The sequence below is a fragment of the Pseudomonas sp. LBUM1673 genome (assembly GCF_059695645.1).
On sequence record NZ_CP166780.1, the window covers coordinates 1 to 57,671 of the forward strand.

A 57,671-nucleotide genomic window follows, 5' to 3' on the forward strand; every position below is an offset into this window, starting at 1 on the left:
GTGTCAGTGGAACTTTGGCAGCAGTGCGTAGAGCTTTTGCGCGATGAGCTGCCTGCCCAACAATTCAACACTTGGATCCGTCCACTACAGGTCGAAGCCGAAGGCGACGAGCTGCGTGTCTACGCGCCGAATCGTTTTGTTCTCGACTGGGTCAACGAAAAGTACCTGGGCCGCGTCCTTGAACTGCTGGATGAGCATGGCAATGGCCTGGCGCCGGCGCTTTCCTTATTAATAGGCAGCAAACGCAGCTCGGCACCGCGTGCGGCACCCAATGCCCCGTTGGCCGCTGCGGCGTCCCAGGCTCAGGCAGCTGCGACACCGGCCAGCGCTCCAGCCCCTGCTCCGGCGGTAGCACCGACCAAGCGTGCCACGCAAAAAATCGCCGAGGTTAGTGAAGAGCCGTCCCGCGACAGCTTCGATCCAATGGCCGGCGCCAGTTCGCAACAGGCCCCGGTTCGTTCCGAACAGCGTACGGTGCAGGTCGAAGGCGCGCTCAAGCACACCAGCTACCTGAACCGCACCTTTACCTTCGAAAACTTCGTCGAAGGCAAGTCCAACCAACTGGCCCGGGCTGCGGCCTGGCAGGTGGCGGACAACCCCAAGCACGGCTACAACCCGCTCTTCCTTTATGGCGGTGTCGGCTTGGGTAAAACCCACTTGATGCATGCAGTGGGTAACCACCTATTAAAGAAGAATCCGAATGCCAAGGTTGTGTACCTGCATTCGGAGCGTTTCGTTGCGGACATGGTCAAGGCCTTGCAGCTGAATGCGATCAACGAGTTCAAGCGCTTCTACCGCTCGGTGGATGCGTTGTTGATCGATGACATTCAGTTCTTCGCCCGCAAGGAACGTTCCCAGGAAGAATTTTTCCACACCTTCAATGCCCTGCTTGAAGGTGGCCAACAGGTCATTCTCACCAGTGACCGCTACCCGAAAGAAATCGAAGGCCTTGAAGAACGCCTGAAGTCACGTTTCGGCTGGGGCCTGACGGTTGCCGTCGAGCCGCCGGAGCTGGAAACCCGCGTGGCGATCTTGATGAAAAAGGCCGACCAGGCCAAAGTCGATCTGCCACACGACGCGGCGTTCTTCATTGCCCAGCGTATTCGCTCCAACGTCCGTGAGCTGGAAGGCGCGCTCAAACGCGTGATCGCCCACTCGCACTTCATGGGCCGCGATATCACCATCGAGCTGATTCGCGAATCCCTGAAAGACTTGTTGGCGCTGCAAGACAAACTGGTCTCTGTGGATAACATTCAGCGCACCGTCGCCGAGTATTACAAGATCAAGATATCCGACCTGCTGTCCAAGCGTCGTTCACGCTCGGTGGCACGTCCGCGTCAGGTCGCCATGGCGTTGTCCAAGGAACTGACCAACCACAGCCTGCCGGAAATCGGCGATGTGTTTGGCGGCCGCGACCACACGACTGTTTTGCACGCCTGCCGCAAGATCAACGAACTTAAGGAATCCGACGCGGACATCCGCGAGGACTACAAGAACCTGCTGCGTACACTGACCACTTGATGAACACCAGCGCAGCTTATTAAGGCAAGGGACTAGACCATGCATTTCACCATTCAACGCGAAGCCCTGTTGAAACCCCTGCAACTGGTCGCAGGCGTCGTCGAGCGCCGACAGACCTTGCCGGTGCTCTCCAACGTGCTGCTGGTTGTCGAAGGCCAGCAACTGTCGCTGACCGGTACCGACCTGGAAGTCGAGCTGGTCGGTCGTGTGCAACTCGAAGAGCCGGCAGACCCGGGTTCCATCACTGTGCCTGCACGCAAGCTGATGGACATCTGCAAGAGCTTGCCGAACGACGCGCTGATCGACATCAAGGTCGATGAGCAGAAACTCGTGGTGAAGGCCGGCCGTAGCCGCTTCACCCTGTCGACCCTGCCAGCCAATGATTTCCCTACGGTGGAAGAAGGCCCGGGTTCGCTGACCTGCAGCCTCGAGCAAAGCAAACTGCGTCGTCTGATCGAACGTACCAGCTTCGCCATGGCGCAGCAGGACGTGCGTTACTACCTCAACGGCATGCTGCTGGAAGTCTCGGCCGGGATTATCCGCGCCGTGGCGACCGACGGTCACCGTCTGGCCATGTGCTCGATGCAGGCCGATATCGGTCAGCCGGACCGTCATCAGGTGATCGTGCCGCGCAAAGGTATTCTGGAACTGGCGCGTCTGCTGACCGAACCGGACGGCAACGTCAGCATCGTGCTGGGCCAGCACCACATTCGCGCCACCACCGGCGAGTTCACTTTCACCTCGAAACTGGTCGACGGTAAATTCCCTGACTACGAGCGTGTTCTGCCTAAAGGCGGCGACAAGCTGGTACTCGGCGATCGCCAGGCTTTGCGTGAAGCGTTCAGCCGTACCGCGATTCTGTCCAACGAGAAGTACCGTGGCATCCGTCTGCAACTGGCCAATGGTCAGCTGAAGATTCAGGCGAACAACCCGGAGCAGGAAGAAGCGGAAGAAGAAGTGGGCGTTGAGTACAACGGCGGCTCTCTGGAAATCGGCTTCAACGTGAGCTATCTGCTCGACGTACTGGGCGTGATGACCACCGAGCAGGTTCGCTTGATCCTGTCCGACTCCAACAGCAGTGCGCTGGTGCAAGAGTCCGACAACGACGACTCGGCCTATGTTGTCATGCCGATGCGTCTGTAATCATGCTCAGCAGAACCTAGATGTCCTTAAGTCGCGTCTCGGTCACCGCGGTGCGCAATCTGCACCCGGTGACCTTCTCCCCCTCCCCCCGAATAAACATTCTTTACGGCGCCAACGGCAGCGGCAAAACCAGTGTTCTGGAAGCCATTCATCTGCTGGGGCTTGCCCGTTCGTTTCGTAGCAGCCGTCTGTTACCCGTCATTCAATACGAGCAATTGGCGTGTACGGTGTTTGGCCAGGTCGAACTGGCCGAGGGTGGACACAGCGCGTTGGGGATATCTCGCGACCGTCAGGGTGAGTTCCAGATCCGCATTGACGGGCAGAACGCCCGAAGTGCTGCGCAGCTTGCAGAGATCCTGCCGTTGCAGTTGATCAACCCGGACAGCTTCCGGCTGCTGGAAGGTGCGCCGAAGATTCGCCGGCAGTTTCTCGACTGGGGTGTGTTCCACGTGGAACCCCGATTCATGTCCACGTGGCAGCGCTTGCAGAAGGCCTTGCGCCAGAGAAACTCTTGGCTGCGACATGGTACACTTGACGCCGTTTCGCAAGCGGTTTGGGACAGGGAACTGTGCCAGGCCAGCGCTGAAATAGATGAATACCGCCGCGCTTACATCAAAGCCTTGAAACCAGTCTTTGAACAGACCTTGAGCGAACTGGTTGAGCTTGAGGGCTTAACGCTCAGCTATTACCGAGGTTGGGACAAAGACCGTGAGTTGAGTGCAGTGCTCGCCGGGTCCCTTCAGCGGGATCAGCAAATGGGTCATACCCAAGCCGGACCACAACGAGCTGATTTGCGTCTTAGATTGGGCGCACATAATGCCGCGGACATCTTGTCTCGTGGTCAGCAGAAGTTGGTGGTCTGTGCATTGCGGATCGCCCAAGGGCACTTGGTTAGCCAGGCCCGTCGCGGCCAGTGTATTTATCTGGTGGATGACCTGCCGTCCGAACTGGACGAGCACCACCGTCGCGCGCTTTGCCGCTTGCTGGAAGACTTACGCTGCCAGGTCTTTATCACCTGTGTAGATCACGAATTATTGAGGGAAGGCTGGCAGACGGAAACGCCAGTCGCTCTGTTCCACGTGGAACAGGGCCGTATCACCCAGACCCACGACCATCGGGAGTGAAGGCATTGAGCGAAGAAAATACGTACGACTCAACGAGCATTAAAGTGCTGAAAGGCCTGGATGCCGTACGCAAACGTCCCGGTATGTACATTGGTGACACCGACGATGGCAGCGGTCTGCACCACATGGTGTTCGAAGTGGTCGATAACTCGATCGACGAAGCTCTCGCCGGCCACTGCGACGACATCAGCATCATCATTCACCCGGATGAGTCCATCACCGTTCGCGACAACGGTCGTGGCATCCCGGTAGACGTGCACAAAGAAGAAGGCGTCTCGGCGGCCGAGGTCATCATGACCGTGCTGCACGCCGGCGGTAAGTTCGACGACAACTCCTATAAAGTATCCGGCGGTCTGCACGGTGTAGGTGTGTCGGTGGTGAACGCACTGTCCAAAGAACTGATCCTGACCGTTCGCCGCAGCGGCAAGATCTGGGAACAGACTTATGTCCACGGTGTTCCGCAAGAGCCAATGAAGATCGTCGGTGAAAGCGAAACCACTGGCACCCAGATCCACTTCAAGCCTTCGGCTGACACCTTCAAGAACATCCACTTCAGCTGGGACATCCTGGCCAAGCGGATTCGTGAACTGTCCTTCCTCAACTCCGGTGTCGGCATCGTCCTCAAGGATGAGCGCAGCGGGAAGGAAGAGCTGTTCAAGTACGAAGGCGGCCTGCGTGCGTTCGTTGAATACCTGAACACCAACAAGACCCCGGTCAACCAGGTGTTCCACTTCAACATCCAGCGTGAAGACGGCATCGGCGTGGAAATCGCCCTGCAGTGGAACGACAGCTTCAACGAGAACCTGTTGTGCTTCACCAACAACATTCCGCAGCGCGATGGCGGTACTCACCTGGTGGGTTTCCGTTCCGCACTGACGCGTAACCTGAACACCTACATCGAAGCTGAAGGTCTGGCGAAGAAGCACAAAGTTGCCACCACCGGTGACGATGCCCGCGAAGGCCTGACAGCGATCATTTCGGTAAAAGTGCCAGATCCGAAGTTCAGCTCCCAGACCAAAGACAAGCTGGTGTCTTCCGAAGTGAAGACAGCGGTTGAACAGGAAATGGGCAAGTACTTCTCTGACTTCCTGCTGGAGAACCCGAACGAAGCCAAGCTGGTCGTCGGCAAGATGATCGACGCGGCGCGTGCGCGTGAAGCGGCGCGTAAGGCTCGTGAGATGACCCGCCGCAAAGGCGCGCTGGACATCGCCGGCCTGCCGGGCAAACTGGCGGACTGCCAGGAAAAGGACCCTGCCCTTTCCGAACTGTACCTCGTGGAAGGTGACTCTGCTGGCGGCTCCGCCAAGCAGGGACGCAACCGTCGCACCCAGGCCATCCTGCCGCTCAAGGGCAAGATCCTGAACGTCGAGAAGGCACGCTTCGACAAGATGATCTCTTCGCAAGAAGTGGGCACCTTGATCACCGCGCTGGGCTGCGGCATTGGCCGCGACGAGTACAACATCGACAAGCTGCGTTATCACAACATCATCATCATGACCGATGCTGACGTCGACGGTTCGCACATCCGTACCCTGTTGCTGACCTTCTTCTTCCGTCAGTTGCCGGAGTTGATTGAGCGCGGTTACATCTACATCGCTCAGCCGCCGCTGTACAAGGTCAAGAAAGGCAAGCAAGAGCAATACATCAAAGACGACGACGCCATGGAAGAGTACATGACGCAGTCGGCCCTGGAAGACGCGAGCCTGCACCTGAACGAGGAAGCCCCGGGTATCTCCGGCGAGGCCCTCGAGCGTCTGGTGAATGACTTCCGTCTGGTGATGAAGACCCTCAAGCGTCTGTCCCGCCTGTACCCACAGGAACTGACCGAGCACTTCATCTACCTGCCAGCAGTCAGCATGGAGCAACTGTCGGATCACGCAGCGATGCAGGATTGGCTGGCTCAGTACGAAGTTCGCCTGCGCACCGTCGAGAAATCCGGCCTGGTCTACAAAGCCAGCCTGCGTGAAGACCGTGAACGTAATGTCTGGCTGCCGGAGGTCGAATTGATTTCCCACGGCTTGTCGAACTACGTCACCTTCAACCGCGACTTCTTCGGCAGCAATGACTACAAGACTGTCGTCTCCCTGGGCGCTCAACTGAGCACCCTGCTGGACGACGGCGCTTATATTCAGCGCGGCGAGCGCAAGAAAGCCGTCACTGAGTTCAAGGAAGCCCTTGAATGGCTGATGGCTGAAAGCACCAAGCGTCACACCATCCAGCGATACAAAGGTCTGGGCGAGATGAACCCGGATCAGCTGTGGGAAACCACTATGGATCCGGGCTCGCGCCGCATGCTCAAAGTGACCATCGAAGACGCCATTGGCGCAGACCAGATCTTCAACACCCTGATGGGTGATGCGGTCGAACCTCGTCGTGACTTCATCGAAAGCAACGCCCTGGCGGTTTCCAACCTGGACTTCTGATCCGGCAAGACCGCTAAAACGAAAAAAGGCCAACGCTTAGCGTTGGCCTTTTTTATTGATCGTCGAAACGTTGTCATTCGCTAGCAGTGGCCACGCTCTCAAGTCGATACCCATACCCGTAAATCGTCAGCAGTTGCCACCCGCGATCAGCCGTCAGGCCCAGCTTATTGCGCAGGCGATAAATATGGGTGTCCAGTGGGCGGGAGGACACTATTTCTTCATGGGTCCAAAAGCGCTCATACAAATATTCACGGGATAAAGGTCGGCCCAGATTGGCGAACAGACAGCGGGCGAGACGGTATTCCCGTTCGGTCAGGCTGATGGGGGTGGAGGCGCGGGTGACGGTGAGTTCGGCGTCGTCGAATTCAAGGTCATTGAAGGTCAGTATTTCGGTGGTTGCCGCGCGTTGCAGTCCATGGCGACGAAGCACCGCACTGACCCGAGCCATCAGCTCGTTGGGACGAAACGGTTTGCTCACGTAATCGTCAGCCCCGGCGTTCAAGGCCTGGACGATATCGCTTTCGGTATCGCGACTGGTGAGCATGATCGCGGCCGGTGGCACGTCCATGTGTTCACGGGTCCAGCGCAACAGTGACAGGCCGCTGATATCGGGCAGTTGCCAATCGAGGATCAGCAGATCGAAGGTTTCCCGTCGAAGTTGCCGCAACAAGTCCTCTCCCCGCTCGAAGCTGTGCAACGTCCACGCCTGCTCTCCCGTTACAGGGATCTGTCGCAGTGTCTGTTCCACCCGACGGAGTTCGGCGGGCTCGTCATCCAGTATTGCGACACGCATGCCGAGTGTTTCCTTCATCTCGTAAGTGCAAAGGTAAGAAAATTCCTGCGGGAGTTTAGGCTTATTGATTGAATCTGAACAATTGTGGCCAATTGCTGCGAATTCCCCAAGTATGGCTACGCTGATTTCCCTTCGCCGGTAGACGACCAACAACGTCGGGTGTTTTAGCCCTCGGCCAATTCTGAACAAATATTGAGAATTGCCTCACAAACCCTTCATGTCGGTAAATTCGTTGTCGCTGAGCGGCACAGGGGCATTGGGATGTGCCCCGACGCAGGGAGCGTCAACACCAACCTGGCAGGACCGTCGATCGCCGGTTTTCGGCGGTCCGCAGTTCAGGGGGAAATACATGGAGTGCCTGCTCGGCCCTGACACAGGGATGTGTCATCTCATGTCCTTTGCACTCATGGCTATCTGCCTGAGCGTCCGGTCAGGTATCGTGCGTCAGGCGCGTGCGTATACCCGGCATGATTTCCCAAAGAGCGTAAAAAGCCAATCCATGAACCCCATGACCTTATTGCTCACACGCCGTTCTGGCGTCTGTCTTTTACTGGTTGCCGGCCTGATGGGATTGCTCACCCAGAGTGCATCGGCGACTGTCGTTTCGGCAAAACGTCTGCCTTATATCGATGAAAACCAACAATGCCGTGGTCAACCGCTGCCCGCGACAGTCGAGCATCTGACCGGCGAAGCCTGGAAGCTGGACGCCAAAGGCAAACAGACGCCGCTGCAGGAAGGTATGGCGATCGACGAGCAGGAAGGCGTCAAGACCTCACCGTCGGCGTTTGTCAGCCTGTCCCTGGGCGATGGCTCGCGAGTGGTGTTGCCTTCCAGCTCCCACATCACGCTGCACCTCAATGAAGAACATTCGATCCCGCAGGTCCTCCTCGAGCAGGGGCAGGTCGAGTCGTACGTGATAAAACGTGCCAGCGACCATGATCGTTTCCAGATCATCACGCCAGTCGGTGTACTGGGCGTGCGGGGCACCCACTTCCGGGTGCGCAACGATGACGGTGGGCAGGCACTGCTGGAAGTGCTGAACGGGCAAGTGGCGGTCAATCGTGATGAGGAGCCGTCAGGCTCCCGCCCTGTGCGGTCCGTTGCCAAACGGACTCAGAGCCCTGAGGATGACGAGGTCCAGGTCATGGCCCGTCAGGGTTTGCGTATTCAGAAACAAGGCCCGTTGACGCCAATCGACTTGTTAGCCGCTCCGCGTTTGTTGGGACAGACCGGTCAGACGGGTAATGTGCCGATCTGGCAATTGATGATGAGCCCTATCGAGGGGGCCACGCGTTATCGGGCGCAAGTGGCCACCGACGCAGCTTTTCTGGACATCAAGCAAGAGCAGTTTTCCAGCACGCCAGAGGTCAAATTCAGCGGGCTGAAAGCGTTTTTTTACCATGTTCGCCTGTCGGCTTATGACGCTCAGGGATTAGAGGGAGAAACCGGGGCGTATGACATTTTCTATTACCCCAGGACCACGCGTGTCCAATAGCCTCTCGGCCGACGACCGATGAAGGGCCGACCAAGGAAGGATGGTCGCGAACCGACCCAGGCTCAACGGTTGTTTCGGCGGATGGTCCGCGAGTGGCTGTGGGTCAGTCTGATCCTGTTGCCGCTGACGGCGATGCTGTCTATGAGTCAGCTGACCCTGAGCAATCTGCTGTACGACAACCTGCGAAGGCTGAGCCCGCTGCCGGTGGACCCACGAATACTCATCGTCACGATCGACGACTACAGTTTGCAGCAGCTTGGTCAATGGCCTTGGCCGCGGGACATGCACGCGCAGTTGCTTGATCGGCTCAGCGCCGCGAACGTCAAAGGCATTCTGTTCGACGTGATCTTCAGCGAGCCCGATAGCCATTCCGACAATGATCAGCTTCTGGCCGAGGCAACCTGTCGGGCCGGGAATGTTTTCGTGCCGCTGCTGCGCGAAGGCGTAGCGCGTTATGGGCGGCCTTTGGGAGAAATTGACCCGGTGGCTCCACTGCGCCATTGCGCCAAAGGCGTGGGCCACATCAATGCCCAAGCGGATGCCGATGGGATCGTGCGCAGCGTGTATTTAAGCGAAGGACCGGCGCAAAAAACACGCCCGCAACTGGCCTGGCTGCTGTACGAAGAGACCCTTAGCGACAAGGGAAATGTACCGATGCCCGGTGCCCCCGCTCTGCCATCGGCGCAAGACTGGCAGCGAGCCCACGAAATACGGATTCCTTTCATCCGTTCCGACGCGGGCTTTCCCAGCGTGCCCTACGTCAGCGTATTGCGCGGCGAAGTCCCACCCGAGTTGCTTCGCGATCGCTTGATCCTGATCGGCTCGACCGCTCCAGGCCTGGGCGACCGTTATGTGACGCCGCAATCGGCCAGCATCGGCACCACACCGGGCATCGAGATTCAGGCGAATATCCTCAACGGGCTGCTGCAACAGCGCAACATCGTAGCTCTCGATAAGCGCCTGGCGGCGTTGCTATCTGTGGTGATTGTCGGTGAATTGCTGGGCCTGCTGTTGGTTCGTCCCCGTCGTGCACTATGGTTGACCTTGGGTGCAATGGCGGCTGCTCTGCTGGGTTCGAGCTTGCTGTTGTGCTTTGGCTGGTGGTGGTCACCGGCTGCGAGCCTGCTAGGTATGTTGCTGGGTTACCTGATCTGGAATTGGCGAAGGCTGAACGCGGTGCTCGCGTATTTCGGTTGGGAACTGGCGCGCCTGGACAGTGAGCCGAAAGTCTTTCCCGAACGCCGCCGCACCCTGATCCCGGCCGGCGATGTGCTGCAAGGGCAAATTGTCGCGCTGGAGCAGGCCATGAGCCGGACCCGCGACACCCGGCGTTTCATTGCCGACGGACTTGAATACCTGCCGGTGGCGACGCTGATCAGCGATCCGAACGGGTGCATTTTGCTGGCCAACCGCAAGGCTCGAGAGGTGTTTTCCTGTGGCTTGGTGGGCGAGGATATGCTCGAGCAACTGAGTGACCTGGGTTACCCGGTACTGACCGGAGGAGCGCTTCCTGCATTGTCGACGCTGGAGCCGCTGGAGTTTCGTGACATTCAGGCACGTAGCCTGCGTCTGGACCTGGCACCCCTGTTGCCAGCCGAAGGCGATTCGGTGATTGGCTGGCTACTGAGCCTCACGGACTTGAGCGTCGAGCGGGACGCCGAGGAACAGCGAGCCGTGTTGTTGCGCTTTTTGTCTCATGATCTCAGGGCTCCCCACTCGGCGATTCTGGCGTTGCTGGATGTTCAGCGGCATCAGGTGTCCGGTGACACTCAAGTGTTCAGTCAGATCGAGTTACAAGTGCGCAAGGCACTGAACCTGACCGAGGCTTTTGTGCAGTTGGCAAAGGCTGAGTCCGAGGCTTACCAGTTTCAGCCGAGCATGTTCGCGATGTTGCTGCTCGATACCTTCGACCAAGCCTCGAGCATCGCTCATCTGAAGGACATTCGACTATTGCATGACCTCGACGAAGACGCTGAAGCCTTGGTCTTGGCCGATCAGTCGCTACTGACACGGGCACTGTTCAATCTGCTGGAAAATGCCATCAAGTACAGTCCGTCGGGATCTCGGATTTCGGTGCGGGTGAGTTGTGCCGAGGGCTGGTTGAGGTGCGAGATCGCCGATCAGGGCCGAGGAATTGCCGTCGAAGAACTTCCGGAGTTGTTCAGTCAGTATCGGCGTTTTACCTCGGCTCACGGCAGCGATGGCCTGGGACTGGGTTTGTCCATGGTCAAGGCTGTGGTGGATCGTCACGGCGGGCGTATTTCCTGTCATAGCGTGGTGGGGCAAGGCACGACGTTCAGTGTCCAGTTACCCCTATTGAGCGAGTGAGTCGGATCCTTTTAACAGGCATAAAAAAACCGGCTATATCAGCCGGTTTCTTTACGTCCAAAAAAAACTTATGCACGTTTTTCGATGTTTTATTTATTTAATAAATATGTATTTAAATCATGCGCTTAAATAATAAATACGGCGATTTTCAACAAAACGGTACACAGGTTATCCACAGAACCTCAGACAACCACTTGATCGGTGGCGTTCGGCGCCGCGGGGGCTGCAGGCAGCGAACCCATCTCCCGCTGCATCTGTTCATTCCAGGCCTGCACCCGGTCATTCAGGTCGGCAATGGCTCGTGGCCCGCTGCCCTCGGCGTACATCGGCGCGCCGATGATCACGGTGATCATGCCCTGCTGCTTCACCCAACCGGTTTTTGGCCAGAACTTGCCGGCATTGTGCGCAATCGGCAGCACCGGTAATGACGCATTGACGGCCAACGCGGTGCCACCGCGGGAGAACTTGCCGATGGTGCCGTAGGGAACGCGAGTCCCTTCAGGGAAGATCAGTACCCAGACATTGTCCTTGAGCAGCTCATCGCCCTTCTTCGCCACATGCTTGAGCGCAGCTTTCGGGTTGCCACGGTCGATGGCGATCGGTCGCAGCATGGCCATGGCCCAGCCGAAGAACGGAACGTAGAGCAGTTCGCGCTTGAGCACCTGGCTCAGCGGCTCGAAGTAGGCCGAGAGAAAGAATGTTTCCCAAGTGCTCTGGTGGTTCGACTGAATCACGCAGGGTTGGTCAGGCACGTTCTCGGCACCCTTCACTTCGTAACGGATACCCAGAAAGACTCTGCTCAGCCATAAAGCGCAGCGGCACCAGTACACGTTGATAAAGCGATAGCGCGCCTTGAATGGCAGAAACGGCGCGATAAAAAAGCTCAGGGTGCACCAGAGCAAAGAGCTGGTGCCCAGCAGCAGGTAAAAGAGAAAAGTTCTGATGGCCTGCAGTATCGACATGGCGACATTTACCGTTGCGGGCATTGCCCGCCTATTCAAGCGCACTCCCGATCAGTCCTTGGCCAGGATGTCAGAAGAGCCTTAGTTGTGGATAAGTTCCGCGGCAATCGCCGCCAGATCGTCAAAAATCAAGGTGCCTGCCGGTAGGGTTTTGCCCTGAGTCTTTTCGCCTTTCCCGGTCTTTACCAAAACTGGCTGAGAGTCGACGGCTCTGGCGGCTTCCAGGTCACCGAGAGTATCGCCGACGAACCATAGATTCGTCAGCGAAACGTTGTAATGCGCGGCGATGGTTTTCAACATCCCGGGTTTTGGCTTGCGGCAATCGCAGCCATCGTCTGGTCCATGCGGGCAATAAACGATCAGCCCGACTTCGCCGCCCTGCTCGGCCACCAGCGCGCGCAAGCGCTCGTGCATGGCGTCCAGGGTGGCGATGTCGTAATAGCCGCGAGCGATGCCCGACTGGTTGGTAGCGACCGCCACCGTCCAGCCGGCCTTGCTCAACTGCGCGATCGCTTCGATCGAACCGGGGAGCGGAATCCACTCCTCCACCGACTTGATGTACGCGTCGGAGTCGTAATTGATCACTCCGTCCCGATCGAGAATCAGCAGTTTCAACAGCAGCCCCTTAGCCCAGCAGCGAAATATCGGCGACGCCGAGGAACAGCCCACGCAGACGTGCCAGCAGCGCATAGCGGTTGGCTCGCACCTTGGCATCTTCGGCGTTAACCATCACCGCTTCGAAGAACGCATCCACCGGCTCGCGCAAGGCAGCCAGACGTGCCAGCGATTCGCTGTACTGACGCGCAGCGGCCATCGGCTGCACAGCCTGGTCAGCCTGCTGGATCGCCGAGTACAGCGAGAACTCGTTGGCGTTGTCGAAGTACTTGGCTTCAACGACTGAAGGAACAGAACCTTCGACCTTGCTCAGCAAGTTCGAAACACGCTTGTTCACGGCGGCCAGGGCAGCGGCTTCCGGCAATTTACGGAACGCTTCTACCGCTTGTACGCGCTGGTCGAAGTCCAGCGCCGAACCCGGCTTCAGGGCACGGACCGACAGGTAAGTCCCGACATCAACGCCTTCGTCTTCATAACGGGCACGCAGACGGTCGAAGATGAACTCCAGCACCGACTCGTTCAGGCCGGCAGCCTTGACCTTGGTACCGAACGCATTCACGGCAAAAGCCACGGCGTCGTTCAGGTCGAGGTCGAGCTTCTTGTCGATCAGGATCCGCAATACACCCAGTGCAGCACGGCGCAGGGCATACGGGTCTTTGCTCCCGGTTGGCAACATGCCGATGCCGAAAATACCCACCAGCGTGTCGAGCTTGTCGGCGATGGCCACGGCCGCACCGGTCAGGGTGGTCGGCAGTTCAGCGCCGGCACCGCGCGGCATGTACTGCTCGTTCAGCGCCAGGGCGACATCCTGCGGCTCGCCGTCGTTGAGGGCGTAGTAGTAACCGGCAACACCTTGCATCTCCGGGAACTCACCGACCATCTCGGTCGCCAGGTCGCACTTGGACAGCAGGCCGGCACGGGAAGCCCATGCGGCGTTGCCGCCAATGCGCTGAGCGATGAACGCGGCGAGTCTGGAAACGCGCTCGGCCTTGTCGTAGACGCTGCCGAGTTTTTCCTGGAACACCACGTTCTGCAGACGCAGGTTGAAGTCTTCGAGTTTCTGCTTCTTGTCTTGCTTGAAGAAGAACTCGGCGTCGGTCAGACGTGGGCGAACCACTTTCTCGTTGCCGGCGATGATTTGTTGCGGATCCTTGCTTTCGATGTTGGCCACGGTAATGAAACGAGGCAGCAACTTGCCGTCGGCATCCAGCAGGCAGAAGTACTTCTGGTTGTCCTGCATGGTGGTGATCAGCGCTTCTTGCGGTACGTCGAGGAAACGCTCTTCGAACGAGCACACCAGCGGCACCGGCCATTCGACCAGCGCAGTCACTTCGTCGAGCAGGCTTGGCGGCACGATGGCCGTACCTTCCTGGAGCGTCGCCAGTTCTTCGGTGCGTTTGCTGATCAGCTCGCGACGCTCGTTGGCGTCGGCCAGCACATAGGCAGCACGCAGATCGTTCAGGTAGTTGGCCGGCGAGGTGATGCGCACGCTTTCCGGGTGATGGAAGCGGTGGCCACGGGAATCGCGGCCGGCCTTTTGCGCGAGGATGGTGCAGTCGATGACGTGGTCACCGAGCAGCATCACCAGCCACTGAGTCGGGCGAACGAATTCTTCCTTGCGAGCACCCCAGCGCATGCGCTTGGGGATAGGCAGGTCGTTCAGGGAGTCTTCGACGATAGTCGGCATCAGGCTCGCGGTCGGCTTGCCGGCGATGCTTTGGCTGTAGCGCAGTTTCGGACCGCTCTGATCGATTTCGCTCAGCTCGACGCCGCACTTCTTGGCGAAGCCCAGGGCCGCTTGGGTCGGATTGCCTTCGGCATCGAACGCAGCCTGACGCGGCGGGCCATCAAGGTTGATGCTGCGATCCGGCTGCTGGGTCGCCAGCGCGGTAATCAGCACGGCCAGACGACGTGGTGCGGCGTAGACGGTTTTGGTTTCGTAGTTCAGGCCGGCAGCTTGCAGGCCTTTGTCGATACCGGCCAGAAATGCTTCGGCCAGGGTGTTCAGGGCTTTGGGTGGCAGTTCTTCGGTGCCCAATTCAACCAGAAAATCTTGAGCACTCATTGTGCAGCCTCCAGCTTGGCCAGTACTTCATCACGCAGGTCCGGGGTCGCCATCGGGAAGCCCAGCTTGGCGCGAGCCAGCAGGTAGGCTTGCGCAACGGAACGCGCCAGGGTGCGTACACGCAGAATGTATTGCTGACGCGCGGTCACCGAGATCGCCCGGCGCGCATCCAGCAGGTTGAAGGTGTGGGACGCCTTCAACACCATTTCATAGCTCGGCAACGGCAACGGCTGGTCGAGTTCGATCAGGCGCTTGGCTTCGCTTTCATAGAAGTCGAACAACTCGAACAGCTTCTCGACGTTGGCGTGTTCGAAGTTGTAGGTCGACTGTTCCACTTCGTTCTGATGGAACACGTCGCCGTAGGTCACCTTGCCGAACGGGCCGTCAGCCCAGACCAGGTCGTAGACCGAGTCCACGCCTTGCAGGTACATGGCCAGACGCTCCAGGCCATAAGTGATCTCGCCGGTCACCGGGTAGCACTCGATGCCGCCCGCTTGCTGGAAGTAAGTGAACTGCGTCACTTCCATGCCGTTGAGCCAGACTTCCCAGCCCAGACCCCAGGCGCCCAGGGTTGGCGACTCCCAGTTGTCTTCGACAAAGCGGATGTCGTGCACCAATGGGTCCAGACCCACGTGCTTGAGGGAGCCCAGGTACAGTTCCTGGAAGTTGTCCGGGTTCGGCTTCAGCACGACCTGGAACTGGTAGTAGTGCTGCAGACGGTTCGGGTTTTCGCCGTAGCGGCCGTCAGTCGGGCGACGACTGGGCTGCACATAAGCGGCGTTCCAGGTTTCCGGGCCAATGGCGCGCAGGAACGTGGCAGTGTGGAAAGTGCCGGCGCCTACTTCCATATCGTAGGGCTGAAGTACCACACAACCTTGCTCGGCCCAGTATTGCTGGAGGGCGAGGATCAAGTCTTGGAAGGTACGCACGGCTGGCGTAGGCTGGCTCACGAAATTCACCTGTTTCTTGGGCTGCGATTTAAAGAGCGGGAGTATACCCGATTCGGTCCTGCGCACGCCCCCTGGAGCCTTATGCCACGCTGCTTTTGGTGTACCGAAGATCCGCTGTACATGGCTTATCACGATCAGGAGTGGGGCACGCCGCTACGCGATGCGCAGGGTTTGTTCGAGTTGCTTTTGCTCGAAGGGTTCCAGGCCGGGCTTTCCTGGATCACCGTGTTGCGCAAACGAGAGCGTTATCGCGAGGTGCTGTTTGGCTTCGACGTACAGCGCGTGGCACAGATGAGCGACGCGGAAATCGATGAACTGATGCTCGATCCGGGGATCATCCGCAATCGCCTCAAACTCAACGCGGCCCGGCGCAATGCCCAGGCCTGGCTGGCGCTGGAGGATCCGGTGGCGTTTCTCTGGTCGTTCGTCGGCGGAACACCTGTGATCAATCATTTCAAGGATCGCAGTGAAGTGCCGGCCGTGACACCGATCGCCGTCGAGATGAGCAAAGGCCTGAAAAAGGCCGGCTTCACGTTCGTCGGCCCGACCATTTGTTACGCGTTGATGCAGGCGTCGGGCATGGTCATGGACCACACTCGGGATTGCGATCGCTACGCCACCTTGGCGAACGGCGGTTAGAATAGCCGCCTCGCGCACAGCACAAGATCAGGAGTGACCTGTGGATAAGTTGAAAGGCGCCTTGCTGGTAGGCGCTCTGCGTCTGTTTGCCCTGCTTCCTTGGCGGGCAGTGCAGGCGGTGGGTTCGGCGATTGGCTGGATCATGTGGAAAACCCCCAACCGTTCCCGCGACGTGGTGCGGATCAACCTCGCCAAATGCTTTCCGCAAATGGACCCGGCCGAACGTGAGCGTCTGGTGGGCCAGAGCCTCAAAGACATCGGCAAGTCCCTGACCGAGAGCGCTTGCGCGTGGATCTGGCCGGCTCAGCGTTCTATTGATCTGGTGCGCGAAGTCGAAGGTCTTGATGTGCTGAAAGACGCCCTCGCCTCCGGCAAAGGCGTGGTTGGCATCACCAGCCACCTGGGCAACTGGGAAGTGTTGAACCACTTCTATTGCAACCAGTGCAAACCGATCATTTTCTACCGTCCGCCCAAGCTCAAGGCAGTGGATGAGTTACTGCGCAAGCAGCGGGTGCAATTGGGTAACCGGGTGGCTGCTTCCACCAAGGAAGGCATCCTCAGCGTGATCAAGGAAGTGCGCAAAGGTGGTGCAGTGGGCATTCCGGCTGACCCGGAACCGGCCGAATCCGCCGGGATCTTCGTGCCGTTCTTCGCCACTCAGGCCCTGACCAGCAAATTCGTCCCGAACATGCTCGCTGGCGGCAAAGCGGTCGGCGTGTTCCTGCATGCCCTGCGGCTGCCCGACGGTTCAGGGTACAAAGTGATCCTCGAAGCGGCGCCCGAGGCCATGTACAGCACCGATACCGAAACGTCCTGCGCGGCCATGAGCCAAGTGGTCGAGCGGTACGTGCGGGCTTATCCGAGCCAGTACATGTGGAGCATGAAGCGCTTCAAGAAGCGTCCACCCGGTGAAGAACGCTGGTATTGAGTCGATTGGCATGATCTGTGGATAACCTGTAGGCGCTGCCGAAGGTCGGGCCGCGTTCGGACGATCTTTTGCTCTTCCTTTTCAGTTATCCACAACACGTTCATTCAAGGACGCAGCAGATGTCCGAACAGCGCCAATCCTTTCGCATCAAGATCAGCCACGAAAGCGTCGGGGAATGCCTGGGACAGACCCGCAACCTGTCGTCCACAGGTGTCTACGTCAAGCATCCGGCTTTGTCGATGTTGCCCAAGGGCGCGGTGGTTTATGGTCAGGTGCAGGATTTACCCACAGGTGCACCGCGAGTACCCATGGAAGTGGTGCTGGTGGACGACGAAGGGGTTGGCTTGCTTTACCTCTGATCAGTGAACCTGACGCTCGAGCTTTTTCAGAAATACCGTCATTTCCTTCTCCGCCTGCTTGTCGCCATGGGCGCGGGCGGCTTCCAGGCCCTGTTCCCAGGCCTGACGCGCCGTCGCGTAATCTGCCAGCGCCAGATGGGCCTTGCCCAATAGCTTCCAGGCCGCCGAATACTTCGGATCGAATTCGACGCAGCGCTGGAAATGCTCTGCGGCTTTGGCGTTTTCCCCAAGATCCAGATAACCCTTGCCCAGACCGAAGCGCAGCAGCGAGTTATCCACACCCTTAGCGAGCATTTTTTCCAGGGATTCGATCATGGTGGATTCCTTATTTAGGTTATTCAGGGATGCCTGTTTGTTCTTGAGATCGCTTTCGCGGTGCAAGCCCGCGAAGAGGCCCGTCCAGCCACTGCAAATACCGGATCAGAAGAAGCTCAACCCCACATGGAACAGTTTTTCCACATCCCGAATATGCTTTTTATCCACAAGGAACAGAATCACATGGTCGCCGGCTTCAATCACGGTGTCGTCGTGGGCGATGATCACTTCTTCGTCGCGGATGATCGCGCCGATGGTGGTGCCCGGCGGCAGGCCAATGTTTTCGATGGTCTTGCCGATCACCTTGCTCGATTTCGCATCACCATGGGCAATTGCCTCGATGGCTTCCGCCGCGCCCCGGCGCAATGAGTGCACGCTGACGATATCGCCGCGTCGTACGTGGGCCAGCAAGGTGCCAATGGTCGCCAGTTGCGGACTGATGGCGATGTCGATATCGCCGCCCTGGATCAGGTCGACGTAAGCCGGGTTGTTGATGATGGTCATCACCTTCTTCGCGCCCAGGCGCTTGGCCAGCAGCGAAGACATGATGTTGGCTTCGTCGTCGTTGGTCAGGGCCAGGAAGAGATCGGCGTCGGCAATGTTTTCTTCCATCAGCAAGTCGCGATCCGAGGCGCTACCCTGCAAAACAACAGTGCTGTCGAGGTTGTCCGAGAGATGACGGCAGCGGGCCGGGCTCATCTCGATGATCTTCACCTGATAACGGCTTTCGATGGCCTCGGCCAGACGTTCACCGATCTGCCCGCCACCGGCGATGACGATGCGTTTGTAGCTTTCATCGAGGCGGCGCATTTCACTCATCACGGCGCGAATATTCGCTTTGGCGGCGATGAAAAACACTTCGTCGTCGGCCTCGATCACCGTATCGCCCTGGGGCAGGATCGGCCGGTCACGACGGAAAATCGCCGCGACCCGGGTTTCGACATTCGGCATGTGTTCGCGCAACTGGCGCAGTTGCTGGCCCACCAGTGGACCGCCGTAGTACGCCTTGACCGCCACCAGCTGCGCCTTGCCTTCGGCGAAATCGATCACCTGCAACGCCCCCGGATGCTGGATCAGGCGCTTGATGTAGTTGGTGACTACCTGCTCCGGACTGATCAGCACGTCGACCGGAATCGCTTCGTTATCGAACAGTTCGGCGCGGGTCAGGTACGCGGCTTCGCGAACCCGGGCAATCTTGGTCGGCGTGTGGAACAGTGTGTGGGCGACCTGACAGGCCACCATGTTGGTTTCGTCACTGCTGGTTACCGCAACCAGCATGTCGGCATCGTCGGCACCGGCCTGACGCAGTATGGTCGGCAGCGAACCGCGACCCTGCACGGTGCGGATGTCCAGTCGATCGCCGAGGTCACGCAGGCGTTCGCCATCGGTGTCGACCACGGTGATGTCATTCGCTTCGCTAGCCAAATGTTCTGCCAGCGAACCGCCGACCTGCCCTGCGCCGAGGATGATGATTTTCATCCAGTCACTCCTTTAAAACCGGTTAACCGCGCGCGGCGGCAATCTTGATCAGCTTGGCGTAGTAGAACCCGTCGTGGCCGCCTTCCTGGGCCAGCAATTGGCGGCCATGGGGCTGCTTGATGCCGGCCTGACTGGCGATGTCCAGTTCACGAGCGCCCGGCGTGCGAGCGAGGAACGCCTCGATGACTTCGGTGTTCTCGGTCGGCAGCGTGGAGCAGGTGGCATAAAGCAGAATGCCACCCACTTCCAACGTTATCCACATAGCGTCGAGCAATTCGCCCTGAAGCACCGCCAATGCGGCGATGTCGTCGGGTTGGCGAGTCAGTTTGATGTCCGGGTGGCGACGGATCACGCCGGTGGCCGAGCAAGGGGCGTCCAGCAGAATGCGCTGGAACGGCTTGCCGTCCCACCAGGTGGCGGTGTCGCGACCGTCGGCGGCGATCAGTTCAGCGCTCAGGCCCAGGCGTTCGAGGTTTTCCCGCACTCGCACCAGACGCTTGGCTTCCAGATCCACAGCCACCACGCCGGCCAGTTTAGGCTCGGCCTCAAGGATATGGCAGGTCTTGCCGCCGGGTGCGCAGCAGGCGTCCAGCACCCGTTGACCTGGCGCCAGGTCCAGCAAGTCGGCAGCCAGTTGCGCGGCTTCGTCCTGCACGCTGATCCAGCCGTCGGCGAAACCCGGCAGGCTGCGCACGTCGGCGGCCGTGTCGAGGATGATACCGTCCCGACTGTAAACGCACGGCGTGGCGGCGATGCCCGCTTCACTCAGCAAGCCTAGGTAGGCGTCGCGAGTCTGATGGCGACGGTTGACCCGCAAAATCATCGGCGGGTGCGCGTTGTTCGCCGCGCAAATGGCTTCCCACTGCTGCGGCCAGAAGGCTTTGAGGGATTTTTGCAGCCAGCGCGGGTGGGCAGTGCGCACCACCGGGTCGTGTTCCAGCTCCGCCAGCAGCGCTTCGCTTTCCCGTTGGGCGCGGCGCAGTACGGCGTTGAGCAAGGCTTTGGCCCACGGCTTTTTCAGTTTGTCGGCGCAACCGACGGTTTCGCCGATGGCCGCGTGGGCCGGAACCCGGGTGTAGAGCAGTTGGTAGAGGCCGACCAGCAACAGCGCCTCCACATCGGCATCAGCTGCCTTGAATGGTTTCTGCAGCAACTTGGCCGCCAGCGCCGACAAACGCGGCTGCCAGCGAGCCGTGCCGAATGCCAGGTCCTGGGTGAAGCCGCGATCACGGTCTTCGACCTTGTCCATTTGCGTCGGCAGAGAACTGTTGAGTGAGGCTTTTCCGTTAAGAACAGCGGCCAATGCCTTGGCGGCGGCCAGACGTGGATTCATTGAGCGTCCGCCGTTTGACCAAGGACGGTGCCGACGGCGAATTTCTCACGACGGCTGTTGAACAAGTCGCTGAAGTTCAGCGCCTTGCCGCCGGGCAATTGCAGACGGGTCAGACACAGCGCCTGTTCACCGCAGGCGACGATCAAGCCGTCCTTGCTGGCATTGAGGACTTCCCCCGGTGCGCCCTGTCCTTCAGCGAGGCTCGCGGCCAACACTTTCAGCGCTTCGCCGTTCAGTGTGCTGTGGCAGATCGGCCATGGGTTGAAGGCGCGAACCAGGCGCTCCAGCTCAACCGCCGGGCGACTCCAGTCGATGCGGGCTTCGTCCTTGTTCAATTTGTGAGCATAAGTGGCGAGGCTGTCGTCCTGCACTTCGCCTTCCAGAGTGCCCGCAGCCAGGCCGGCAATTGCCTGAACCACGGCCGGCGGGCCCATCTCTGCGAGGCGATCGTGAAGGCTGCCGCCGGTGTCTTCGGCGCTGATCGGCGTGGTGACTTTCAGCAACATCGGTCCGGTATCGAGGCCGGCTTCCATACGCATCACCGTCACGCCGCTTTCGTTGTCGCCCGCTTCGACAGCGCGCTGGATCGGCGCCGCACCGCGCCAGCGTGGCAGCAAGGAGGCGTGGCTGTTGATGCACCCCAGGCGCGGAATATCCAGCACCACTTGCGGCAGGATCAGGCCGTAGGCGACCACCACCATCAAGTCCGGCTTCAGTGCGGCCAGTTCCGCCTGAGCGTCGGTGTTGCGCAGGGTCTGTGGTTGCAACACCTGGATGTTGTGCTCCAGAGCCAACTGCTTGACCGGGCTCGGCATCAGCTTCTGCCCACGGCCTGCCGGACGGTCCGGTTGGGTGTAGACCGCAACGATCTCGTAAGGGCTGTCGAGCAGGGCCTTGAGGTGTTCGGCGGCGAATTCCGGGGTGCCGGCAAAGACAATGCGCAGTGGCTCAGTCATGGAAGCTCTCAATTGCAAAGCATCTTGAAAAGAAAAAGGCTTGCCGCAGCAAGCCTTTGAAAGAAGGGCATCAAGCGTTCTGGCGATGGAGCTTTTCCAGTTTCTTCTTGATTCGGTCACGTTTGAGCGTGGACAGGTAATCGACGAACAATTTGCCGTTGAGGTGGTCGCATTCATGCTGGATGCACACGGCGAGCAGGCCTTCGGCGATCAGTTCGTAGGGTTGGCCGTCGCGGTCCAGGGCCTTGATCTTGACCTTTTGCGGGCGGTCGACGTTTTCGTAGAAACCCGGCACCGAAAGGCAGCCTTCCTGGTACTGGTCCACCTCGTCGGTCAGGACTTCGAACTCGGGGTTGATGAACACCCGCGGTTCGCTGCGGTCTTCGGAGAGGTCCATCACGACGATACGTTTGTGCACGTTGACCTGGGTCGCGGCGAGGCCGATGCCTGGAGCTTCATACATTGTTTCAAACATGTCATCGACCAACTGACGCACTTCGTCGTCCACTACAGCCACTGGTTTGGCGATAGTGCGCAGGCGCGAGTCGGGGAATTCGAGGATGTCTAAAATGGCCATAAGCTTGATTGCTGCACGTGTGAGGTAAAGTCGGGTCGATGGCCTGGCGAGTCCGAGGATGCAGGCTACCGTTGTGAACGTAGCTTCCTGCTTTTCAATAATGAGCAGGAAGCGAGCCACGAGGGCTCTGGCGTTTCACGCGAACGTACATAATAAAGGGATTCACCGCATGAGGAAATCACTACTCGCCTTGCTCCTTCTGGCCTCGGCCGGTTTTGCGCACGGGCAAGTGCAACTCAGGGAAGGTTTTCCACAGCAATACACCGTGGTGGCAGGGGACACACTCTGGGACATTTCCGCTAAATACCTGCGTGAGCCGTGGCAGTGGCCGCAGCTTTGGCAGGCCAATCCACAGATTGAAAACCCCAATCTCATCTACCCCGGCGATACGCTGTCGCTGGTCTACGTCAACGGTCAGCCGCGCCTGACCCTGAATCGCGGCGCCTCCCGGGGCACCATCAAGCTTTCACCACGCATTCGCAGCTCACCGGTGGCCGACGCCATCCCGAGCATCCCGTTGAAATCGATCAACAGCTTTCTGCTGAGCAATCGCATCGTCGACAAGGCAGAGGATTTCGACAAGGCGCCCTACATCGTCGCCGGCGATGCCGAACGAGTGCTCAGCGGCACCGGTGATCGAATATTCGCCCGTGGCCATTTCGACCCGGCACAACCGGTGTACGGCATCTTCCGTCAGGGCAAGGTCTACACCGATCCGCAGAGCAAGGAGTTTCTGGGGATCAACGCCGACGACATCGGTGGCGGCGAGATCATTGCCACCGAAGGCGACGTCGCCACCCTCGCCCTGCAACGCACCACTCAGGAAGTGCGACTCGGCGACCGGCTGTTCGGCGGTGAAGAGCGCTCGATCAATTCGACCTTCATGCCCAGTGCCCCGACAACCGACATCGACGGCTTGATCATTGATGTGCCGCGTGGGGTCACCCAGATCGGCGCGCTGGATGTCGTCACGTTGAACAAGGGGCAGCGCGATGGGTTGGCCGAAGGCAATGTGCTGGTGGTGATGAAAACCGGTGAAACCGTGCGTGACCGGATCACCGGCCAGCCATTGAAAATTCCCGACGAGCGGGCCGGTTTGCTGATGGTATTCCGCACCTACGACAAGCTCAGCTACGGGCTTGTCCTTAACGCATCGCGCTCCCTGGCGGTGATGGATAAGGTGCGAAATCCTTAGCCTGCTCCACAAGTTACCAACAGAGTTATCCACAGCTTATTCCCGATTCGACGGGACTCTATAACGATCAAGGATGATCCATGTCGCTGTCTGCCTGTACGTCCGTTTCCCCTGCGGAACTGGAAGCCCGTTTACGCCTGCACCGTTTACCGGAACTCGGCCCTGCGCGTTTCAAGAAGTTGCTTGAGGCCTTCGGCTCTGCCTCCAAAGCCATCAGCGCACCGGCCAGCGCCTGGCGTGCGCTGGGCCTGCCACTCGCTTGTGCGGAGGGCCGGCGCTCCAGCGAAATTCGTGACGGCGCCAGTCACGCATTGGCCTGGTTAGAGCGCCCGGGCCAGCATTTACTGATGTGGGACCAACCTGAGTACCCCGCGCTGCTGGCGCAAATCAGTGATGCTCCGCCGCTGTTATTCGCCGCAGGCGATCCGGGCATTCTGGAAAAACCGCAATTGGCGATGGTCGGCAGCCGTCGCGCTTCGCGACCGGGCATGGACACCGCCACCGCGTTTTCCCGCAGTCTGGCTGGCGCCGGTTTTGTCATCACCAGCGGTCTGGCCCTGGGCATCGATGCCGCCGCGCATCAGGCGGCGCTGGACGTTGGCGGGCAAACGGTCGGCGTGCTTGGCACGGGGCTGGAAAATTTTTATCCACAGCGCAATCGGCGGCTGGCGGACGCCATGATTGCTTCGGGAAGCGCAGTGCTTTCGGAGTTCCCGCTGGACGCCGGCCCCTCCCCTGGCAACTTCCCCCGGCGCAATCGAATCATTAGCGGTTTGTCCCTGGGCGTGCTGGTGGTCGAGGCCAGTGTTGCCAGCGGATCATTGATCACCGCGAGGCTGGCGGCGGAACAGGGGCGCGAGGTGTATGCGATTCCAGGGTCGATCCACCACCCTGGTGCAAAGGGGTGTCATCAGCTGATCCGCGACGGTGCGGTGCTGGTGGAAACCATCGAGCACATCCTCGAAGCCTTGCGCGGCTGGCAACGGCTGCCGTTATCCACAGAAACGCCGCAGGCGACGGTGACTCATCCGCTGCTCATGTTGCTCCACGCGGCGCCCCATACCAGTGAAGCCTTGGCGGTCACTAGCGGCTGGGCCTTGTCGAAAGTGCTGGCAGCACTGACGGAACTGGAAATGGACGGCCGGGCGGTCTGCGAAAGCGGCCGATGGTTTGCGCGGGTAAGCTAGGTTTTACAAGGAAGATCGGTAAACTGCGCAGAGCCTTATTCCGGAGAGCTTTTCATGGTCAACAGTTGGCGTGTGCAACAAGCCGCACGAGAAATTCGCGCCGGGGCGGTGATTGCCTACCCAACGGAAGCTGTCTGGGGCCTGGGTTGCGACCCGTGGGACGAAGAGGCAGTGGATCGTCTGCTGCTGATCAAGGGACGGTCTGTGGATAAAGGCCTGATTCTGGTGGCCGACAATATTCGCCAGTTCGACTTCCTCTTCGAAGACTTCCCTGAATTGTGGATGGACCGCATGGCCAGCACCTGGCCGGGGCCCAACACCTGGCTGGTGCCGCATCAGAATCTGTTGCCTCAGTGGATTACCGGTGTGCATGAAACGGTGGCGTTGCGGGTTAGCGATCACCCACTGGTGCGGGATTTGTGTGCGTTGGTCGGGCCATTGGTTTCGACCTCGGCCAACCCTCAGGGGCGACCGGCGGCGCGGACGCGGATTCGCGTGGAGCAGTATTTCCGTGGGCAGGTTGATTGGGTGCTGGGTGGCAATCTGGGCGGACGGAAGAATCCGAGCGTGATTCGCGATCTGGCCACCGGCCACGTTGTGCGCCCGGATTAATGTGGCGAGGGGGCTTGCCCCCGTTCGGGTGCGAAGCACCCGCCATCAGATCAACTTGATACACCTGACAGATTGAGCTGTCAGGTTTTGGGCCTGCTGCGCAGTCCAACGGGGGCAAGCCCCCTCGCCACAGTTCGGTATCAAGGCATCAAAACGGTCGAGCCAGTCGTGCGCCGCGCCGATAATTCGGTCTGCGCCTTGGCAGCTTCAGCCAGTGGATAGTGCTGGCTGATGTCCACCTTCAACTTGCCGCTGATAATCATCTCGAACAGCTCATCGGCCATGCGTTGCAGGTTTTGCGCGTTGTTGGCATAGGTCGCCAGGGTCGGCCGGGTCACGTACAGCGAACCCTTCGCCGCCAGAATCCCCAGATTCACTCCGTCTACTGCGCCTGAAGCATTCCCGAAACTCACCACCAGCCCCCGAGGCGCAACGCTGTCGAGCGACGTCAGCCAGGTATCTTTGCCTACACCGTCGTACACCACCGGGACTTTTTTACCGTCAGTCAATTCCAGCACGCGTTGTGCGACGTCTTCATGGCTGTAATCGATGGTCGCCCAGGCACCATTGGCTTTCGCAAGGGCGGCTTTCTCCGCCGAGCTGACTGTGCCGATCAATTTCACGCCCAAGGCCTTGGCCCATTGGCAGGCCAGGGACCCGACGCCGCCGGCCGCGGCGTGGAACAGAATGGTTTCGCCACCCTTGAGTTCATACGTCTGACGCAGCAAATACTGCACGGTCAGACCTTTGAGCATCACGCCGGCGGCCTGTTCGAAGCTGATGGCGTCCGGCAAGTGCACCAGATTGGCTTCCGGCAATACATGAACGTCGCTATAAGCGCCCAATGGGCCGCTGCCGTAAGCCACACGATCGCCAATCTTGAAGCGGGTGACTTCGCTACCGACTGCTTCGACCACGCCCGCGCCCTCTGCGCCCAGGCCCGACGGCAGGGCTGGCGGCGCATAAAGGCCGCTGCGGTAGTAGGTGTCGATGAAATTCAGGCCGATGGCCTTGTTGGCCACGCGTACCTGCAGCGGGCCGGGCTCGGCGGGTTGGTAGTCCACGTATTCGAGCACTTCGGGGCCGCCATGGGCGCGGAACTGGATACGCTTTGCCATCTGCACTTTCCTTAGGTATTAGTTTCTAGAGTTGTAGCGCCAAGCTCTCTATCGGACTCCTAAGCTTGATCTTCGTCAACTGCGGCAGGCTTGCCAGCGATGTTATGCTACGGGCCCATTTGCGCCGGCCCCCCGCTCCGATGGAGCGCCGCGTAGCTTTGCCCGATTCAAGGTGATGCCATGACTACCCGCACCGAGGCCGTAAAAGCCTACCTGCTCGACCTGCAAGATCGCATTTGCGCTGCCCTGGAAGCCGAAGATGGCGGCGCGTGTTTCGTCGAAGACGCCTGGACCCGACCTGCCGGCGGTGGCGGTCGCACCCGGGTGATCGAAAACGGCGCAGTCATCGAAAAGGGTGGCGTCAACTTTTCCCACGTCTTTGGCAGCGGTCTCCCACCGTCCGCCAGCGCCCATCGACCAGAACTGGCCGGCCGAGGCTTCGAAGCCTTGGGCGTGTCTTTGGTGATTCACCCGCACAACCCCCATGTACCGACGTCCCACGCCAACGTGCGCTTTTTCATCGCTGAAAAGGAAGGCGAAGAGCCGGTCTGGTGGTTCGGTGGCGGCTTTGACCTGACCCCTTATTACGGTAATGAAGAAGACTGCGTGCACTGGCACCGCGTCGCCGAACAGGCCTGCGCGCCGTTTGGCCCGGACGTCTACCCGCGCTACAAGGCCTGGTGCGACAGTTACTTCCACATCAAGCATCGCCACGAGCCGCGTGGCATCGGCGGCCTGTTCTTCGATGACTTGAACGAGTGGGACTTCGACACCAGCTTCGCCTTCATGCGCGCCATCGGCGATGCATTCATCGACGCGTACCTGCCGATCGTGCAGCGCCGCAAGCATGATGCGTTCACTGCCAAGCAGCGTGAGTTCCAGGAGTTTCGCCGTGGCCGTTACGTCGAATTCAACCTGGTCTACGACCGCGGCACGCTGTTCGGCCTGCAATCGGGCGGGCGCACCGAGTCGATTCTGATGTCGCTGCCACCGCAAGTGCGCTGGGCCTACGACTGGAAGGCCGAGCCGGGCAGTGAAGAAGCGCGCCTGACCGAATACTTCCTGCAAGACCGCGATTGGTTGGCCAAGGCCTGAACGAGGAATCCTGATGGACCGTTACGTCGTATTCGGTAACCCGATTGGCCACAGCAAGTCGCCGCTGATCCACCGTCTGTTTGCCGAGCAGACAGCCCAGCAACTGGACTACAGCACCTCACTGGCGCCGCTCGATGACTTTTCCGACTTCGCCCGGGCGTTTTTCCTCGAAGGTTGCGGGGCGAATGTGACGGTGCCGTTCAAGGAAGACGCCTATCGCTTGGCTGACAGCCTGACGGAGCGGGCGCAACGGGCCGGCGCGGTCAACACCTTGAGCAAACTCGCCGATGGCACATTGCTGGGCGATAACACCGACGGCGCCGGGCTGGTGCGGGACCTGACGGTGAACGCGGGTTTCAGCCTCAAGGGCAAACGTATCCTGCTGCTCGGTGCGGGTGGCGCGGTGCGTGGTGCGCTGGAGCCGTTGCTGGCCGAGCAACCGGCGTCAGTGATCATCGCCAACCGCACGGTGGAAAAAGCCGAATTACTGGCGCAATTGTTCGCTGACCTGGGGCCGGTATCGGCCAGTGGTTTTGACTGGTTGCAGGAGCCGGTGGACCTGATCATCAACGCAACCTCCGCCAGTCTGTCAGGCGATGTACCGCCGATTGCCAGCAGTTTGATCGAACCGGGCAAGACGGTTTGCTACGACATGATGTACGGCAAGGACCCGACCTCGTTCTGCCGCTGGGCCAGCGAGCACGGCGCGGCGGTGGCGATGGATGGCTTGGGAATGTTGGCCGAGCAGGCGGCGGAAGCTTTCTATCTCTGGCGCGGTGTGCGTCCGGATACCGCTCCCGTATTGGCCGAGCTCCGACGCCAGCTCGCGCTCTAGTTTTTTGTGGCGAGGGGGCTTGCCCCCGTTGGACGGCGAAGCCGTCCCAAAACTGCCACGACCGCTGCGCGGCCCAACGGGGGCAAGTCCCCTCGCCACAGGTCGGTGTTTATTCCAGGGATCAGTGATTCAATCCTCAAACCGGATCGGGCATTTCTCCGCGCCTTCGAGCTTCCTCAACTCCTCCACCACCTGCGGCCGTGCCCGCCGCAGGGTCAGGCTGCGATCCTGACGCAGCAACCGTCGCGCCTCCTGATGCAGCATTTCCACCCCCGAATAGTCGATGAAGTTTATCTGTTGTGCCTCGATCACCACCCGCGCGCCGTGCATCCGTTGCAGGCGCACTTGCAGGTAATGGCTGGCGCCGAAAAAGATCGAACCACCGACTCTCAGAATGTCTTCATCGCCCTCACGCCAATGCTGCACCCGTGGTTGCGAGGTGCGTTTGAGGTAGAAGAACAGCGATGCCAGTACCCCGGCATAGATCGCCGTTTGCAACTCCAGCAACAGCGTGGCGACACAGGTCAGCGCCATGACCAGAAACTCGGCACGGCTGACCCGCAGCAAGGCGCGAATGCCGCGATGGTCCACCAGTCCCCAGGCAATCAACAAAATGCTCCCGGCCATGGCCGGGATCGGGATGTGCGCGATCAATACCGCCCCGAATATAGCGAACAGCGCCACCCACACCGCTGAAAAAACGCCCGCCAACGGTGAGCAGGCTCCGGCGTCATAGCTCAGGGCCGAGCGGGTGAAGGAACCGGCTGACAGCGAGCCGGAAAAAAACGCACCGACCATGTTGGAAAAACCCTGGGCGCGGACTTCTTGATTGGCGTCGAGCAACTGCTGCGAGCGAGCCGACAAGGAACGGGCAATCGATAGGCTGGTCACCAGCCCGAGCATGCCGACCGCCACCGCGCTGGGCAACAGTCGCAACACCATGTCCAGATCCAGCGGCAGCGGGCTGAAGGGCGGCAGCCGCCCGACAAAGGCACTGACCAGCGTCACATGGCCGAACATCGCTGGCCACAGCCACACCAGCAACCCGCTCAGGGCCAGAGCGATCAACAGCGTCGGCCAGCGCGGCACCAGCAGTTTCAGCGCGACGCCCACCACGACCGTTGCCAGGCCCAGCAGCAGAGAGGGGTTGTCGACCTCACCGAGGTGACTGAACAGCAGCACCAGGCTGTTCAGCGCCGTGGCCTGATTGGGCACATCCAGCCCCAGCAGGTTCGGCAGTTGCCCGACGGCAATCACCACTGCCGCGCCGAGGGTGAAGCCCAGCACCACCGAGTGAGAGACAAAATTTACCAAGGCGCCGAAACGCAGCAACCCCAGCAGCCACTGGAAAATGCCCGCGAGAAGTGTCAGAAGCAGGATCAGTGTGACGTAGTCCTGCGACGCGGGGACGGCCAGAGGACTGACGCTGGCGTACAGGACGATGGAAATTGCCGCCGTAGGGCCGCAGATCAAATGCCACGACGAACCCCAGAGGCAGGCGATCAGCACCGGGATGATGGCGGCGTAAAGGCCATATTCCGGTGGAAGACCGGCGATCAAGGCGTAAGCAATGGATTGTGGCAACGCGAGAATCGCGCCGCTCAGGCCGACGATCAGGTCACGACCGACGCTGGCGCGGGTTTGCCGGGGCAACCAGGTCAGGAAGGGAAAGAGTGAATGGCGGCTGGGGAAGGCCATGGGTCCTCTCGGGCAGGGTTTTGCGAAAGAGTATCAGGACCGGCGCTGATCGTTCCTACTGTGGGAGCGGGCTTGCTCGCGAATGCGGTGTGTCAGTCGACATAAATGCCGGATCTGATGACCTCTTCGCGAGCAAGCCCGCTCCCACATGAATTTAGAGCTTGGCTTTCACGGCCGGTAAAGCATCCTTCCCGTCCACGGTCTTCACACCGTCCAGCCACTCATCCAGTACCGCCGGGTTGGCCTTGATCCACGCCTTGGCCGCCTCGGCATTGCTGATCTTCTTGTTCACCACCTCGGCCATGATGCTGTTCTCCATTTCCTGGGTAAAACTCAGGTTGGTGAGCAGCTTGCCGACGTTCGGGCAGGCCTGTGCATAACCTTTGCGGGTCAGTGTATAAACGCTGCCGGTGTCACCGAAGTACTTCTCGCCGCCCTTCAGGTAATGCATGTTCAGCTGCACGTTCATCGGGTGTGGCGTCCAGCCGAGGAAGGTCACGAACTTCTGTTTCTTCACCGCGCGGGACACTTCGGCCAGCATCGCCTGCTCGCTGGATTCAACCAGCTTCCACTGACCCATATCGAAGTCATTCTTCTTGATGATCTCTTGCAGCGAAATGTTTGCCGGGGCGCCAGAGCCTATGCCATAGATCTTCTTGTCGACTTCTTTTGGGTGTAGCTCGGCGTACTTGTTCAGGTCACTAAAGTTATGCACACCCGCATCCCAAACGTAATCCGGGACTGCCAGTGTGAACTCGGTACCGTCGAGGTTTTTCGCCAGTTGAGTCACATCGCCGTTGGCTACGAACTTATCGTAGAAGCCCTGCTGCGCCGGCATCCAGTTACCCAGGAACACGTCCACCTGGCCATCCTTCAGACCGCCAAAGGTGATCGGCACCGCGAGCGTATCGACCTTGGCCTTGTAGCCCATGCCGTCCAGCAGAAACCCGGTGATGGCGTTGGTTGCGGCGATGTCGCTCCAGCCTGGGTCGGCCATTTTCACCGTCTCGCAGCTTTGCTCGGCATAAGCCGAGGCACTGCCCAGAGCCAGAAGCCCGACCGTCAGTACTGTGGATAACTTTTGCATGGACTTCCCCTTAACATTATTGGTTTTGGCAGGGTTGTGGATAACGTGCTTTACGCTCCAGATCGTCGAGGTCGATGTGGTTGCGCATGTACTGCTGACTGGCGTCTACCAGCGGCTGGTGATCCCAGCTCTTCAGCTTGCCGATCGTCAGGGCGTCGGCGACGAAACGCCGGCGTCGCTGACTGGCGAGCACCTGTTGGTGGATCGCCGGGATATTCCATTTGGTCCGTGCTTCGGCGAGAAAATCCTCGAAAAGCTGTCGATGTTGCGGCGATTGGCTGAGTTCTTCTTGTTCACGCGGGTCGTTGTATACGTCGAAGAGTAGGCAAGGGTCGTCTTCGCTGTAGATGAATTTGTAGGCGCCACGGCGAATCATCATCAACGGGCTGATGGTGCCTTCGGCCATGTACTCACCGAAAACTTCATCGTGACCGCCCTGCCCTTGCAGGTGCGAAACCAGCGAGCGGCCGTCCAGCGGCAAACCCGGTTCCAGTGAGCCGCCGGCCAATTCCACAAAGGTCGGCAGCAGGTCGGCGGTGGACACCGCCGCGCTGACCCGCCCAGCCCCGAATTGCCCTGGTGCACTGATCAACAGCGGTACACGGGCAGCCATTTCGTACCAGTGCATTTTGTACCAGAGGCCGCGCTCGCCGAGCATGTCGCCGTGGTCACCGGAGAATACGATAATGGTGTCATCGATCAGCCCGGTTTCCTCGAGTGTTTGCAGAAGTTTGCCGACGTTGCTGTCGATATAGCTGCACGCACCGAAGTAGGCACGGCGCGCGTCGCGAATCTTATCCACAGGCAGCGGCTTGTCCCACAGGTCATAGACCTTGAGCAAACGCTGGGAATGAGGATCGAGTTGATCCTGTGCGGGTGTCTCGGGCAAAGGGATGTCGGCGTCGTCGTACAGATCCCAGAAAGCTTTGGGAATCGTGTACGGATCGTGTGGGTGAGTCATCGACACGGTCAGGCAGAACGGCTGATCGCCATCCTCGCGGATGTGGTCGAACAGGTATTGCTGGGCCTTGAACACCACCTCTTCGTCGAAATCCAGCTGATTGGTGCGTACACACGGCCCGGCTTGCAGCACCGACGACATGTTGTGATACCAGGTTGGGCGCACATCCGGCTCATCCCAGTTAACCGACCAACCGTAATCGGCCGGGTAGATGTCGCTGGTCAGGCGTTCTTCATAGCCGTGCAACTGGTCCGGACCGCAGAAGTGCATCTTGCCCGACAGTGCGGTGCGGTAACCAAGACGACGCAGATAGTGGGCATAGGTCGGAACATCGGCGGGGAAGTCGGCCGCGTTGTCGTAGGCGCCGATCTTGCTCGGCAACTGACCGCTGACCAGGGTGAAACGCGACGGCGCGCAAAGAGGGCTATTGCAATAAGCGGCGTCGAACACCACGCCTTCGGCGGCGAGGCGGCTGAGATTCGGCAGTTTGATGGGCGAAGGGCCGTAGAACGGCAACATTGGCGCGGCCATTTGATCGGCCATGATGAAAAGAATATTTTTGCGCTTCATGTGATCGCGGCATTCCATAGTGGATATTTATGCGAGAGTGCTGTGATCGAGCATGGAGTCCATAATCTTTGTGGTAAAGCCCATGCCAGGCAATGACTAGGATAAGCACAGCTTATGTATGACTCCCTCGGTGATTTGTCCCTGGACCTGCTGCGCGCCTTTGAAGCCGCGGCCCGGCAACGCAGTTTCACCGCCGCCGCGGTAGAGCTTGGCACCACGCAACCGGCCATCAGTCAGCAGATCAAACGATTGGAAGAACAGCTCGCTACACGGTTGTTCGACCGCATTTATCGCGGCATTGAGCTGACCGAGGCCGGAACCATTCTGTTCGAGCAAGTTCAGCTCGGTTTGCAGAATATCGATGCAGGATTAAGCTCAATCAGCGCACAGCAACAGCACGAAGTGTTGCAGGTGGCCACCGACTTCGCCTTCGCTGCGTACTGGCTGATGCCGCGCCTGCACCGTTTCCATGCCGCCAATCCACACGTGGACGTCAGCCTGGTCACCAGTGAACGCAGCCATAACATGCTGCGTACCGATATCGATGTGGCCGTGTTGTTTGGCGATGGCCGGTTCAAGCAAGGCGAGAGCCACTGGCTGTTCAGTGAAGAGGTGTTTCCAGTGTGCAGCCCGCTGCTATTGAAGGACCGTACCCTGCCCTTGCCGGCTCAGTCGTTGCTGGAGTTTCCGTTGTTGCACCTGCGAGGCGAACACAGCAGCAACTGGTTCGACTGGAGCGGCGTGTTTCGCGAGCTCGGGATCACATCGGCCCCGGCCCCGGGCCAGTTGCGCTTCGACAATTACACCCTGCTGATTCAAGCAGCGATTGGCGGTCAGGGCGTTGCGATCGGGTGGCGGCACCTTGTGGATAACTTGTTGGCGCAAGGTCTGTTGTGTCGGCCGATTGCCGACACGGTGATTTCCAGGCTTGGCTATTACGTCGTTCTTCCCCAACGCAAACGGCGCGGGGCCTTGATTCAAAAATTTGTGGATTGGCTGATGGCGGAACAGGCCAGTAGTGCGCAATCGCTTAGCGGCCTCCCTTTACCTTCGATTGCGGTGTGAGCGCGAGCCCCTACGCACCTGCGGGCGCTGCCGAAGGCGGCGATATTTTTACGGCTCCGTAGCCGCAACAAAACTCACATGCTCCCCGACATGCAAATTCAGCCATAGCTCGTCGGCAATCCCCACGGCGACTCGGTTCAGCCGTTCCAGCGGTTTGGCCAAGCCGGGTTCCAGGCTCGTGCTGACGTGACTGAAATGTTCAAGGGTCAGCCCGGGCACGCCACGGGGTGCGTTCACCAGGGTCCAGTGCAAGGAGCTGCTTTGCAGAGCCTCGCGGATTTCTTCGGCGGCGTGACGTTGCAGCGGGTCTTCTATTTCCGGATCGTCCAGCACCTCGAAATCGCCCACCACAAACAACCGGGCAATGCCCGCAGCCTGCATGCCGTCGATCAGTGCATCCACCGCCAGCACCTCTTCGACCGGGCCGGGCACGATGGATTTTTCGATGCGTTCACTGTTCATCGGCAACCCTGGCGCATCCAGCAGGCAGATCACTGCCGAACAGCCGGCCACGCTCTGCTTGACCCGCTGGGCATCGAACAGGTCGCCGGCCTTGGTCCTTAAACCCGGACGTGGGGCGAGCGCTGTCAGGTCATCGAGAATCGCGATCACTTCATGCTGGCGCCGCAGCATTTCAGCCATCAGCGCACTGCCCAGGCTACTCATGGCACCATAAAGCACCACTTTCACCACCGGGGTTTCGGCATTTTTCATGGCTGTGCTCCGTACTTCCTGCCTATATAGCGTGTGACCTGCGGGAAGCAGGGTGGGTTCGACCAGGTTTCAGAGAGGTTTCAGATGCAACAGATCAAGGGCTACCACGCCCATGTCTATTTCGATGTCAGCACCCTTGCGCAGGCCCGGGCCTTGTGTGAGCAGGCCGCGCAATTGTTTCCACTGAAGATGGGGCGCGTGCACGAACGCCCGGTCGGTCCGCACCCGGACTGGAGCTGCCAATTGGCTTTCGAGCCGCAATACATCGGCGCGGTGTTGCCGTGGCTGGCGCTCAACCGCAAGGGGTTGGTGGTATTCCTGCACCCGGACACCGGCGACGATCTGCTCGACCACACCGAACACGCGATCTGGATGGGCGCGATCCGGCCGCTGAATCTGTCTGTTTTCTAATCAGAGTTGTTCTTCGGCCTCGCCGGGCAAGTGCTCGTCCAGATGCAGCCAAGGCAACCGACTGTCCATCCAGATATGCCGCTCGGCCGGAGCCTGCTCGGGATGGTCGAGGGTGGCGATGGTTACGTCGATGCTCTCGGGGCTGAGCTTCGTCACCAGCGCCAGTTGCGCCCCACAGTTGGGGCAGAAATACCGCACGCAAGTGGACGAAGACTCGTACCGGGACGGCGTACCCGCCACCCAGGTAAATGCCGAGGTGGGCACGGTGATCCAGGTGGTCACGATCCCGCCGCTGACCCGCCGACAAATCGAGCAATGGCAGTGAGCGATATCCTGCAAAGGCCCGCTGAATTGATAGCGAATTTGTCCGCAGTGGCAGCCGCCGGTATGAAGTTCGCCCATGTCTTTGCCTCCTGACCCTGTGTTTATGGGCCTCTCGACCCGGCCGACGACCGGTTGCACATTCGGTCAATGCTTTCATCCTCGAAAGCTGGCTGAAAGCTTCCCCCATTAGGATCGCCCTCACTGCCGGCAACAGACCGGTTGGCCAATGCGAGTGTTTTTTCGCTCGCCCGGTCCATTTAACAACAACAATGGTGATTCTGATGTCCTCTCCTATCCGCCTTTTCGCTGCAACTCCGCCCGTACGTCTCGTGCTTCCCGTTCTGCGCTGACCTCATCCGGTTCGCCCATTTACTAGCCGCGCTACGCCTGGAGTATTCCTATGCTGACTTTCCTTGGCTTCGCCATGGTCATCACGTTCATGTTCCTGATCATGACCAAGCGCTTGTCCGCGCTGATCGCCCTGATCATCATCCCGATCATCTTCGCCCTGTTCGGCGGTTTCTCGCCGAAAATCGGCCCAATGATGCTCGAGGGCATCACCAAGCTGGCGCCGACCGGCGTGATGCTGATGTTCGCCATTCTCTACTTCGCCCTGATGATCGACTCCGGCCTGTTCGACCCGGCCGTGCGCAAGATCCTCAAACTGGTCAAGGGCGACCCGTTGAAAGTTTCGGTCGGTACCGCCGTACTGGCGCTGATCGTGTCCATGGACGGTGATGGCGCCACCACTTACATGATCTGCGTGGCCGCCATGCTGCCGCTCTACAGCCGCATCGGCATGAGCCCGCGGATCATGGCCGGTCTGATCATCCTCGCCGGTGGCGTGATGAACATGACGCCATGGGGTGGCCCGACCGCTCGTGCGGCCAGTGCGCTGCATGTCGACCCGTCCGACATCTTTGTGCCAATGATTCCGGCGATGCTGGCCGGCGTGGTGGCGATTCTGGCGATTGCCTACTTCTACGGTAAACGCGAGCGTGCGCGTCTGGGTGAACTGCATCTGGTCGGTGATGAAGTCGACCACAGCGAAATCAGCGTTTCCCAGTTCCCTGACGCCCGTCGTCCAAAGCTGATCTGGTTCAACGGTGCGCTGACCCTGGGGCTGATGGGCACCTTGATCGCCGGCCTGTTGCCGCTGCCGGTACTGTTCATGGTGGCGTTCAGTATCGCGATGATCGTCAACTACCCGTGCCTGCAGCAGCAGAAAGACCGCGTTGCGGCCCACGCCGGTAGCGTGCTGGCGGTGGTCGGGTTGATCTTTGCCGCGGGCATCTTCACCGGTATCCTGACGGGCACCGGCATGGTCGACGCCATGTCTAAAAGCTTGCTGGCAGTCATCCCGGATTTCCTCGGCCCGTACCTGGCCGTGATCACCGCGCTGGTGAGCATGCCGTTCACGTTCTTCATGTCGAACGATGCTTTTTATTACGGTGTGTTACCGGTGCTTGCCGAAGCAGCCAGTCATTACGGTATAACCGCGGTGGAAATGGCACGTGCCTCGATTGTCGGTCAACCCGTCCACTTGCTGAGCCCGCTGGTACCATCTACTTATCTGTTGGTGGCCCTGGCCGGTATCGAGTTCGGTGACCATCAGCGGTTCACCTTGAAGTGGGCAGTGCTGGTTTGCCTGTGCATACTGGTGGCTGCGTTGCTGATGGGGATTTTTCCGCTGTTCAGCACTCTATAAGCTCAAGACTCATCATGAAGGGTCCAGGCTTTGCTGTAGTGAAGCCTGGGCCCTTCGTGGTTTAACACATCCTCAAAGGAATACACATGGAATGGCTGACCAACCCTGAAATCTGGGTTGCCTTCTTCACCCTGACTGCCCTGGAGATTGTCCTGGGCATCGACAACATCATCATGATCTCGATCCTGGTCAGCCGCATGCCCAAGCATATGCAGGCGCGCACCCGGATTTTCGGCCTGGCGCTGGCCATGATCACGCGGATCCTGTTGCTGCTGTCGATCACCTGGGTCATGCGCCTCACCGCAGACCTGTTCGAAATGTTCGGCCAGGGCATTTCGGGGCGTGACCTGATCCTGTTCTTCGGTGGTCTGTTCCTGCTGTGGAAGAGCTCGCAAGAGATGTACCACGCGCTGGAAGGCGAAGACGAAGGTGGCGACGAGCCTTCGGGCAAGGGTGGCAACTTCCTGTACACCATCATCCAGATCGCGATCATCGACATCGTGTTCTCGCTGGACTCGGTGATCACCGCGGTGGGCATGGTTTCCCACGTACCGGTCATGGTCGCGGCGATCATCGTTGCCGTGCTGGTGATGATGCTGGCCTCGGGCACCATCAGCGAGTTCATCGACAAGCACCCGTCGCTGAAGATGCTGGCGCTGTCGTTCCTGCTACTGGTCGGTACCGTGCTGATTGCCGAATCGTTCGATGTGCACTTGCCAAAAGGCTACGTCTACTTCGCCATGGCGTTCTCGTTGGCGGTGGAAGCGGTCAACATCAAGATGCGTACCGCGATGAAGAAAAAGAAGAAGCAGCAGGATCCGGTGAAACTGCGCAAGGATGTTCCGGGTCAATAACCCGAACACCCTGCTATGACAAAGGGGCCTTCGGGCCCCTTTGTCATCTCTGCAGCAAACTGTTTTCATGACAGTTTTGTTTCAATCGCCTCTTTAGCTATGCGATGCTGGCGTCCAGACCGTTAGCCAACTACAGCTTAAGTACAGAACGTAGAAAAACGCGCGGCACCGTCAACTTGCCCCACTGGGGCGCTACCACCACAGGGGGCCTGCATGCTCACCCTGCTCAATTTGTTATCGGCCGTGGCCCTTTTGATCTGGGGCACGCACATCGTCCGAACCGGCATTCTGCGGGTTTATGGTTCCAACCTGCGCCACGTGATTGCCCAGAACATGTCCAGACGCGGGCTGGCATTTGTTGCCGGGATCGTGGTGACTGCCATGGTCCAAAGCAGCAATGCCACCGCCATGCTCGTCACCTCGTTTGTCGGTCAGGGCCTGATGGCGCTGACTCCGGCATTGGCGACCATGCTCGGCGCCGACGTCGGTACCGCACTGATGGCGCGGGTCCTGACCCTCGACCTGTCGTGGCTGTCGCCGTTGCTGATTTTCCTCGGGGTGATTTTCTTCCTGTCACGCAAGCAGACCCGGGTCGGGCAGATGGGGCGGGTCAGTATCGGTCTGGGGCTGATCATTCTGGCGCTGCAACTGATCGTCGAGGCCGCCGCGCCGATCACTCAGGCGCAAGGCGTGAAGGTCATCTTCGCCTCTTTGACCGGTGATATCCTGCTCGATGCTTTGGTCGGCGCGCTGTTCGCGATGATTTCCTACTCCAGCCTGGCTGCCGTCCTGCTGACCGCGACCCTCGCCGGTGCCAGCGTGATCAGTCTGCCAGTGGCCATCGGCCTGGTGATCGGCGCCAACATCGGCAGCGGCATTCTCGCCTTCCTCAGCACCAGCATGCAGAACGCCGCCGGCCGTCAGGTGGCGCTTGGTAGCCTGTTGTACAAACTGATCGGTTTGCTGCTGATCATTCCGGTGCTCGATCCGCTGGTGCACTGGATCGACAGCTTCGATTTCAGCGCTCAGGAAATGGTCATCGGCTTCCATCTGCTCTACAACACCACGCGCTGCCTGATCCTGCTGCCCAGCGTCGGGCCGATGGCCAAGCTCTGTGCGTGGTTGCTGCCAGAGCGGCCGGACATCAACGGCACGGCCAAACCACGGCATCTTGACCCGACAGCGTTGGTAACCCCGAGTCTGGCGCTGGCCAATGCCGCCCGGGAAACCCTGCGCATCGGCGATCTGGTCGACAGCATGCTCGAAGCCATGCTCGCCGTGCTGCGCGGCAAGCAGACCGCCGTCACCCAGGAAATACGTCGTCTGACCGATGATGTCGAAGCGCTCTACAGCGCCATCAAACTCTATCTGGCACAAATGCCCCGCGAAGACCTCAGCGAGCAGGACAGCCGGCGCTGGGCGGAAACCATCGAGTTGGCGATCAACCTGAAACTCGCCAGCGACCTGATCGAACGCATGCTGCGCAAGGTTCAGCAGCAGAAAACCTCGCAACGCCGATCTTTTTCCGAGGTCGGTCTGGAGGAGTTGGCGGGGCTGCACAGTCAGCTGATTGCCAATCTGCGCCTGGGGTTGTCGGTATATCTCAGTGCCGACCCGGAAAGTGCCCGTCAATTACTGCGTGAGAAACGTCGCTTTCGCGCACAGGAACGCCGCCTGGCCCACGCTCATGTCAGCCGCTTACACCGTAAGATTGTGCAAAGCATCGAGACCAGTTCGCTGCACCTGGAGCTGATCGCCGACATGAGACGCCTCAATTCGCTGTTTTGCAGCAGTGCCTATGCCGTGTTGGGCACTTCAGACACCGGCGCTCTGGCGGTCGATGATATGGCTGACATCACTCATTCACCCTGAACGTCCACAGTTGCCTGAAGTCTGTTGAACTTACGCTGGCCGTACGGAAACTTGTTATGCGTTGTCTGCTGTTCGCTTGTCTGTTGCTCGGTTCACTGCCTTCATTTGCCCTGGATCGCTTTCAGGTCGAGGGCTATACGCTGCCCAACGGCCTGCAATTGGTCCTCAAATCGGGCTCCGAGCGCGGGCATGTGGCGATCCGGTTGGTGGTTGGCGTAGGCCTGGATGATTTCAGCTGTGCCGACAAGGAGCTGCCGCACCTGCTTGAACACTTGCTGTTCAGCGGCATCGACGCCACCGGCGAAGGCGGTCTGGAGGAACGCATGCAGGCCTTGGGCGGTGAATGGAATGCCTACACCAGCAATGCCGACACGACCTTCGTCATCGAAGCCCCGGCGAAAAACCAGCGCAAGGTCCTCGATCTGTTGTTGGCGCTGCTGACCCAGACCCGTATCGACGACAATGCCATCAACGTCGCCAAACAAGTGGTCGAGCGCGAGGACGGTGGTCATTATTCGCACCTGCAACGCTGGCTGGATCGCCAGGACCTGGGCCACACCGCCAGTAATCAGTTGGCGGTGGAGCTGGGCCTCAAATGCCCCGAGCGCGCGCAAGTCGATCACCTGACCCGCGAGCAATTGGAGAAAGTGCGCAAGGACTGGTACGCGCCCAACAACATGACCCTGATCGTAGTCGGCGACCTCGACCGCCTGCTGCCGGCCTATCTGGAACGGGCCTATGGTGCGCTCGAAGCGGTTGAGCCTAGCGCTCACCTGCCGCTGCCAGACATTCAGGCCAGTGCGGCCCACGAGCGCAACCTGAGTAACGGTTTCGTCGGCGGCGGAGCCAAGTTGCATTGGTTGGTGCCGGAACCGGTGCTGGAAGACCATCATGACGAAACCTTCGACCTGCTCAAGGACTATCTGGATTGGGCGCTCTATCGCCAATTGCGCCTGGCCCATGGGTTGTCCTACGGTCCCTCGGCCGAGCGCGAGGTGTTTGGCGGGGTGGGCTTCATGAGCCTGAACGCCGACCTTGATCGCGACGACGTGCTGGCAGCGGAACAGGTGCTGGATGAGCTTAAAGCCGATCTGCTCAAGAACGGCCTCGACGCCACCACCTTCGCCCGTCTCAAGCAAGCCGCCAGCGCTCGCCAGGCCTGGGCCGTGCAAGGCAACAGCGCCCTGGCGGACTATTACTGGAGCGCCCTCGGCGACTATGAGGACGGCCATTTCGTCAACCCGGCCAAGGCACTGCAAGACGTGACACTGGCCGAGGCGAACAAGGCGATGCGTGAGTTGCTGCTGCAGCCGGGGTATCTGCGGATCGAGAAGCCGCTGATGAGTTATGACCAGGTGATGTGGGCGATTGTCGGGGGATTTGGACTGATGGTGCTTGGAATATTGGGTTGGCGCGTTCACCGCAGAAAGCAATGATTTCCCTGTGGCGAGGGAGCTTGCTCCCGTTGGGCTGCGAAGCGGCCCTGAAAAACGGCACCCCGGTTTATCAGACACACCGCATTCACCATTGCGACTGCTGCGCAGCCGAGCGGGAGCAAGCTCCCTCGCCACAGGGTTTTGGGTTCGATCAAATCGACCGCAAGCCTCGCCACAGGGCCCCTCGGGCGGTACCCTGTCGGGGATTTCCCCCACGACTATTGTGAACCGCCGAATGCCGAACCTGACCCTGTACGTACAGCGCATCCTCGAATTGATGAGGCGCTATCCCGGGGTCATTGCGCTTGGCGGTTTCATCTCCGGGGTATGCAGTTTCATGCTGGTGGATCGCCAACAAGGTCTGGCGACGTGGATCACCACCATCATGCTGATCAGCTGGGTCTGGCTGATGCTGGAAAACAGCCTCACCAAGCTGTTCGCCAGGGTCTTCAAGCGTGAAATACCCCAGCCGCTGCTTCGTTACGCGACGCAGATGATCCATCAGGAAAGCCTGTTCTTCGTCCTGCCGTTCTTTTTAATCACCACCACCTGGAACAGCAGCCAGCTGTTCTTCACGGGGTTGTTGAGCATGGCGGCGCTGATTTCGATCATCGACCCGCTCTACTACAAATGGTTGGCGCCGCGCCGTTGGGCGTTCCTGGCGCTGCACACCCTGACTCTGTTCGCTGCGCTGCTGACCGCCCTGCCCGTCATCCTGCACCTGACCACCGCCCAGAGTTTCAAACTGGCGCTGGGCATTGCCATGTTGCTGTCATTCCCCAGCCTGGCGTCGATCTTCCCGATTCGGACCGTGCGCAACGCGTTGGCGATTCTCAGCATCACCGTCGGCATCGGCGCTGTGGGTTGGGTGCTGCGTTCCTGGGTTCCGCCGGCGACCCTGTGGATGACCGATGTGGCAATCAGTACCCAAATGCAGGACCGCACCCCTGGCAAGAGTCTGGAAGAAGTCAGCGCCGAGCAGATTCGTGGAGGTGGGCTATACGCGTACACCGCGATCAACGCCCCTCGTGGTCTGGCTGAGCGGATTTATCACGTCTGGATGTTCAACGGTAAAGAAGTCGACCGTATCCCGCTGGATATCAACGGGGGGCGCAAGGAAGGCTACCGCGCCTGGACCCACAAACAGAACTTCCCCGGTAACCCCGCGGGCAAATGGCAGGTTCGGGTGCTCACCGAAGACGGCCAGCTGATCGGCGTGTTGCGCTTCAAGGTCCTGGACAGCACACCCATCAAAGAAAAGTAACGCGGTTCGTGCTATTAGTCAGATCTGCGTAATAGCCGAACAAGCACGGAGCTTATGACCAGCAGCACATTGCCCGGCAGTGCCCAACTGGACACCTCCCACAGCCCTGCCCTGTTGCGGGTCACGGGTGACTGGACGCTCGCCCATTACGCCGATCTCAGCCGCCTGAGCGAAAAGCTGCGTGGCCAATACGACAACGACACCCACATCGATCTCAATGGCCTCGGCGCGCTCGATACGGCGGGTGCGTCATTGTTGGTGGAGTTGCTGGGGGCCGAGCGTCTGGGCAAATCTGCCGAACACCCCGAGTGCACCCTTTCTTCCGCTGATCGCGCTTTGTTGCAGACGGTGTACTGCTCACTGACCGATTTCTGCGTGCCGATCAAAGAGCCGGAAATCAGCGTCGGCATTCACCTGCTGACCCGCATCGGCCGTGCGGTCGATGCGGTCTGGCAGGACACGTTGCAACTGTTGGGTTTTGTCGGCCTGATCCTGGAAACCATTGCTCGCGGGCTGTTTCGGCCCAAACGCTGGCGTATTACGCCGATGGTCGCGCACATCGAACAGACCGGCCTCGACGCCGCGCCCATCGTCGCCCTGCTGACCTTTCTGGTGGGGGCTGTGGTGGCGTTTCTCGGGGCGACGGTGTTGGCGAGTTTCGGCGCGAGTATTTTCACCGTGGACCTGGTGGCGTTCTCTTTTCTGCGGGAATTCGGTGTGTTGCTCACGGCGATCCTGATGGCGGGCCGCACCGCCAGTGCGTTCACCGCGCAGATCGGTTCGATGAAGGCCAATGAAGAAATCGACGCGATCCGCACTCTCGGCCTCGACCCGATGGAGTTGCTGGTAGTACCCCGCGTCCTGGCGTTGCTGGTGGCGCTGCCGATGCTGACCTTTCTGGCGATGCTGTCAGGGATTGTCGGCGGTGGCGTAGTCTGCGCGCTGTCGCTGGATATCTCGCCGGCGATGTTCCTGTCTCTGCTGCAATCGGACATCGGCGTTCAGCACTTTCTGGTGGGGATCGTCAAAGCGCCGATTTTTGCGTTCCTGATTGCCGCCATCGGTTGCCTCGAGGGCTTCAAGGTCAGCGGCAGCGCCGAGTCTGTCGGCGCGCACACCACGTCCAGTGTGGTGCAGTCGATTTTCGTGGTGATCGTGCTCGACGCTGTGGCTGCGTTGTTTTTCATGGAGATGGACTGGTGAGTCGTTTACCCCGAGCGCCTTCAGAGGCGGTGATTGAAGTCCGTGGGCTGTGCAATCGCTTCGGCCGCCAGAGCGTGCACGAGAACCTCGACCTGGACTTGTACAAGGGCGAGATTCTGGCGGTGGTCGGCGGTTCCGGCAGCGGCAAATCAGTGCTGCTGCGCAGCATTGTCGGCCTGCGTCAGCCCAGCGAAGGGCTGGTGAAGGTCTTCGGCAAGAACTTGCCGAGTCTGTCGGAACACGAGCGCTCGCTGGTCGAACGGCGGTTTGGTGTGTTGTTCCAGAAAGGTGCCTTGTTCTCTTCGCTCACTGTGACCGAGAACGTCGCCCTGCCCCTGATTGAACACGCCGGCCTGAGCCGTGCCGACGCCGAGCACCTGGCGGCGGTGAAACTGGCGTTGGCCGGGCTGCCGTTGTCGGCGGCCGACAAATACCCTGCTTCATTGTCCGGCGGCATGATCAAACGCGCGGCTCTGGCCCGTGCCTTGGCCTTGGACCCGGACATCCTGTTTCTCGACGAGCCCACCGCCGGTCTAGATCCGATTGGCGCCGCAGGCTTCGATCAACTGATCCTGACTCTGCGCGATGCCTTGGGCCTGAGTGTGTTTCTGGTGACCCACGACCTCGACACGCTTTACACCATCACCGACCGGGTGGCAGTGCTGGCGCAGAAGAAAGTGCTGGTGGCGGACGCCATCGACAAGGTGTCGGAAACCGATGATGCGTGGATTCACGAATACTTCCATGGCCCTCGCGGCCGCGCGGCGCTGACGGCCGCTAACCAGTTCAACGAGGTCTGACATGGAAACCCGAGCCCATCACGTATTGATCGGCCTGTTCACCGTCATAGTGGTGGCAGGCGCCCTGCTCTTCGGTCTGTGGCTGGCCAAGTCCAGCGTCGATACCGAATTCAAGGATTACGAAATCGTCTTCAACGAGGCGGTTAGCGGCCTGTCCAAGGGCAGTGCCGTGCAGTACAGCGGGATCAAGGTCGGCGACGTGGTGATGCTGCGCCTGGACCCGAACGATCCGCGCCGGGTGTTGGCGCGGATTCGCTTGGGCGGAGACACCCCGATCAAAGAAGACACCCAGGCCAAACTGGCGCTGACCGGGATCACCGGGACCTCGATCATCCAGCTCAGCGGTGGCACGCCGCAAAGTCCGACGCTCAAGGGCAAGGATGGTAATTTGCCGACAATCGTTGCATCGCCCTCGCCCATTGCCCGGTTGATGAATGACAGTAACGATCTGATGGTGGGCGTGAACGTGTTGATGCACAACGCCAATCAGTTGTTTTCCTCGGAGAACGTCGCGAGCATCAGCAAGACCCTGGAGCACTTGGAGCAAACCACCGGCACCATCGCCGACCAGCGCGGCGACATTCGTCAGGCGATGCAGCAATTGGCTTCGGTTGGCAAGCAGGCCAGCGCCACCCTGGAACAGACCACCGCGTTGATGCGTAACGCCAACGGCCTGCTCAACGATCAGGGCAAGCAGATGTTCGGCAGTGCCGAGCAAGCCATGAAGTCCCTGGAACAGAGCAGCGCGACCATCAACACGTTGCTCTCCGCCAATCAGGATTCCCTCAACAACGGCATGCAGGGCCTCAATGGCCTGGCACCGGCGGTGCGTGAGCTGCGCGATACCTTGAGTTCGTTGCGGACCATTTCCCAGCGACTTGAGGCCAACCCCAGCGGTTACCTGCTGGGCAGTGATAAAAACAAGGAGTTCACGCCATGAAGCGGGCTCATCTCGCCCTCCTCGCCGGTTTTGCGTTGGTCGCGTCCTGTTCGATTTTCCCCAAGACCGAGCCGTCCGATGTCTATCGACTGCCGTCGGCACAGCGCGACGCACCGGCCCATCACGGCACGCCGCAGCGCTGGTCGTTGCGGCTGGCCAAGCCTCAGACCAGCGAAGCCTTGAACAACCCGAAAATTGCTGTAATCCCTCAGGGTGATCTGATCAGCAGCTACAAGGCTTCACGCTGGAGCGATCCGGCACCGGTGCTGTTGCGCAATCGTCTGCTTGATGGTTTCCAGCGTGACGGTCGCGTGCCGTTGCTCAGCACCGATGACAGTAATTTCCAGGCGGACCTGGAACTGGGCGGCAACCTGCAAGCGTTCCAGACCGAGTACCAGGGCACGGCGGCGAGCGTGGTCGTGCGCCTGGATGCGTTGCTGGTGCGTGGGTATGACCAGCGAATCCTCGCCAGCCGACGCTTTGAGGTGCATCAGCCGTTGAGCGATGTGAAGGTGGCGGCGGTGGTGACCGGTTTTGGCCAGGCCAGCGATCAGTTGACGGCGCAGGTGGTGGCTTGGACGGTGGAGCAAGGTCAGAAGGTTGCGCCGCCGCTGAGGCCTTGAAGACCTACACACATCAATGTGGGAGCGAGCCTGCTCGCGATGGCGGTTTAACAGCCAACAGAATTGTTGAATGTGCCGACTTCATCGCGAGCAGGCTCGCTCCCACAGGGTTCTTGGTTTAACCGAAGAACCAGTAACAAACCCCGATCGCGCCAAGCACCCCCGCCAGCTCCGCCAGCAACGCACACCCCACCGCATGCCGTGCACGCTGAATGCCCACCGCGCCGAAGTACACCGCCAACACATAGAAGGTCGTTTCGGTACTGCCCTGAATCGTCGCCGCCACCAGTGCCGGGAAGCTGTCTACCCCGGAGGTCTTCATGGTTTCGATCAGCATTGCCCGTGCGGCGCTGCCGGAGAAGGGTTTGACCATGGCCGTCGGCAGCGCATCGACGAAGCGCGTGTCCCAACCGGCCCACTCCACCAGATGACGAATCCCGTCCAGACCGAAATCCAGCGCCCCGGATGCTCGCAGCACGCCCACGGCACAGAGCATCGCCACCAGATACGGCAACAGGTTCTTGGCCACATCGAAGCCTTCTTTGGCACCTTCGATGAATGCCTCGTAGACCTTCACTTTGCGTAATGCGCCGATCACCAGAAACAGCATGATCAGCCCGAACAGCGTCAGGTTGCCGAGAATCGATGACAGGCTCGCCAGAGCGGTCGCCGAGAGCGTCGCCAGCAGCGCCATGAAGGCGCCGAGGGCCAGGGCACCGGGTATGAGGTAGGCGAGCACTACCGGATCCCACAGGCGCAGACGCTGCATGAACGCCACCGACAACAGACCGACCAGGGTCGAACAACTGGTGGCCAACAGAATCGGCAGGAACACCAGGGTCGGATCAGGCGCGCCTTGCTGGGCGCGGTACATGAAGATCGTCACCGGCAGCAGGGTCAGGGAGGAGGCGTTGAGCACCAGAAAAAGGATCTGCGCGTTGCTGGCGATAGTGTCGCTGGGGTTGAGCTCTTGCAGCGCCTTCATGGCTTTGAGGCCGATGGGCGTGGCGGCGTTGTCCAGGCCCAGGCCATTGGCGGCGAAGTTGAGCGTGATCAGACCGATGGCCGGATGCCCGGGCGGCACTTCCGGCATCAGGCGCAGGAACAGCGGGCCCAGCGCCTTGGCCAGCCATTCGACGATCCCGGCCTTCTCGGCAATTCGCAGAAAGCCCAGCCAGAGGGTGAGGGTGCCGAACAACAGGACCATGACCTCGACCGACAATTTGGCCATGGCGAAAATGCTTTCCACCATCGCCGCAAAGATCCCGGCATTGCCGCCGATCAGCCACTGCGCCAGCGCCGATACGGCTGCCACGATGAAGAAGCCAAGCCACAGGCCATTAAGCATCAGTCAAATCCCCCGGAAGATGCGGCGAATGATAGCGGGGTAGGCAGAAACGACAAACCCCGGATTTCTCCGGGGTTTGTTTAGTACTGCTAGCAAAAGACCAATGTGGGAGCGGGCTGTGGCGAGGGGGCTTGCCCCCGTTGGGCCGCGCAGCGGACCCAAGACCTGCGAGCGCTGCGCACTCGAACGGGGGCAAGCCCCCTCACCACACAAGCCCGCTCCTACAGGGTTATGCGTCAGTTGCTGGAAACTTCGCCAACCGGCAGCTTTTCCTTGCTGCGCCAGTGCGGCAGGGAGTTCCAGTAGCGCTGGCCCTTGGCGTCGTCGTACATGCCTTCCCAACGAGCGATAACCAATACGGCCAAGGCGTTGCCGATAACGTTCAGCGCGGTACGGGCCATGTCCATGATGCGGTCGACGCCGGCGATAAACGCCAGGCCTTCCAGCGGAATACCGACGCTGCCCAGAGTAGCCAGCAGTACCACGAAGGACACGCCCGGTACGCCGGCGATGCCTTTGGAGGTGACCATCAAGGTCAGCACCAGCAGCAATTGCTGACTGATGGACAGGTCGATGCCATACAGCTGGGCGATGAAGATCGCCGCGATGCTCTGGTACAGGGTCGAACCGTCGAGGTTGAACGAGTAGCCGGTCGGCACCACGAAGCTGCAAATGGCTTTCGGCGCACCGTAGGCTTCCATCTTCTCGATCACGCGCGGCAGCACGGTTTCGGAACTGGCCGTGGAGTAGGCCAGGACCAGCTCATCCTTGAAGATGCGCATCAGCTTGATCACCGAGAAGCCGAACAGGCGGGCGATCAGGCCCAACACCACAAAGGCGAAGAAGGCGACGGCGAAGTAAACCAGGACGACCAGTTTGGCCAGCGGCAACAGGGAGGCGAAGCCGAAGTTGGCCACGGTCACCGCGATCAGCGCGAACACGCCGATCGGGGCGTAGTTCATGATCATGTGGGTGACCTTGAACATGCTTTCCGACACGCCCTGGAACATCTTCACCAGCGGATCGCGCAGGTCCGATTGCAGGCTCGACAGACCGAGACCGAACAACACGGAGAAGAAGATGATCGGCAGCATCTCGCCGCGGACCATGGCCGCAAAGATGTTCGACGGGATCAGATTGAGGATGGTCTGGATAAACGCGTGTTCATGCTGAACCTCGGCGGCAGTGGCCTGGTACTTGGAAATATCCACCGTACCCAGGGTGCTCATGTCGATGCCGCTGCCCGGATGGACCACGTTGGCCAGCACCAGACCGACCAGAATGGCGATGGTGGTGACGATCTCGAAATAAATGATGGTCTTCAGACCGATACGCCCGAGTTTTTTCGCGTCCCCTACACCAGCGATGCCGACGATCAGCGAGGAAATCACGATCGGGATCACGATCATCTTGATCAGACGGATAAAGATATCGCCTGCCGGTTGCAGGACGTTGCTGATCCACCAGGCTTTTTCGGCACTAAAGTGGTTGAGCAGTGCACCTATTGCTATCCCCAGAACCAGACCGATGAGGATCTGCCAGGCGAGGCTAAGCTTTGCCTTCTTCATATCTTTACCCTTACTTGCGTTTGACTCAGGCTGATGCATGAACTGCAACGCTCAATGGCGAAGAAGTTTTGCATCGGCCCCCGTATAAGGTCCCTGCGAGCGAGCATTTACAGCTCTCAGGCAGCGAAAAAGGCGCAACTATTCCGATGCCGGGAAGCGCCGTCTAATGCTGTAAACGCCTACCCTATGCCGAATCGGCATGAGATTTTCTAACTGAAACCCGCATCCCAACCAGTTTGCATACGAAATTTCGCGGGCATAAGTGCCGTGAACCGGCCATTTCAGCGCAGGTTGATGTTTTTTTGAGCAGGTGAAAACTTGGGAAAAAGCCTACGTTTGACTGCGAATTTTCTTCTCGTGAAAGTCGGACCTTTCTCGATATACGGTCACAAAGAAACACGCTGCGAAACGGTTTGGCGGGGAATATGCAGCAAGAAGGGATGAGCTGAATGCTCTAGATCAACGTTTTGTTAGGTTGAAGCTCTCCGCAAGTTCGTCGCGCCGCTCTGGCCTCGGCGAACTTGCGTTGCAGCTTTGCCTGACCCGGCCCGTGAGCAGGTACTCCCTGTACCCGTAGGTCACTCCGACCCTGAAGCAGTCAGAACGTCCCGACCCCTTGGTCATGCGTCTACCGTCCTCGGGCAGCGCAGTGGAAAGAAGCGCTGGGCCTCTTTCGTGTTTCGAACTCAATACCAGTCTGAATCTTTCTTCAGTTGTTCCATCAACAACTTCTGCATGCCTTCGTCTGGTTTACCGAGGAAGCGGTAGTCCGCATGTCGCGTGGGCGACTTGTCGGCCGGCAGTCCTGCAGGCACTTCGACCAGCATGGCGTAGGCATCCTTCTTGTCGAAGCTGAACGCCACGATCAAGCGTTTGTTCAGGCACGTCTGCTGCGTTTCGCAGAGCGGCCCGACCAGGTACTTGTCGCCATCCTCTTCGACCGCATTCATTTGTTCGGCATCGCCGGACAGGTTCATCACCCACTCCGGCAGGCGTTCTTCTTTCTTCACCACGCCTTGCCAGGTTTCACGGTACTGCGGGTCTGCATTGAGCAACTCATTGGCTCGTGTCTGGCCATCATTGGCCGCTATCGCCATGGCACTGCCGCCCAGAAGCAGGGCGGCTGCCAGTGTCTTTAACGAAATGCCCATATTCAGCCTCGACCGCGACGGCCAAAGAAGAAGGAAGCAATGAACATCACCAGGAACACGACAAAGAGAATCTTGGCGATACCCGTGGCGGTGCCGGCGATACCACCGAAGCCCAGTACTGCAGCGATGATGGCAATGATCAAGAATGTGATTGCCCAGCTCAACATGGTGATTCTCCTTACGCTTCTGTTTAAAGGTGTTGCTTGTGGTGCCTTTCCCGGCGCATCAGTCACGCCAAGTACAGTTACTTAAAACACCCAACGCTCCTGACCAGGCGTCTCATCCACAGGCTGGGCCTGGTCGACGTCGATCATTCGCATCACGGCTCTGTCAGCCGGGTTGCTGCTGACGGCGCTGAAGTGAGTTTGAGGTGCATGTGGAATCGACAGGTGCGGTATCTCTGGCTGTTGGCTCTGTTCCCAACGCAAGTACTGCTGCCCGCCAATCAAGGTGATTAACAGCGCCAGCAGGGCAAACAAGCCTTGATGCATATGCAATGGCGAGATACGCAATTGGGCGGCACCTTGGCGGTTCATCCTGAAGTTCCCTCCCACGTTGGGTAGTGATCTTTGGCGGCACTGGTTCGTAAAAAATGCCCTGATTACCCAGACTCCTGCAGCGTGCATGCCACCTTTTTGTTGGGGTAAATATGATTAAAAACAACAAGTTAAATTGTTTGTGAAAATCATTTTGAACGCATCCTGCACGATGGCCCTTCCAGGGTCGTGCGTAATGCACGATGAGCTCGTTGAAACTTTCAATGTTTTTGGAATTGAGGGAAGGACGCAGATGTCAGAAAGGGACGCAGGCAATCGCCGAAGAACGGTCTTTAATAAAAATGAAATAAATCAGTTAGTTAACTTAGTGCTGAGTAGATACCTACCCTGTTGTGGCTGGAATCGACCAGAATCAACCATGCAACTTGCCCGATTTTTCCGGGACTAACCAAGATCATCAATCAAAGGAGCGTAGGAACATGGAGTCAGCCACTGAGCATCAAGGCCGAATTCTGCTGGTGGACGACGAGTCCGCCATCCTTCGAACCTTTCGTTATTGCCTCGAAGACGAAGGCTATAGCGTCGCCACCGCGACCAGCGCTGCTCAGGCCGAAGCCTTGTTGCAGCGCCAGGTTTTCGATCTGTGCTTCCTCGATTTGCGCTTGGGCGAAGACAACGGCCTCGATGTTCTGGCCCAGATGCGCATCCAGGCGCCCTGGATGCGGGTGGTCATTGTTACGGCTCACTCGGCCGTGGACACTGCAGTGGATGCGATCCAGGCCGGTGCCTCCGACTATCTGGTCAAACCTTGCAGTCCCGATCAGTTGCGCCTGGCCACCGCCAAACAGCTGGAAGTACGGCAACTTTCGGCACGCCTGGAAGCCCTCGAAGGTGAAGTACGCAAACCCAAGGAGGGGCTGGATTCCCACAGTCCGGCCATGAAAGTGGTGTTCGAAACCGCACTCCAGGTCGCCAGTACTGACGCCAACATCCTGATTCTTGGCGAGTCGGGCACCGGTAAAGGTGAACTGTCACAGGCCATTCACGGCTGGAGCAAACGCCAGAAGAAATCCTGTGTCACCATCAACTGCCCGTCCCTGACTGCTGAATTAATGGACAGCGAGCTCTTCGGTCACAGCCGTGGCGCGTTCACTGGTGCCAGCGAAAGCACTCTGGGGCGTGTCAATCAGGCTGACGGCGGAACGTTATTTCTCGACGAAATCGGCGATTTTCCGCTAGCGTTACAACCAAAGTTGCTGCGTTTCATTCAGGACAAGGAATACGAACGTGTCGGCGACCCGGTGACCCGTCGCGCTGATGTGCGAATCCTCGCGGCTACCAACCTCAACCTTGAAGACATGGTCCGTGATGGTCGTTTTCGTGAAGACTTGCTCTATCGCCTGAACGTCATCACCTTGCACCTGCCGCCGCTTCGCGAGCGCAGGGAAGACATTCTGAACCTGGCTGACCGTTTCCTGGCGCGCTTCGTCAAGGAATACTCGCGTCCGGCCCGGTGTTTCAGCGACGAGGCCCGCGAAGCGCTGCTCAGCTATCGCTGGCCGGGCAACATTCGCGAGCTGCGCAACGTGGTGGAGCGCGCGAGCATTATTTGCCCGCAGGAGCGGGTCGAGCTCAGCCACTTGGGCATGGCCGAGACCCCGACCAACAACACACCACGTATTGGCGCTGCGTTGAGCCTGGATGAGTTGGAGAAAGCCCACATTGGCGCGGTCCTCGCCACGGCCGACACGCTGGATCAAGCGGCCAAGATCCTGGGTATTGATGCCTCGACCCTGTACCGCAAACGCAAGCAGTACAACCTGTGAGCCGTACCCGATGAAACTGGCGATGACGTTGCGTACCCGGCTGTTTCTGAGTATCTCCGCGCTGATTACGGTAGCGCTGCTCGGGCTCTTGCTCGGGCTGGTGAGCGTGATGCAAATGGCAGGGACTCAGGAGGCGCTGATCCGTGACAACTTCGTCAAGCTGGATCTGGGGTTGAAGCTGCGTCAGACCCTGGGTGATCAACTGATCATCGTGCTCGGCGAGACGCCTGATCCTGCGGCGTTCGAGGCATCCAAACAGCATGCCCTCCAATTGCTTGACGAAGGCATTGCTCACGAACCGTCCAGCGAGGGTACCCAGTACGGTTTCAAAAAGGCCAAGGCTGATTATCAGAGTTTGCTGCAGGCCTTTGATTTTTCCCGCGTTCCGGTACAGGTACTCAGTGGCGGCGGCGATCTCACGGAAAAATTCAACGCATTGCGTAACGGTTTGATCTCTGAACAAAAGCGCGCGCTGGACAATATCACTGATATCGAGCGCCAGGCCCGGGAGCGGGCGTTGCTGATTGCTGGCTTGCTTGGGCTGGTCGGAGTGGCTGTGCTGTTCATCGGGTTCGTTACTGCCCACGCGATAGCCCGGCGGTTCGGGGCTCCGATCGAGGCCTTGGTCGAGGCGGCGGACAACATTGGCCAGGGCAATTTCGAAGTGACCCTGCCGATTTCCTCCGCAGTGGAGATGAACCAACTGACCCGGCGTTTCGGGATCATGGCCGAGGCCCTGCGGGAGCATCAGGCTACCAATATCGACGAGCTGCTCGCCGGCCAGCAACGTTTGCAAGCGGTACTCGACAGCATCGACGATGGGTTGCTGATGATTGACCGCCAAGGCCACCTTGAGCACCTCAACCCGGTGGCTCAGCGCCAGTTAGGTTGGGACACCGAGCGTCTCGGCCAAGGGCTGGGCACGGCGCTTGAGCGTCCCGAACTGGATGAACAGCTGCAGCTGGTGCTGCGCGGCGGCACTCTGGAGCGAGCGCCGGACGACCTGAGCATCGAGGTCGATGGGGAGTCGAGATTGCTGACGTATAGCCTGACGCCGGTCAGCCATACCCAGGGTCATATTCTCGGCGCCGTGATGGTGTTGCATGACGTCACCGAACAGCGAGCCTTCGAAAGGGTACGCAGTGAGTTCGTCCTGCGCGCTTCCCATGAGTTGCGCACACCGGTCACCGGGATGCACATGGCATTCGGCCTGTTCCGCGAGCGGACGCATTTTGCTGAAGACTCCCGCGAAGCCGACCTGCTGGACACCGTCAATGAAGAAATGCAGCGCTTGATGCAGTTGATCAACGACCTGCTGAATTTCTCTCGCTATCAGAACGGCCTGCAAAAACTTACGCTGGCGTCGTGCTCCATCGAAGATTTACTGGAGCAGGCCCAGATACGCTTTGCCGGCTCAGCGCGGGAGAGGGGCATTGAGCTGCTGGTGGAAGTGCAGGGGCCGTTGCCGCGGCTGCAAGCCGATCAGGCGCAACTGGAGCGGGTGCTCGACAATCTGATCGACAACGCCTTGCGTCATACCTCCCACGACGGACTGATACGTTTGCAGGCCCGACGCCATGGGGAGCGGATGATTATCAGTGTGGAGGACAACGGCGAAGGCATTGCCTACGGCCAGCAGGGACGGATCTTCGAGCCCTTTGTTCAGGTCGGCCGCAAAAAGGGCGGTGCCGGGCTCGGTCTGGCGCTGTGCAAGGAAATCGTGCAACTGCATGGCGGGCGGATGGGTGTCTATTCGCGGCCGGGGCAGGGTACACAGTTCTACATGGCGCTGGCGATATAAGCCGCAGCCATCTCAGGCTTCGTCATCCAGACGTCGCGTGTTCAGTCGGCGGCCACGGGTAATCAGTTCGATGAATTGCACAGCGCTCAGTGCATGGGCGAACAGCCAGCCCTGCCCGAACTTTACCCCTTCGCTGCTCAGAAACACCGCTTGGGCTTCATGTTCGATACCTTCTGCAATCACCTTGAGTTGCAGGGCCTGAGCCATGCGAATGATGTGCGGTGCCACGCCGCTGCTGGCGGCATCATGGCCCAACGCGTCGATAAACGCCTTGTCGATTTTCAGGCAGTCCACCGGTAGGGTTTGCAGGTAGGCGAGGCTGCAATAGCCGGTGCCAAAGTCGTCGATCAGCACCTGATGCCCGACATCCCGCAGGGCTTGCAGGTTTTCTCTGGCCACCACCACATCCACCAATCCGCGCTCGGTCACCTCAAAGGCAATCTGCCTGGCCGCCACCCGGTGCACACTCAGCAGACGCGCCATCACCTGACCGATACGCGGCACCATGACATCGCAGGCTGCCAGATTGACGGAGATGTACAGCTGCGGATTGGACCGCAACAGTTGCCCGAGCTGTTCCAGCAGGCGCTGCAATACGAAGTCGGTCATCTGACGGATCTGACCGGTATTCTCTGCCATTGGAATGAACAGGTCGGGGCTGGTTAGCGTCCCATCGGGCCTTCGCCAGCGCAGCAGGGCTTCGGCGCCGACGCAATTACGGCTGTCGAGGTCGAAGATCGGTTGATACAACACCTGCAGCTCGCCTCGCCGTATGGCGCCTTGCAGTTCGGCATCCAGCGACTGACGCTGTCGTACCAGCAAAAACACCAGAATACCTACACAGGCACTCAGCGCCAGGCTGGCCGGCAGTAGCCACCACCACACCACCGGCACATGTATCCCGGTGCGCGGTGTGATCAGTACCAGTTGGTATTCAGGGGTGTTGGTGGGCATTCGGTAAATCAGGCGGGTATGAGTGACTTGCAGCGCATCGCGGCTTTTCGGGGGCCAATGTTCCGTCGGGGGCCAGGGCTGCGCGACACCGAGTACCGGAATCGCCCGGGTGCCGTGGTCGAGCACTACCAGCAGGCTGCTTCCCGGAGACAGATCGACCATGTCGGTCAAATGCCCGCGGGACGTCGCGACCCGAAAATTGCCACGCCCAAGCATCAGCGCGGCGCGGTTCTCATCGGGTTCGGTGGTGGTGTTCAGCCAATAGCTGTAGGTGGGGCCCTTGATGTCCGGCGACCGGATCAGCGACAGCCCTTCCTGGCGGGGGCGGTTGGAGCAGATTCGCGAAGCATCCATGTAAGCGGCTTCGTAAACGAAGCGGTAATTGAAACTGACCTGTTGCAAGGTAGCGATCATTTCGTCATCGCAGCCACGCAGCGGCTGGGCTTCCAGGTCATCGAGGCTTTCGCGCAACTGCCCGAACAGCTGCTCCAGGCGGACCAGAAAGCGTTCTCCCTGGGCGTTCATTTCCTGGCTTTCGTTGTGCTCGACTTGATTCATCGCCACGAACAAACTGCCGACCGTTAGAAGCGTTGCGCTCAAGGCAGTAGCCAGCATCGCCAAAAACCAAGGGCGATAGAACCAGCTATGCAGTCTCTCTCGAGCAGCAGGCATCATGGAATATCCGAAGAATTACCAATGAGTTATAGCTGCTGATTTGGAAAAAGCGCTGACCGTCGGGCGGGCGTCATTATTTTGTCTGGTTCAACACCTGAAGAATCGCCGCGGTTTGCGCATCTGGCGTACCGTCGAAACGGGACGGGCGAAAATGCATCTGAAAGGCCGCCAGCACATTACGTGTCTCTACATCCAGTTCGCCGGTCTGCGGCGTGGCGTAGCCCAGGCGGGCAAGTTGCCCTTGAAACCAATCGATGCTCGGCAGTTGCATGGCGAACTGCGTTTGCTGTTGCGCCACGGCCTGTTCGTTCGGCCAGATCCCCAGGCCTTCGGCAGCCAGGCGCTTCCAGGGGAACAGTGGGCCGGGGTCAAGTTTGCGCATCGGTGCGATGTCACTATGGCCAATGATATGGCGGGGGCTGATGCCTTGGCGCTTGCTGATGTCCTTGAGCAGGAAGATCAACGACTGAACCTGGGCTTCGCTGTAGGGATACCAGAGGCGCCCGTTCGGGGTGTCCTGGAAGCCTGGATTGACGATTTCGATGCCAATGGAACTGGAGTTCAGCCAGGTCCGGCCTTGCCATTCGCTTTCGCCAGCGTGCCAGGCCCGGAGATTTTCATCCATGAGCTTATAAATGGTGGCGCGCTTGTCGTCGCCGATCAGGTAATGGCTGCTGACCTCGCCATGGGTCAGCAGTTGCAGCGAGTTCTCGAGGGATGCGGAGGTGTAATGCATCACCACGAACTGAATGCGACTGTCGTGATTGGCTGAAGGGTGGCTGGTGTCAATCCGGGGGCCGCTGGCGCAACCGGCTAACAGAAGCAGCGAAGCAATGAGAGCAAGACATTTCATGGCAGGAGGCAATACACGCGAGACAATAATGCAACAGTGTAACGTACTGCCTTGCGGCGCCGACGGCAAAAGCGCTCCTTTAAACAAAATGGAACAATTGACCGTCAGCCCAGTTCTACCCGATTTCGTCCGGTATTTTTCGCACGATATAGCGCCTGATCGGCTCTTTTAAGCACAAAATCGCTATGTTCGCCCGGCCTGAAGGCGGTCAGTCCCATGGAAATGGTGATGGTGACTCGCTCACCCTTGAAGTGAAACGGGCAGGCTTCGATCGATGCGCGCAAGGTTTCCAGCAATTTCGCGCCGACCATCGGCGCCGTGGCAGGCATCAACAGCACAAACTCCTCACCGCCGAACCTGGCAATGAAATCTGTCCCGCGCAGACGCTTGCGCAGCACGCTGGCGATGATTTTCAGCACCTTATCGCCCGCCAGATGGCCGTAGTTATCGTTGATGCGTTTGAAGTGGTCGAGGTCGAGCATTGCCAGCAACAGGGTATTGCCGTGTTGTTGCCATTGGCTTATTTCGTGCTCCAGGCGTTCGCTCCAGGCTGCTCGATTCGGCAGGCCGGTCAACGGATCGATCAAGGCCTTCTGGCGCTGCTCTTCAAGATGCTCGCGGTAGCCCAGGGCTTCCTGCTCCATGTGGGCAACTCTTTCGGCCAGGCTTTGCAGGCGGGCCGCTACTTCCTGCTCGCGCTCATCGCGCTGCTTCTGATGTTGGTCCATGGTGCCGAGCAGGCCTTCGAGATGGTTTTCCAGCACGAGCTTGAGATCATCAAGGTCCGCCGCTTCCTGCATGCTGCTCTGCAAGCCGTCGACTTGTTCGCGAATCTGCGTGTCCATCTCCCGCGCGGCAGAGCGGTTGTCGGCGTGGCCGTCGCTGGCGGCTTGCAGGTTGCTCTGGAATGACTCGAGGCGTTCGTTGAGCCGCTGCAGATACGCTTCGAATTCGTGCTGGCCGCTGTCGGTAATCGCCAGCATCAACGTTGCCAGGTCGTCGAGGATGGGGATCAATTCGTACCAGTTCAAGCCGTTTTGAAGACGATCTCGCATTGCCTCGGCTTGCGGACGATAGCGCTCGGGCAGCGTCAGGTCATCGAGAAGGCCCAGCAGCGTGTCTTCGATATGCTTGGCGACAGAGCTGTAGGACGGTTCGGGTGAGTCTGGCAGGGCATACAGAATATCGTGCTCGGACGGCTCCTGATCGATCTCCACCGGGGTCAGTTCATCGGGATTGATTGCCGGCGAAGCCTGAGTGGCCGGCATGGCGATCGATGGAGACGGCTCTTGTGGCTGTTCGATGTTCGATCGGATTTGTGGCCCTGAGGTCTGGCCGATCATAGCTTCTGGCTTAAGGACAGGCGGGACAAATGCCGTGATTTCAGGCGCAGGTGCCATTGCTGGTGGCGCCTGAATTTC

The 57,671-nt window shown here is 59.4% G+C and carries 51 protein-coding genes (1 of these 51 running past the window's edge); 27 read left to right on the top strand and 24 right to left on the bottom strand.

All coding sequences use genetic code 11. The annotated features are described in order from the left end of the window. The 4 genes from dnaA to gyrB are packed head-to-tail and all read left to right on the top strand — an operon-like array spanning position 1 to position 6,211. A complete protein-coding gene (dnaA, locus tag ACA044_RS00005; protein ID WP_497444611.1) occupies positions 1–1,521 on the top strand; it encodes a chromosomal replication initiator protein DnaA in 1,521 nt (506 codons plus the stop codon). Positions 1,522–1,560: 39 nt separating this feature from the next. Continuing rightward, entirely contained in the window at positions 1,561–2,664 is a 1,104-nt protein-coding gene (dnaN, locus tag ACA044_RS00010) for a DNA polymerase III subunit beta (RefSeq protein ID WP_007903001.1), read from the top strand. A 20-nt stretch (positions 2,665–2,684) separates the two neighbouring features. After that, a complete protein-coding gene (recF, locus tag ACA044_RS00015) occupies positions 2,685–3,788 on the top strand; it encodes a DNA replication/repair protein RecF (protein ID WP_008007898.1) in 1,104 nt (367 codons plus the stop codon). Between the two features lie 5 nt (positions 3,789–3,793). Continuing rightward, complete coding sequence (gyrB, locus tag ACA044_RS00020) at positions 3,794–6,211, top strand: DNA topoisomerase (ATP-hydrolyzing) subunit B (RefSeq protein WP_497444612.1); 2,418 nt, start codon at positions 3,794–3,796, stop codon at positions 6,209–6,211. A 73-nt stretch (positions 6,212–6,284) separates the two neighbouring features. Here gyrB and ACA044_RS00025 read toward each other — a convergent pair whose 3' ends face one another. Further along, a complete protein-coding gene (locus ACA044_RS00025; protein WP_497444613.1) occupies positions 6,285–7,004 on the bottom strand; it encodes a response regulator transcription factor in 720 nt (239 codons plus the stop codon). Between the two features lie 499 nt (positions 7,005–7,503). Here ACA044_RS00025 and ACA044_RS00030 point away from each other — a divergent pair, with 499 nt between their 5' ends. Both ACA044_RS00030 and ACA044_RS00035 read left to right on the top strand, forming a co-directional pair. Further along, entirely contained in the window at positions 7,504–8,499 is a 996-nt protein-coding gene (locus ACA044_RS00030) for a FecR family protein (protein WP_497444614.1), read from the top strand. Between the two features lie 18 nt (positions 8,500–8,517). Further along, positions 8,518–10,827 (top strand): CHASE2 domain-containing protein, encoded by a 2,310-nt coding sequence (locus ACA044_RS00035; protein ID WP_497444615.1) that lies wholly within the window; start codon positions 8,518–8,520, stop codon positions 10,825–10,827. Between the two features lie 182 nt (positions 10,828–11,009). Here the strand turns inward: ACA044_RS00035 and ACA044_RS00040 are convergent, their stop codons facing one another. From ACA044_RS00040 to glyQ, 4 genes are all read right to left on the bottom strand, one after another. Further along, complete coding sequence (locus ACA044_RS00040) at positions 11,010–11,789, bottom strand: lysophospholipid acyltransferase family protein (RefSeq protein ID WP_497444616.1); 780 nt, start codon at positions 11,787–11,789, stop codon at positions 11,010–11,012. Positions 11,790–11,870: 81 nt separating this feature from the next. Then, a complete protein-coding gene (gene gmhB / locus ACA044_RS00045; RefSeq protein ID WP_497447336.1) occupies positions 11,871–12,410 on the bottom strand; it encodes a D-glycero-beta-D-manno-heptose 1,7-bisphosphate 7-phosphatase in 540 nt (179 codons plus the stop codon). A 4-nt stretch (positions 12,411–12,414) separates the two neighbouring features. Next, positions 12,415–14,469 (bottom strand): glycine--tRNA ligase subunit beta, encoded by a 2,055-nt coding sequence (glyS, locus tag ACA044_RS00050; RefSeq protein ID WP_497444617.1) that lies wholly within the window; start codon positions 14,467–14,469, stop codon positions 12,415–12,417. Further along, complete coding sequence (gene glyQ / locus ACA044_RS00055) at positions 14,466–15,419, bottom strand: glycine--tRNA ligase subunit alpha (protein WP_003213601.1); 954 nt, start codon at positions 15,417–15,419, stop codon at positions 14,466–14,468. The genes glyS and glyQ overlap by 4 nt, the downstream gene beginning before the upstream one ends. A gap of 81 nt (positions 15,420–15,500) precedes the next feature. On the opposite strand from glyQ, the gene tag reads away from it, so the two are divergent. From tag to ACA044_RS00070, 3 genes are all read left to right on the top strand, one after another. Beyond that, on the top strand, positions 15,501–16,058 hold the full coding sequence (gene tag / locus ACA044_RS00060) for a DNA-3-methyladenine glycosylase I (protein ID WP_497444618.1): 558 nt from the start codon (positions 15,501–15,503) through the stop codon (positions 16,056–16,058). A gap of 40 nt (positions 16,059–16,098) precedes the next feature. Further along, positions 16,099–16,986, top strand: a complete 888-nt coding sequence (locus tag ACA044_RS00065; RefSeq protein WP_008007909.1) for a lysophospholipid acyltransferase — start codon at positions 16,099–16,101, stop codon at positions 16,984–16,986. Between the two features lie 119 nt (positions 16,987–17,105). Continuing rightward, complete coding sequence (locus tag ACA044_RS00070; RefSeq protein ID WP_497444619.1) at positions 17,106–17,345, top strand: PilZ domain-containing protein; 240 nt, start codon at positions 17,106–17,108, stop codon at positions 17,343–17,345. On the opposite strand, the gene ACA044_RS00075 is transcribed toward ACA044_RS00070, so the two are convergent. The 5 genes from ACA044_RS00075 to def form a co-directional block, all read right to left on the bottom strand. Then, entirely contained in the window at positions 17,346–17,660 is a 315-nt protein-coding gene (locus ACA044_RS00075) for a tetratricopeptide repeat protein (protein WP_497444620.1), read from the bottom strand. A 105-nt stretch (positions 17,661–17,765) separates the two neighbouring features. After that, a complete protein-coding gene (gene trkA / locus ACA044_RS00080) occupies positions 17,766–19,139 on the bottom strand; it encodes a Trk system potassium transporter TrkA (RefSeq protein ID WP_497444621.1) in 1,374 nt (457 codons plus the stop codon). Positions 19,140–19,161: 22 nt separating this feature from the next. Continuing rightward, positions 19,162–20,472, bottom strand: a complete 1,311-nt coding sequence (gene rsmB / locus ACA044_RS00085) for a 16S rRNA (cytosine(967)-C(5))-methyltransferase RsmB (protein ID WP_497444622.1) — start codon at positions 20,470–20,472, stop codon at positions 19,162–19,164. After that, positions 20,469–21,428: a methionyl-tRNA formyltransferase gene (fmt, locus tag ACA044_RS00090; protein WP_497444623.1), complete on the bottom strand. Its 960-nt coding sequence runs from the start codon at positions 21,426–21,428 to the stop codon at positions 20,469–20,471. Before fmt ends, rsmB begins: the two co-directional genes overlap by 4 nt. Positions 21,429–21,498: 70 nt before the next feature. Next, complete coding sequence (def, locus tag ACA044_RS00095) at positions 21,499–22,005, bottom strand: peptide deformylase (protein WP_008007919.1); 507 nt, start codon at positions 22,003–22,005, stop codon at positions 21,499–21,501. A gap of 169 nt (positions 22,006–22,174) precedes the next feature. On the opposite strand from def, the gene ACA044_RS00100 reads away from it, so the two are divergent. The 3 genes from ACA044_RS00100 to tsaC all read left to right on the top strand — a co-directional run bounded on the left by ACA044_RS00100 (position 22,175) and on the right by tsaC (position 24,999). Beyond that, complete coding sequence (locus tag ACA044_RS00100) at positions 22,175–23,200, top strand: LysM peptidoglycan-binding domain-containing protein (protein ID WP_497444624.1); 1,026 nt, start codon at positions 22,175–22,177, stop codon at positions 23,198–23,200. A gap of 80 nt (positions 23,201–23,280) precedes the next feature. Continuing rightward, on the top strand, positions 23,281–24,387 hold the full coding sequence (gene dprA / locus ACA044_RS00105) for a DNA-processing protein DprA (RefSeq protein WP_497444625.1): 1,107 nt from the start codon (positions 23,281–23,283) through the stop codon (positions 24,385–24,387). Positions 24,388–24,441: 54 nt separating this feature from the next. Then, on the top strand, positions 24,442–24,999 hold the full coding sequence (tsaC, locus tag ACA044_RS00110) for an L-threonylcarbamoyladenylate synthase type 1 TsaC (protein WP_223489481.1): 558 nt from the start codon (positions 24,442–24,444) through the stop codon (positions 24,997–24,999). A 140-nt stretch (positions 25,000–25,139) separates the two neighbouring features. Here tsaC and ACA044_RS00115 read toward each other — a convergent pair whose 3' ends face one another. Then, entirely contained in the window at positions 25,140–26,117 is a 978-nt protein-coding gene (locus ACA044_RS00115) for an NADPH:quinone reductase (protein ID WP_497444626.1), read from the bottom strand. 180 nt (positions 26,118–26,297) lie between these two features. Here ACA044_RS00115 and hemF point away from each other — a divergent pair, with 180 nt between their 5' ends. Both hemF and aroE read left to right on the top strand, forming a co-directional pair. Continuing rightward, positions 26,298–27,212 (top strand): oxygen-dependent coproporphyrinogen oxidase, encoded by a 915-nt coding sequence (hemF, locus tag ACA044_RS00120; RefSeq protein ID WP_497444627.1) that lies wholly within the window; start codon positions 26,298–26,300, stop codon positions 27,210–27,212. Positions 27,213–27,225: 13 nt separating this feature from the next. After that, the gene (gene aroE, locus ACA044_RS00125) at positions 27,226–28,047 is read left to right on the top strand and encodes a shikimate dehydrogenase (protein WP_497444628.1); all 822 of its coding nucleotides are present in this window, start codon (positions 27,226–27,228) and stop codon (positions 28,045–28,047) included. 129 nt (positions 28,048–28,176) lie between these two features. On the opposite strand, the gene ACA044_RS00130 is transcribed toward aroE, so the two are convergent. The 3 genes from ACA044_RS00130 to betC form a co-directional block, all read right to left on the bottom strand. Continuing rightward, positions 28,177–29,745 (bottom strand): SulP family inorganic anion transporter, encoded by a 1,569-nt coding sequence (locus ACA044_RS00130; RefSeq protein ID WP_497444629.1) that lies wholly within the window; start codon positions 29,743–29,745, stop codon positions 28,177–28,179. Positions 29,746–29,899: 154 nt separating this feature from the next. Continuing rightward, positions 29,900–30,832, bottom strand: a complete 933-nt coding sequence (gene choX, locus ACA044_RS00135) for a choline ABC transporter substrate-binding protein (protein WP_497444630.1) — start codon at positions 30,830–30,832, stop codon at positions 29,900–29,902. 16 nt (positions 30,833–30,848) lie between these two features. Continuing rightward, entirely contained in the window at positions 30,849–32,363 is a 1,515-nt protein-coding gene (gene betC, locus ACA044_RS00140) for a choline-sulfatase (RefSeq protein ID WP_497444631.1), read from the bottom strand. 114 nt (positions 32,364–32,477) lie between these two features. Here betC and ACA044_RS00145 point away from each other — a divergent pair, with 114 nt between their 5' ends. Then, positions 32,478–33,428 carry a choline sulfate utilization transcriptional regulator gene (locus tag ACA044_RS00145; protein ID WP_497444632.1) on the top strand — a complete coding sequence of 317 codons (951 nt, stop codon included), beginning with the start codon at positions 32,478–32,480 and terminating at the stop codon, positions 33,426–33,428. A gap of 48 nt (positions 33,429–33,476) precedes the next feature. Here the strand turns inward: ACA044_RS00145 and ACA044_RS00150 are convergent, their stop codons facing one another. Then, a complete protein-coding gene (locus ACA044_RS00150; protein WP_497444633.1) occupies positions 33,477–34,142 on the bottom strand; it encodes an NAD(P)-dependent oxidoreductase in 666 nt (221 codons plus the stop codon). Between the two features lie 84 nt (positions 34,143–34,226). On the opposite strand from ACA044_RS00150, the gene ACA044_RS00155 reads away from it, so the two are divergent. Continuing rightward, positions 34,227–34,553 (top strand): DOPA 4,5-dioxygenase family protein, encoded by a 327-nt coding sequence (locus ACA044_RS00155; RefSeq protein WP_497444634.1) that lies wholly within the window; start codon positions 34,227–34,229, stop codon positions 34,551–34,553. Here ACA044_RS00155 and ACA044_RS00160 read toward each other — a convergent pair whose 3' ends face one another. Further along, a complete protein-coding gene (locus ACA044_RS00160) occupies positions 34,554–34,955 on the bottom strand; it encodes a GFA family protein (RefSeq protein WP_497444635.1) in 402 nt (133 codons plus the stop codon). Positions 34,956–35,277: 322 nt separating this feature from the next. On the opposite strand from ACA044_RS00160, the gene ACA044_RS00165 reads away from it, so the two are divergent. The 9 genes from ACA044_RS00165 to ACA044_RS00205 all read left to right on the top strand — a co-directional run bounded on the left by ACA044_RS00165 (position 35,278) and on the right by ACA044_RS00205 (position 45,577). Then, the gene (locus ACA044_RS00165) at positions 35,278–36,585 is read left to right on the top strand and encodes a CitMHS family transporter (RefSeq protein WP_497444636.1); all 1,308 of its coding nucleotides are present in this window, start codon (positions 35,278–35,280) and stop codon (positions 36,583–36,585) included. A gap of 86 nt (positions 36,586–36,671) precedes the next feature. Beyond that, positions 36,672–37,439, top strand: coding sequence for a TerC family protein (locus tag ACA044_RS00170; protein ID WP_497444637.1), 768 nt, complete (start codon positions 36,672–36,674; stop codon positions 37,437–37,439). A gap of 213 nt (positions 37,440–37,652) precedes the next feature. Beyond that, positions 37,653–39,311: a Na/Pi cotransporter family protein gene (locus tag ACA044_RS00175; protein ID WP_497444638.1), complete on the top strand. Its 1,659-nt coding sequence runs from the start codon at positions 37,653–37,655 to the stop codon at positions 39,309–39,311. A gap of 56 nt (positions 39,312–39,367) precedes the next feature. Continuing rightward, complete coding sequence (locus ACA044_RS00180) at positions 39,368–40,747, top strand: M16 family metallopeptidase (protein WP_497444639.1); 1,380 nt, start codon at positions 39,368–39,370, stop codon at positions 40,745–40,747. Positions 40,748–40,982: 235 nt separating this feature from the next. After that, positions 40,983–42,011: a DUF5924 family protein gene (locus ACA044_RS00185; protein WP_497444640.1), complete on the top strand. Its 1,029-nt coding sequence runs from the start codon at positions 40,983–40,985 to the stop codon at positions 42,009–42,011. A gap of 54 nt (positions 42,012–42,065) precedes the next feature. After that, positions 42,066–43,214 carry an ABC transporter permease gene (locus ACA044_RS00190; RefSeq protein WP_497444641.1) on the top strand — a complete coding sequence of 383 codons (1,149 nt, stop codon included), beginning with the start codon at positions 42,066–42,068 and terminating at the stop codon, positions 43,212–43,214. Then, a complete protein-coding gene (locus ACA044_RS00195) occupies positions 43,211–44,014 on the top strand; it encodes an ABC transporter ATP-binding protein (RefSeq protein ID WP_497444642.1) in 804 nt (267 codons plus the stop codon). Before ACA044_RS00190 ends, ACA044_RS00195 begins: the two co-directional genes overlap by 4 nt. A gap of 1 nt (position 44,015) precedes the next feature. Then, complete coding sequence (locus ACA044_RS00200) at positions 44,016–44,954, top strand: MlaD family protein (RefSeq protein ID WP_497444643.1); 939 nt, start codon at positions 44,016–44,018, stop codon at positions 44,952–44,954. Beyond that, positions 44,951–45,577 (top strand): ABC-type transport auxiliary lipoprotein family protein, encoded by a 627-nt coding sequence (locus ACA044_RS00205; RefSeq protein ID WP_497444644.1) that lies wholly within the window; start codon positions 44,951–44,953, stop codon positions 45,575–45,577. The genes ACA044_RS00200 and ACA044_RS00205 overlap by 4 nt, the downstream gene beginning before the upstream one ends. Before the next feature lie 118 nt (positions 45,578–45,695). On the opposite strand, the gene ACA044_RS00210 is transcribed toward ACA044_RS00205, so the two are convergent. The 5 genes from ACA044_RS00210 to ACA044_RS00230 form a co-directional block, all read right to left on the bottom strand. Beyond that, positions 45,696–46,925, bottom strand: a complete 1,230-nt coding sequence (locus ACA044_RS00210; protein WP_367373518.1) for a nucleoside recognition domain-containing protein — start codon at positions 46,923–46,925, stop codon at positions 45,696–45,698. A gap of 236 nt (positions 46,926–47,161) precedes the next feature. Next, positions 47,162–48,493: a glutamate/aspartate:proton symporter GltP gene (gltP, locus tag ACA044_RS00215; RefSeq protein ID WP_497444645.1), complete on the bottom strand. Its 1,332-nt coding sequence runs from the start codon at positions 48,491–48,493 to the stop codon at positions 47,162–47,164. Between the two features lie 686 nt (positions 48,494–49,179). Further along, positions 49,180–49,644 (bottom strand): inhibitor of vertebrate lysozyme family protein, encoded by a 465-nt coding sequence (locus tag ACA044_RS00220; RefSeq protein ID WP_497444646.1) that lies wholly within the window; start codon positions 49,642–49,644, stop codon positions 49,180–49,182. A 2-nt stretch (positions 49,645–49,646) separates the two neighbouring features. Continuing rightward, a complete protein-coding gene (locus ACA044_RS00225; RefSeq protein WP_003177151.1) occupies positions 49,647–49,811 on the bottom strand; it encodes a DUF1328 domain-containing protein in 165 nt (54 codons plus the stop codon). Positions 49,812–49,892: 81 nt separating this feature from the next. Beyond that, the gene (locus ACA044_RS00230; protein ID WP_497444647.1) at positions 49,893–50,180 is read right to left on the bottom strand and encodes a hypothetical protein; all 288 of its coding nucleotides are present in this window, start codon (positions 50,178–50,180) and stop codon (positions 49,893–49,895) included. A 440-nt stretch (positions 50,181–50,620) separates the two neighbouring features. Between ACA044_RS00230 and algB the strand changes: the two genes are divergently transcribed. Both algB and ACA044_RS00240 read left to right on the top strand, forming a co-directional pair. After that, the gene (algB, locus tag ACA044_RS00235; protein ID WP_497444648.1) at positions 50,621–51,967 is read left to right on the top strand and encodes a sigma-54-dependent response regulator transcription factor AlgB; all 1,347 of its coding nucleotides are present in this window, start codon (positions 50,621–50,623) and stop codon (positions 51,965–51,967) included. A 10-nt stretch (positions 51,968–51,977) separates the two neighbouring features. Continuing rightward, on the top strand, positions 51,978–53,768 hold the full coding sequence (locus ACA044_RS00240) for an ATP-binding protein (RefSeq protein ID WP_497444649.1): 1,791 nt from the start codon (positions 51,978–51,980) through the stop codon (positions 53,766–53,768). Between the two features lie 12 nt (positions 53,769–53,780). Here ACA044_RS00240 and ACA044_RS00245 read toward each other — a convergent pair whose 3' ends face one another. The 3 genes from ACA044_RS00245 to ACA044_RS00255 form a co-directional block, all read right to left on the bottom strand. Next, positions 53,781–55,397: an EAL domain-containing protein gene (locus ACA044_RS00245; protein ID WP_497444650.1), complete on the bottom strand. Its 1,617-nt coding sequence runs from the start codon at positions 55,395–55,397 to the stop codon at positions 53,781–53,783. Positions 55,398–55,470: 73 nt separating this feature from the next. Next, entirely contained in the window at positions 55,471–56,250 is a 780-nt protein-coding gene (locus tag ACA044_RS00250) for an N-acetylmuramoyl-L-alanine amidase (RefSeq protein WP_497444651.1), read from the bottom strand. 104 nt (positions 56,251–56,354) lie between these two features. Beyond that, positions 56,355–57,671, bottom strand: partial view of a GGDEF domain-containing protein gene (locus ACA044_RS00255; protein WP_497444652.1) — the 3' portion only. Its footprint extends 714 nt past the window's final position; the window shows 1,317 of its 2,031 coding nt (coding positions 715–2,031); its start codon lies beyond the right edge, outside the window; it ends in the stop codon at positions 56,355–56,357.

Bases quoted from the DNA above. Each gene is read 5' to 3' on its own strand.
- dnaN (WP_007903001.1), top strand. From the start codon at position 1,561: ATGCATTTCACCATTCAACGCGAAGCCCTGTTGAAACCCCTGCAACTG.
- recF (WP_008007898.1), top strand. From the start codon at position 2,685: ATGTCCTTAAGTCGCGTCTCGGTCACCGCGGTGCGCAATCTGCACCCG.
- ACA044_RS00025 (WP_497444613.1), bottom strand. From the start codon at position 7,004: ATGCGTGTCGCAATACTGGATGACGAGCCCGCCGAACTCCGTCGGGTG.
- ACA044_RS00030 (WP_497444614.1), top strand. From the start codon at position 7,504: ATGAACCCCATGACCTTATTGCTCACACGCCGTTCTGGCGTCTGTCTT.
- ACA044_RS00035 (WP_497444615.1), top strand. From the start codon at position 8,518: ATGAAGGGCCGACCAAGGAAGGATGGTCGCGAACCGACCCAGGCTCAA.
- ACA044_RS00040 (WP_497444616.1), bottom strand. From the start codon at position 11,789: ATGTCGATACTGCAGGCCATCAGAACTTTTCTCTTTTACCTGCTGCTG.
- glyS (WP_497444617.1), bottom strand. From the start codon at position 14,469: ATGAGTGCTCAAGATTTTCTGGTTGAATTGGGCACCGAAGAACTGCCA.
- tag (WP_497444618.1), top strand. From the start codon at position 15,501: ATGCCACGCTGCTTTTGGTGTACCGAAGATCCGCTGTACATGGCTTAT.
- ACA044_RS00070 (WP_497444619.1), top strand. From the start codon at position 17,106: ATGTCCGAACAGCGCCAATCCTTTCGCATCAAGATCAGCCACGAAAGC.
- ACA044_RS00075 (WP_497444620.1), bottom strand. From the start codon at position 17,660: ATGATCGAATCCCTGGAAAAAATGCTCGCTAAGGGTGTGGATAACTCG.
- trkA (WP_497444621.1), bottom strand. From the start codon at position 19,139: ATGAAAATCATCATCCTCGGCGCAGGGCAGGTCGGCGGTTCGCTGGCA.
- rsmB (WP_497444622.1), bottom strand. From the start codon at position 20,472: ATGAATCCACGTCTGGCCGCCGCCAAGGCATTGGCCGCTGTTCTTAAC.
- fmt (WP_497444623.1), bottom strand. From the start codon at position 21,428: ATGACTGAGCCACTGCGCATTGTCTTTGCCGGCACCCCGGAATTCGCC.
- def (WP_008007919.1), bottom strand. From the start codon at position 22,005: ATGGCCATTTTAGACATCCTCGAATTCCCCGACTCGCGCCTGCGCACT.
- ACA044_RS00100 (WP_497444624.1), top strand. From the start codon at position 22,175: ATGAGGAAATCACTACTCGCCTTGCTCCTTCTGGCCTCGGCCGGTTTT.
- dprA (WP_497444625.1), top strand. From the start codon at position 23,281: ATGTCGCTGTCTGCCTGTACGTCCGTTTCCCCTGCGGAACTGGAAGCC.
- tsaC (WP_223489481.1), top strand. From the start codon at position 24,442: ATGGTCAACAGTTGGCGTGTGCAACAAGCCGCACGAGAAATTCGCGCC.
- ACA044_RS00115 (WP_497444626.1), bottom strand. From the start codon at position 26,117: ATGGCAAAGCGTATCCAGTTCCGCGCCCATGGCGGCCCCGAAGTGCTC.
- hemF (WP_497444627.1), top strand. From the start codon at position 26,298: ATGACTACCCGCACCGAGGCCGTAAAAGCCTACCTGCTCGACCTGCAA.
- aroE (WP_497444628.1), top strand. From the start codon at position 27,226: ATGGACCGTTACGTCGTATTCGGTAACCCGATTGGCCACAGCAAGTCG.
- ACA044_RS00130 (WP_497444629.1), bottom strand. From the start codon at position 29,745: ATGGCCTTCCCCAGCCGCCATTCACTCTTTCCCTTCCTGACCTGGTTG.
- choX (WP_497444630.1), bottom strand. From the start codon at position 30,832: ATGCAAAAGTTATCCACAGTACTGACGGTCGGGCTTCTGGCTCTGGGC.
- betC (WP_497444631.1), bottom strand. From the start codon at position 32,363: ATGAAGCGCAAAAATATTCTTTTCATCATGGCCGATCAAATGGCCGCG.
- ACA044_RS00145 (WP_497444632.1), top strand. From the start codon at position 32,478: ATGTATGACTCCCTCGGTGATTTGTCCCTGGACCTGCTGCGCGCCTTT.
- ACA044_RS00150 (WP_497444633.1), bottom strand. From the start codon at position 34,142: ATGAAAAATGCCGAAACCCCGGTGGTGAAAGTGGTGCTTTATGGTGCC.
- ACA044_RS00155 (WP_497444634.1), top strand. From the start codon at position 34,227: ATGCAACAGATCAAGGGCTACCACGCCCATGTCTATTTCGATGTCAGC.
- ACA044_RS00160 (WP_497444635.1), bottom strand. From the start codon at position 34,955: ATGGGCGAACTTCATACCGGCGGCTGCCACTGCGGACAAATTCGCTAT.
- ACA044_RS00165 (WP_497444636.1), top strand. From the start codon at position 35,278: ATGCTGACTTTCCTTGGCTTCGCCATGGTCATCACGTTCATGTTCCTG.
- ACA044_RS00170 (WP_497444637.1), top strand. From the start codon at position 36,672: ATGGAATGGCTGACCAACCCTGAAATCTGGGTTGCCTTCTTCACCCTG.
- ACA044_RS00175 (WP_497444638.1), top strand. From the start codon at position 37,653: ATGCTCACCCTGCTCAATTTGTTATCGGCCGTGGCCCTTTTGATCTGG.
- ACA044_RS00180 (WP_497444639.1), top strand. From the start codon at position 39,368: ATGCGTTGTCTGCTGTTCGCTTGTCTGTTGCTCGGTTCACTGCCTTCA.
- ACA044_RS00185 (WP_497444640.1), top strand. From the start codon at position 40,983: ATGCCGAACCTGACCCTGTACGTACAGCGCATCCTCGAATTGATGAGG.
- ACA044_RS00190 (WP_497444641.1), top strand. From the start codon at position 42,066: ATGACCAGCAGCACATTGCCCGGCAGTGCCCAACTGGACACCTCCCAC.
- ACA044_RS00200 (WP_497444643.1), top strand. From the start codon at position 44,016: ATGGAAACCCGAGCCCATCACGTATTGATCGGCCTGTTCACCGTCATA.
- ACA044_RS00205 (WP_497444644.1), top strand. From the start codon at position 44,951: ATGAAGCGGGCTCATCTCGCCCTCCTCGCCGGTTTTGCGTTGGTCGCG.
- ACA044_RS00210 (WP_367373518.1), bottom strand. From the start codon at position 46,925: ATGCTTAATGGCCTGTGGCTTGGCTTCTTCATCGTGGCAGCCGTATCG.
- gltP (WP_497444645.1), bottom strand. From the start codon at position 48,493: ATGAAGAAGGCAAAGCTTAGCCTCGCCTGGCAGATCCTCATCGGTCTG.
- ACA044_RS00220 (WP_497444646.1), bottom strand. From the start codon at position 49,644: ATGGGCATTTCGTTAAAGACACTGGCAGCCGCCCTGCTTCTGGGCGGC.
- ACA044_RS00225 (WP_003177151.1), bottom strand. From the start codon at position 49,811: ATGTTGAGCTGGGCAATCACATTCTTGATCATTGCCATCATCGCTGCA.
- ACA044_RS00230 (WP_497444647.1), bottom strand. From the start codon at position 50,180: ATGAACCGCCAAGGTGCCGCCCAATTGCGTATCTCGCCATTGCATATG.
- algB (WP_497444648.1), top strand. From the start codon at position 50,621: ATGGAGTCAGCCACTGAGCATCAAGGCCGAATTCTGCTGGTGGACGAC.
- ACA044_RS00240 (WP_497444649.1), top strand. From the start codon at position 51,978: ATGAAACTGGCGATGACGTTGCGTACCCGGCTGTTTCTGAGTATCTCC.
- ACA044_RS00245 (WP_497444650.1), bottom strand. From the start codon at position 55,397: ATGATGCCTGCTGCTCGAGAGAGACTGCATAGCTGGTTCTATCGCCCT.
- ACA044_RS00250 (WP_497444651.1), bottom strand. From the start codon at position 56,250: ATGAAATGTCTTGCTCTCATTGCTTCGCTGCTTCTGTTAGCCGGTTGC.